Below are 56,998 nucleotides of genomic sequence, written 5' to 3' on the forward strand. Positions count from 1 at the left end.
GAATACCTCTTCTTATGGGGGTTTGGCTCCGCCGAGCCGGACGCCTTCTCATCATCCGTCGGGGCTTGCCTGCGAAACGGCGAGGCCGTACCAAGCGACAGAGGATGAAGGGCCAAAAATGATTGTCGAATAAAGCAACAAGCTGATTTTAGATGATATTTAGTCGCCAGACTGCGCAGGTTATCACCTTTGTGACGCGGACCAGGCCTTCGCGAAACGGGCCAGACCGCCCCCTGATTTCCCCTCTTTGCGCACCTTGCCGGTCGCCAAGATCCGCGAATTGTTGGGGTTTTGTTCAATACGGGCGAAGAAGTCGCCAAACACACTGCTTTTGCGTTTTTCAGGGGAAAAAAGGGTTGACGCCCCAGAGCCAGATACGCATAATTCCGGCCGCACAGTGATGAGGCAACGACTCACTGGACGCAAGGTTGGCTATGTAGCTCAGTTGGTTAGAGCATCGCACTCATAATGCGGGGGTCACAGGTTCGAATCCCGTCATAGCCACCATCTCAGTTGGGGTATCGCCAAGCGGTAAGGCAGCGGGTTTTGATCTCGCCATCCCTAGGTTCGAATCCTAGTACCCCAGCCATTTTTTAAGATGTTGGACAGTCTCTGTCGGGCATCGCTGTTGGGGTATCGCCAAGCGGTAAGGCAGCGGGTTTTGATCTCGCCATCCCTAGGTTCGAATCCTAGTACCCCAGCCATTTTTCTGTTCTCTTCCACTCCGGTGGTCGATGACAACGGCTATGTAGCTCAGTTGGTTAGAGCATCGCACTCATAATGCGGGGGTCACAGGTTCGAATCCCGTCATAGCCACCATTATTCTGTTGGGGTATCGCCAAGCGGTAAGGCAGCGGGTTTTGATCTCGCCATCCCTAGGTTCGAATCCTAGTACCCCAGCCATTTTTAAAGTTCTTTGTCTGTCATTCGTGATGGTTGAAGAGCGTTGTTGGGGTATCGCCAAGCGGTAAGGCAGCGGGTTTTGATCTCGCCATCCCTAGGTTCGAATCCTAGTACCCCAGCCATTTTTCTGTTCTCTTCCACTCCGGTGGTCGATGACAACGGCTATGTAGCTCAGTTGGTTAGAGCATCGCACTCATAATGCGGGGGTCACAGGTTCGAATCCCGTCATAGCCACCATTAATTTTGCGGAAGTGGCGAAATTGGTAGACGCACCAGATTTAGGTTCTGGCGCTTAGGCGTGAGAGTTCGAGTCTCTCCTTCCGCACCATTGATAGCAGTACCAAACAGACCAGCTCAGGCTGGTTTTTTTGTGCCCGTCTTTCGGCAACCCGCTTCATGCCCCCGCGCTCAACCCATGCCCGCCAACGACTGATCGGCGGCGCCTCCACTCCCGCCATCTCCCATCCGGCCATAAAAAAAGCGGCCCGCAGGCCGCCTCTTATCCCTCAACCGTCAGAACGGGAAGAACCAGGGGATGGCGATGACGCTCACCACCATCACCAGCAGGGTAAAGGGCACCCCGATGCGGATGAAATCCACGAACTTGTAGTTGCCAGGGCCCAGCACCAGGGTGTTGACCGGTGACGAGACCGGCGTCATGAAGGCGGCGGATGCGGCGATGGCGATGGTCATGGCGAAGGGATAGGGAGAAACCCCCATCTGCTGCGCCGTACCAAGGGCAATGGGGGCCATCAGCACGGCGGTGGCGGTGTTGGAGATAAAGAGCCCGATGACGGCGCACAGCACGAACAGGCTCGCCAGCATCACCCTTGGTCCCATCTCTCCCACGGCGCTGATGAGGGCGCCGACGATGAGATCCACCCCGCCGGTCTTTTGCAGCGCCAGGGCAAAGGGCAACATGCCGACGATGAGGATCAGGGTGGGCCAGTGAATGGACTTGTAGGCGCTCTCCAGATCGATGCAGCGGAACTTGCCCATCAACAGGCAGGCGATGAGCGCCGCGATGACGTTGGGCACCGGATCCGTCACCATCAGGGCAATCATGACGCCGAGGCAGATCAGGGCATGGATCGCCTGACTGCGGGCGGGCGCCATCTCATCCACTTCGGCAGGCAAGCCCAGTAGCAGAAAGTCCCGTACCTTGGCCTGCAACTGGCGGATCAGACTCCAGTTGCCCACCACCAGCAGGCTGTCCCCCATCTGCAACTCCTCGTCCACCAGCTTGCCGGCGAGAGCCTCGCCACCGCGGCGGATCCCCACCACACTCAAACCATAATGGGTACGAAACGCCACCTCGCGGATGCTCTTGCCGAGCAGGCGGGATTCGGGGATGAGGGAGACCTCGGCCATGCCCACCTCCCGCGCCTGATCGGAGAAATATTCCCCCCGCAATATCATGGGCTCGAGCCGTGCCTCGCTGCAGAACTCGCGGATATCCACCTCGGGATCGGACATGTCGATGAGCAGCACGTCTTTCGCCTGGAACTCGGTGACGCCGGAGACGGTCACCATCACCCGCCGAAACTTGCGCCAGCGCTCCAGTCCGATGACGTTGGCGCCGTAGCGGGCCCGCAGTTGCAGCTCGTCCAGGGTCTGACCGATGAGGGGGGAGTCGGGGCGGATCGCCAGGCGGCGGGCTCGCCCGGCCAGCCGGTAGTCACGAATGAGGTCACGCAATGTGCTGCGCCCCGCCGGTTTGCCCTTGCCCTCTTCCCCGCCCCGCACCAGGCGGTTGCGCATCAGCAGCATGTAGAGCACCCCGAGCCCCAGGACCAGCACCCCCATGGGGGTGAAGCCGAAGAAGCCGAAACCCTGGATGCCGTGGCGCATCAGCTCGCTGTTCACCACCATGTTGGGCGGGGTCGCCACCAGCGTCATCATGCCGCTGATGAGGCCGGCAAACCCCAGCGGCATCATCAGCCGTCCGGCCGGGATCCCCATGCGGTTTGCCACGCTCAGCACCACGGGGATGAAGATGGCCACCACGCCGGTGCTGCTCATCACCGCCCCCAGGGTCGCGACCGCCACCATCAGGAGCACCAGCAACCGGGTCTCGCTGTTGCCCGCCACCTTCACCAGCGCATCCCCCACCTGGTAGGCGATGCCGGTGCGCACCAGCCCCTCCCCCACCACGAACAGGGCGGCGATCAGGATGACGTTGGGATCGCTGAAGCCCGCCAGCGCCTCCGGCAGGCTCAGGGTGCCGCTCAGCACGAACAGGATGATGATGGAGAGGGCCACCACGTCCATGCGCACCTTGTTGGTAATAAACAGATAGATGGCGCCCACCAACATGCAGAGGACCCAGATCAGCTCGGAATTCACACTCGCTCCTTATGTTCAGCTCCACCCAGGCCTGGCCGGGGCGATCCCATCAGACCACAGCTTGTCTGCCCCCGATTTGTTACATGTCAATAAAGGGGGGCCCATCATCGCATATCAGGGCTCGTGTGCGACCGCAAAAAATACTGCCCGCACAGCCCCTTGGCTGCCACGCCACCATACCAGGCGGGGATTGACAGCCAAAAACCCTGCGGCATCCCGCATTTGCCCACTAAAATAGGCCGGCTTCGCCCTTCCCCCATGCAAAGGAAATGACCATGCACCCATTCGAGTGGTTCAGCATACAGCACACGCTCGTGACCATCCCCCTTGGCGAGGGTTACGCCATGTCCTGGATCGAGGCCATCGGCACCCTGTTCGGCTTGGCCTGCATCTGGCTCGCCAGTCAGGAGAAGACCATCAACTACCTGTTCGGCCTCATCAATGTCAGCCTGTTTGCCATCATCTTCTTCCAGATCCAGCTCTACGGCCTGTTGCTGCTGCAGCTGTTCTTCTTCTGCGCCAACCTCTATGGCTGGTACGCCTGGAGCCACCCTGCCAACGCCCAGGGGGAGAGCCTGCAGATCCGCTGGCTGAGCAGACCCAAGCTGCTGCTGACGGTACTGGTGAGCGTCATCGCCATCGCCCTGCTCACCCACTATATCGACCCCGTGTTCGCCGCCCTGGCCCGTACCGCGGTCGCCCTGCTCAACCTGTTTGGCGCAGACCTCGCCCTCCCCGAGCCCTCCCCCGATGCCTTCCCGTTCTGGGATGCCTGCATGACGGTGCTCTCCGTGGTGGCCCAGATCCTGATGACCCGCAAATACGTGGAGAACTGGATCCTCTGGGTGGCCATCAACCTCATCAGCATCGGCGTCTACGCCGCCCAGGGGGTCTATGCCATGTCCCTCGAATACCTGATCCTGCTGTTCGTCGCCGCCAACGGCACCCGCCTCTGGATGCTGGCCGCCAGACGCTCGCCAACCGGGGCTGCGGCATAAGGTTGCGGTATCATGCGTGCTGCTGACGGGTCTGCCCTCGCGGACCCGCTCTTTTCACTCTCACCGGAGATCCCATGCCTGCTCACACAGCCCCCTACCCCGAGTTCACCTTCTTCAGCCGCTTCGTGGATGACATTCAGACGGGCCGCAAGACCATCACCATCCGCGACGAGAGCGAGGCCCACTGGCAACCGGGCCAGCGGCTCACCCTCTTCACCAACCCGGAACACAACCCTTTCGGCGCCATCGAAGTCATCTCGGTCAGCCCTGTCTCCTTCGAGGCGCTAAATGACGAGCATGCCCGTCAGGAGAACATGACACTCACCGAACTCAGGCAGGTGATCCGGGACATCTACCCCGCCCTGCCACCCCTCTATGTAATTGAATTCAAGCTGATTTAATCACCGCGCTGTGAGCCTCCTCACGGCGCCCCTCTTGCCATCCTCGGTGGGTGGCACATAATAACTGTATTTATATACAGCCATTATGGAGACCCCATGCACACCGCTCTCGAACCCGCCATCGCCGAGATAGTCGATGGCTTCATCGCCGCCGGACGCCCCAAGGCCAGTGAACTGAGCTGGCAGGCCAGGCGGGAAGGCTATCTCGCCTCGGCGCCGCTCGGGGGCGAACGGGAGGCGGTCGGCAGCCTGGAGGAGTGGCAGCAGGAGGGGTATGCCGTGCGCCTCTATCGGCCGCAGCAACACATCTCCACCCCTCTCCCCGCCCTCCTCTATTTCCACGGCGGCTGTTTCGTGAGCGGGGAGTTCGAGACTCACGATCGCCAACTGCGCATGCTGTGCAACCGGGCCCAGGCCCTGGTATTTGCAGTGCACACCCGCCTCGCCCCGGAACATGTCTATCCCGCCGCCCACGACGATGCCCTGGCAGCCACCCTCGCCATCATGGATCGCCTGCCCGAATGGGGCGGACAAGGCAGCCGCCTGATGCTGGCCGGTGACAGTGCCGGCGGTCATCTCGCCCTGGTCACGGCGCTGCGCCTCAAGGCCATACAGGCCCCCCTGCCCGCGGCGCTCTGCCTCATCTACCCCATGCTCGACGCCGCCGGGACGAGCGAGAGCTATCGGCGCTTTGGCGAGGATTACCTCATCACCGCCGACATGCTGCAAAGCGGCTATCGCGCCTATCTGGGGGATCTGTCCATCGCCCACCCAGAGGCGAGCCCTCTGCACCACCCGGAGCTGGCCCGACTCCCGCCGACCCATATCCTCACCGCCGAGTACGATCCCCTGCGCGATGAGGGGGAGGCACTCTACCGCGCCCTGCTCGCGGCCGGCGTGGAGGCGAGCTGCCAGCGTCAGCTCGGCGTCATTCACGGCTTCTTCCAGCTGGCGGGCATCAGCCCGGCGGCACGGCAAGCCATCGACCAGGTGGCCACCTTGCTGCGGCATCTCTGAGTTGGCCCCCTCCGGCCATTGTGCTAAAAGTGTCTCTTTTGAATCGATAAGGAGCCGAACGTGCTTGAGATAACCAGCCTGCGGGAAGTCATGATGCACGGGGTCGAGTTGTTCCAATTGCTGCTGGAGCTCATCTCCATCGCCTGCGTGGTCATCGGCCTTGGCAAGACCCTCTGGCTGGCGGCACGGGTGCGGGATCAAGAACCCGGCTTCCCGCGCATCCGGCTCTGCTTCGGCAGCTGGCTCATCCTGGCGCTGGAGTTCCAGCTCGCCGCTGACATCTTGGCTACCACGGTGGCGCCGAGCAAGGAGGAGCTGATCCGCCTCGCCATCATCGCGGTGATCCGCACCTTCCTGAACTACTTCCTCGGCAAGGAGCTGGAGGCCCAGACGGGGCGTAAAGAGGCCTGAGATGTGTGAAGAAATGGCCGCTTTGGCCACAAAGACGGCATCTGGCCGCCAGATCTGGTAGGGTGGGATTTTCGCCCAAGAGGAATCAGGCCCATGACTGAGCAGCACCACTTCGAGCAATACGACGCCCTCATCTTCGACATGGATGGCACCCTGGTGGACTCCATGCCCCAGCACCTGGATGCCTGGCAGATCACCAGCGCCGAGTTCGGCCTGCCGTTCGACAGAACGACTCTCAACGCCTATGGCGGCATCCCCACCCGCAAGATAGTGGCTATCCTGGCCAAACAGCATGGGCTGGAGATCGACGTCGAGGCCTTCGCCCGCCGCAAGATTGCGCTCTATCTGGAACACATTGACCAGGTCAGCGTCTTCCCGGCCATGTGGGATCTGGTCAAGCGCCACCACGGCAAGATCCCCATGGGCATCGGCACGGGGTCGCCGCGCAATCAGGCCGATCGCATCCTCAAGAGCACCGGTCTCGACGCCTATATCTCGGTGGTGGTGAGCGCGGACGACGTGGTCAATCACAAGCCCCATCCCGACACCTTCCTGAAAGTGGCCGAGCAGCTGGGGGCCGATCCCGCCCACTGTCTGGTGTTCGAGGACACCCTGATCGGCATCCAGGCGGGCAAGGCCGGTGGCATGAGCACCATGCTGGCCACCGAGGGGGAGCTACAACCCGCCTGATCCCGGTTTTTGCCATAAAAAAACGCCCCATCGGGGCGTTTTTTTAGCATCAATGACTGCTACATGGCGTTGGTGGATTCGAAAATCTTGTCCGCCGAGGCTTCCACGAAGCCCGGGTAGAGCACGCCGTCCGCCTGGGGGTAGCGCAGGGCAAATTCGTAGAAGCAGCTCGGGATGGGACGTACACCATCGCTGAAGGCGACATCGGCCTTGTCCGCCATGGTGGAGGATTGCTCCAGCATCACGGCGGCGTCCCCCTTCACCTCGCCGCCCACGCCGTTCAGCACGAAACCGGCGGCTTTGAGCGCAGCGTTCACCTGCAAGATGGTATCGAAGTCCGCCAGGCGGTTGATATTGACCGTGAAGTGGTTGGCACGGTAACCCCAGGCCGCCATCCAGGCCGCATACTCGCTCTCGGCCAGCAGGGTCTGGTAATCGGCCCAGGAGACCTGCCAGGGAGCACCCGCATAGAGGAAGGCCTGGGTATCGGTCAGGTGCGTCGGCACCTGGGCCACCAGCCTGTGGATGATGGCCTGGACAGGCTCGGAGAGCTCCTCCACCTTCAACTCGCTGATGAACACCTTGGGGGCGTCCGGATCGGCATGTTCGAAGTGCTTGGCGTAGAGCTTCTTCGCCTTGAACACATACTCACCCTTCTCCTCGTACCCCAGGGCACGGAAGTGGGCCGCCAGCCTCTCCAGCCCGAGACCCGGCAGGTTGTAGGTTCGAAACGCGACGTGATCGTTGATGATAGGGGCACCGCCCCCCAGCAGCTGATGAACCTTGTGAGCACTGGGGGTGACTTGAATGTAGTTGTCCCACAGATGGTCAAACAGGGTCTCGATATCCTTTTGCATCTCTCTTTCCTTTGATTGCGGGTACAGACAAGGGCACCGGTTCAGTGCCCCTTTGTGATTAGAAGGTCAAACCCGGCGACAGCTGATCCGGCATACTCGCCTTGCTGTCTTCCACCGAGGCGACGGGGTACGCACAGTAGTCGGCGGCGTAGTAGGCGCTTGCCCTGTGGTTGCCGGAGGCGCCGATGCCACCGAAGGGTGCGGCGCTGGAGGCACCGGTGATGGGCTTGTTCCAGTTGACGATACCGGCGCGGATCCGCTTGAAGAAGTGATTCCAGTCCGCCTCGCTGTCGCCGAGCAGGCCGGCCGACAGGCCGAAGCTGGTGGCATTCGCCTGCTCGATGGCGGCATCGAAGTCGTCGTAGCGGATGAGCTGCAACAGGGGACCGAAGTACTCCTCATCCGGCAGGTCACTCACGGCGGTTACATCTATGATGCCCGGGGAGACGAAGCCGGTGCCCGCTTCCAGGTGCTTGAGGGCAAGCAGACTCATCCCGCCGAGGCGCTGCAGGTTGGCCTGCGCCTCCACCATGCCGAGAGCCGCCTTCTCGCTGATCATGGCCCCCATGAAGGGCTGAGCCGCGTCATCGTACAGGCCGACCCGGATCTGGCCGACCACGTCAACCAGGCGCTTGATCAGGGCATCCCCCTGGGCACCGCGCTCCACGAACAGGCGGCGCGAGCAGGTGCAGCGCTGACCCGAGGTGATAAAGGCGGATTGCACTATCGCGTGGACGGCGCCGTCGATGTCGCTCACGTCCTTGACGATCAGCGGGTTGTTGCCCCCCATCTCCAGGGCCAGGATCTTGCCTGGCTGACCGGCGAACTGCTGGTGCAGGAAGTGACCGGTGCGCGACGATCCGGTGAAGAAGAGGCCGTCGATGTCCGGGTTGCCGGCCAGCGCCTTGCCGGTCTCCACCTCGCCCTGCACCAGGTTCAGCACCCCCTTGGGCAGGCCGGCATCGATCCAGATCTTGAGCATGGCTTCGGCCACCATGGGGGTCAGCTCGGAGGGCTTGAACACCACGGTATTGCCGGCAATCAGCGCGGGCACTATGTGACCGTTGGGCAGATGGCCCGGGAAGTTGTAGGGGCCGAACACGGCGACCACGCCGTGGGGCTTGTGGCGCACGAACGCCTTGGCGCCCGGCATGGGGTTTTCCACCGTGCCGGTGCGCTCCTCATGGGCGCGGATGGAGATGGCAATCTTGCCCTGCATGGCGGCGACCTCGGTACGGGTCTCCCACAGCGGCTTGCCGGTCTCCCGGGCGATGGTGAGCGCCAGGGCTTCCTTGTGTTCACCCAGCAGGTCGGCGTAGCGGCGCACGATGGCGAGGCGATCCTCAAGGCTGGCATCGGACCAGTGATAGAAGGCGCGACGGGCAGCCTTGACGGCGGCCTCCACCTGGGCGGCGCTGGCTGCCCCCCCTTGCCAGATCACTTCATTCTTGGCCGGGTCTTTTGACGCGAATGCCTTGCCTTCACCGGCAAGCCACTGACCATCGATAAGCTGAACTAAAGACATAACAGATTCACTCCCTGTGGTTCACAGGCAGCCGAGGCTGCCTGCTGCATGTGCTGTGGTATCGGGCCGCTTATTCCAGATCGACGACGCGCACCATGTCGCCATTTTCCACCTTGAGGGCGGCCGCCATCTTGGGGGGGATGATGGCTTCGTGCTTGTCCAGATCGACCCGGATGTTGCCGTAACAGGCGCGGTACTGCTCGAAACGGGTGTTGCAGATGAGATAGGTGTGGCCGCCGATGGGCTCCCCCACCAGCACCGCCAGCTTCTGGCTGCGGCGCACGCTGCGGATGTGCTTCACGTCGCACTCGACGGTGGGGCCCGCATCGAAGATGTCCACGTAACCGCGATTCACGAACCCCTCGTCCTGCAGCATCTTGATGGCCGGACGGGTCTTCTCGTGGGTCTGGCCGATGACGGCGCGCGCCTCGTTGCTCAGCAGGTTGACGTAGATGGGGTACTTGGGCATCAGCTCGGCGATGAAGCGCTTCTTGCCGATGCCGGTGAGATAGTCGACGGTGGGAAAATCCATCGAGAAGAAGTGCTTTTGCAGCCACTCATAGAACGGGCTGTGACCGTTGCCATCGGAGACGCCGCGCATCTCGGCAAAGACGGTCTCGTCAAACAATTCCGGATGTTCGGCCATAAACAGGAAACGGTGCTTGGAGAGCAGCCGGCCGTTGAGCCCTTCCCGGGCGCATTCGCGCAGAAACAGGGTGCACAGCTCGGAGTTGCCGGTGTAGTCGTTGGAGAGGGTCAGCGTCTCCACCACGTTGTAGATGCCGAGCTTGGGGGAAGAGTGCACCACCTTGCCGATGTGATAGTTGTAAAACGGTTGGGACAGGCCGACGGCGGCGTCGATGGCGCAGGTGCCGACCATCTCGCCGGTCTCCATGTCCTCGGCCACGAAGAAATAGAGGCAGTCTCCCTTGCCGGCGGGCTTGTCCAGGAAGGTCTGGGTGGATGCATCGATCTTGCGTTGCAGCAACTCGTCGTTGACCGGCAATGAAGTCATGCCGGTGCCGGATTCGATGGCACAGGTTTTGAGGCCGGCGAAGTCGCGCTGCTCGATAGGACGGATAACCAACATAATGACAACTCCCTTTCATTGACGACAGGTGGGGTCCCGGCTCCTGCCGGGAGGGCTCCCCACCTCAATTGCGGATCAGGCGTTGATGACCTGAGCGACCGCTTTTTCGAACCGGGCCAGACCTTCCTTGATATCCGCTTCCGGGATCACCAGCGAGGGGGCGAAACGCACCACGTTGGTACCGGCCACCAGGGCCATCAGCCCCTGATCGATGGAGGCCAGCAGGAAGTCGCGGGAGCGGCCCTTGAAGTCATCGTTCAGCACGGCGCCGAGCAGCAGACCCTGACCACGCACTTCGCTGAAGCAGTGATACTTGGCGTTGATGGCCTCAAGGCCGTCGCGGAACAGCTGCTCACGCTGCTTGATGCCATTGAGCACTTCCGGGGTGTTGACCACATCCAGCACGGCCTCGGCCACGGCGCAGGCCAGCGGGTTGCCGCCGTAGGTGGAACCGTGAGTACCCACTTTCAGGTGAGCCGCGATCTCGCTGGTGGTCAGCATGGCCCCGATGGGGAAGCCGCCGCCGAGCGCCTTGGCGCTGGTGAGGATGTCCGGGGTGACGCCCAGCCCCATGTAGGCGTACAGCTCGCCGGTACGGCCCACGCCGGATTGCACCTCGTCATAGATGAGCAGGGCATTGTGCTTGTCGCACAGCTCGCGCACGCCCTTGGCAAACTCGTCGGTGGGACGAATGATGCCGCCCTCTCCTTGCAGCGGCTCCATCACCACGGCGCAGGTGTTGTCGGAGATGGCCGCAGCCAGCTCGGCCAGGTCGTTGTAGGTCACATGGGTGATATCGGCAGGTTTCGGACCGAAACCATCGGAGTAGGCCGCCTGGCCACCGACGCTGACGGTGAAGAAGGTGCGGCCGTGGAAGCCCTGATGGAAGGCGATGATCTGGGTCTTGTGGGCGCCAAACTTGTCGATGGCATAGCGGCGGGCCAGCTTCAGGGCGGCTTCGTTCGCTTCGGCGCCCGAGTTGCAGAAGTAGACCTTCTCGGCGAAGGTGGCGTCCACCAGCTTCTTGGCCAGGCGCAGGGCCGGCTCGTTGGTCATGACGTTGGAGAGGTGCCACAACTTCTCGCCCTGGGTTTTCAGGGCCTCGACCAGCTTGGGATGGCAATGACCCAGGCCATTGACCGCGATCCCGCCGGCGAAGTCGACATACTCGCGACCCGCCTGATCCCAGACACGTGAACCTTCACCGCGCACCGGAATGATCTTGGCGGGGGCATAGTTCGGCACCATCACTTCATCAAACACTTCACGTGTCACTGCCAACAACTCTGACATCTTGCTCTCCTGCTGATTGGCGGCAGAATAATCCACCACTCAAAAGTTAAATCCGTGTAAACGTGGCGGAATTATCACAAAAAAAAAGCAAAAAGTCTGCAACATCCCGGCCTATGAGGAACATTATTCGATTGCCCGTGAGATTTTAGGCAACCGCATTGCATAACGGCTCAGGGGGTGTTGGCAAGAGATAATTTGGGCTGGCGGAGAGGTGAATAAAGTCTCAGGGAGATTATTTTTGGCCTCATGTCGATTCTGAGACCAGGCTCACGATTTTTTCAGGAAAAGGCCAAAAAATTGGCCAGCAACTGATGGCCCTGCTCGCTCAGAATGCTCTCCGGGTGGAACTGTACCCCCTCCAGTGCCAGTGTTTTATGCCGCAGCCCCATGATCTCGTCGACGGCGCCGTCGGCGCGCTCGCTCCAGGCGGTGACCTCGAAGCAGTCCGGCAGGGAACCGCGATCCACGATGAGGGAGTGATAACGGGTGACCCGCAGCGGATCCTGCAATCCTGCGAATACCCCCTGCCCATTGTGGCGGATGAGGGAGGTCTTGCCGTGCATGACCTGGCGGGCGCGCACCACCTGGCCGCCGAAGGCCTGGGCCAGGGATTGATGACCGAGGCAGACGCCAAGGATGGGCAGTCGGCCCGCGAAATGGCGGATGGCCGCCAGGGAGATGCCCGCCTCGTTCGGCGTGCAGGGGCCGGGGGAGATCACCAGATGGCTGGGGGCGAGGCGGGCTATCTCCTCCAGCGTCAGCTCATCGTTGCGCTTCACCCGCACCTCCTGCCCCAGGGCGCCGAAGTATTGCACCAGGTTCCAGGTGAAGGAGTCGTAATTGTCGATGAGTAGCAGCATGCAAAAACCCGGGTATTGAACGCGAAAAGAGGATGGCCCGCCCGTTGGCAGGCCGCGGCGACGGGCATTCTGGCACGTCTGCCCCGGTTAATAAACGCCGGCCGACCGCATCCGGCGAGCGGGCCCCGCCCCATCATCGCAACCATCCTCACCCAACGCCCGGGAGCACGCCTCCTGGCAGCCCAGCGGCGCCTGGGGTCAGCCAGCGTCTTCATATGCCTTATATAGGGCAATCCAGACTCCGCCATCTCCACTCGCCCGGCCTTCGTCCCCCGCGACAACCACGTCCACTGGCGCCTCCGCTGCCGGGTTAGGCCCGCACGCCCTCACCACGATATGGCGAGGGATGGGCTTGCCCGCCCCCGTCAGACACCAAAAATGCAAACTGAATCGCAAATTTCAAAACGAAGTTTCATATTAAATTGATCGCAGTTTTTCATTTTGCTATCGTAGCTTCAACGACAGGATTTACCGACACATTGTCATTGATGCCGCGTGCGGCCCGGAATTGAGGTTCACTATGCAAACTCGTCAAAGTATCCACAGCGATCATGCCAAGCAGCTCGACACCCAGGGCCTGCGCCGTGAGTTCCTGGTAGAGGAAGTCTTCACCCAAAACCAGCTCACCATGACTTACAGCCACATCGATCGCATCGTGTTCGGTGGCATCATGCCGGTGGACGCGCCGCTCACTTTCTCCGATGAACTGGGCAAGGCCTTCGGGGTCACCTATTTCCTCGAGCGCCGCGAGCTCGGCCTCATCAACATCGGTGGTCCGGGTGTGGTGGTCGTGGATGGCAAGACCTATGAAGTGGGCAAGGCCGAGGCCCTCTACGTCGGCCAGGGTGCCCGCGAGCTGAGCTTTGCCAGCGTCAGTGCCGCCCAGCCTGCCAAGTTCTACTACAACAGCGCGCCGGCTCACACCAGCTACCCGACCCGCGTCGTCACCCAGGCCCAGGCCTCGCCGACCACCCTGGGGGATGCCTCCACCAGCAACCGTCGCACCATCTACAAGTATCTGGTGCCGGACGTACTGCCGACCTGCCAGCTCGTCATGGGCATGACCCAGCTCGAAGAAGGCAGCCTGTGGAACACCATGCCTTGCCACACCCACGAGCGCCGCATGGAGGTCTACTTCTACTTCAACATGAAGGATGACGCCGCCGTCTTCCACATGATGGGCAAGCCGGACGAGACCCGTCACCTGCTGGTCCACAACGAGCAGGCCGTCATCTCCCCGAGCTGGTCCATCCACTCCGGCGTCGGCACCCAGGCCTACACCTTCATCTGGGGCATGGTCGGCGAGAACCAGGTGTTCGGCGACATGGACCATGTGGCCGTCAAGGACATGCGCTAATCAACTTCCCGTTGCGAGCCGCCAGCGCGGCGGCTCCTGCAGACACTTAATTCCACACCTTCCCGTGGCTTAGAGGTAACAACATGATTCTTAATGCATTCGATCTGAAAGGTAAGGTCGCCATCGTCACCGGTTGTGACACCGGTCTGGGCCAGGGCATGGCACTGGGTCTCGCCGAGGCGGGCTGTGACATCGTCGGCATCAACATCGTCGAACCCACGGATACCATTGCCAAGGTCGAAGCCATCGGTCGTCGTTTCCTGAGCCTGAAGGCGGATGTCAGCAAGGTCGATACCCTGCCGGCCCTGGTGGATCAGGCCGTCTCCCACTTCGGCCGCGTCGACGTGCTGGTGAACAATGCCGGCATCATCCGCCGGGAAGACGCCATCAAGTTCAGCGAGAAGGACTGGGACGATGTGATGAACATCAACATCAAGAGTGTCTTCTTCATGTCCCAGGCGGTGGCCAAGCAGTTCATCGCCCAGGGGGAAGGCGGCAAGATCGTCAACATCGCCTCCATGCTCTCCTATCAGGGTGGCATCCGCGTGCCCTCCTACACCGCCTCCAAGAGCGGCGTCATGGGCATCACCCGCCTGCTGGCCAACGAATGGGCGAGCAAGGGCATCAACGTCAACGCCATCGCCCCGGGTTACATGGCCACCAACAACACCGCAGCCCTGCGTGCCGACGATGACCGCAACGCCGCCATCCTGGAGCGGATCCCGGCCGGTCGCTGGGGTGTACCGGATGACATGATGGGCCCGGTGGTATTCCTGGCGTCCTCTGCCTCCGACTACATCAATGGCTACACCATCGCCGTCGATGGCGGCTGGCTGGCCCGCTAATCCCGCCCAGTTTGACAAGGCGCCGCAAGGCGCCTTTTGTCGTTGTCCCCAGACAGGAAGGCCCCATGCTGCTCGATAATCTCTGGTTTGCCCAATCCGTCGGTCTGCTGGCCTGCCTCGTCGGGGCCACGGCCTTCATGCAGCGCCAGGATCAAAAACTCCGGCTTCACCTCACCCTCAACGGCACCCTGATGGGCCTGCACTTCCTGCTGCTGGGCTCCTCCGTCGCCGCCATCAACTGCCTGCTGTGTGCCGTGCGCAACTGGGTCTCCGGTTACTACCGCGGGCTCGGCGTCATGCTGACCTTCCTCGCCCTGGCCTGGGCCCTGGTCATCCCCCAGCTCTCCCATCCGGTGCAGATCCTGACCCTGGTGGGCACCACCCTCAGCACCTATGCCCTGTTCAGACTCAACGGCATTGCGCTGAGACTGTGCATGCTGAGCAGTACGATCTGCTGGCTGACTCACAATATCTGGGCTGGATCCATTGGGGGTATCTTGCAGGAGAGCATTTTCTTCGTCATCAACAGCCACACCATCTTCAAGCTCTACCGCGCCGACCCCCAGCCGCTCTAGTCGAAGAAGCCGCCCATAAAAAAAGCAGGCAAGGCCTGCTTTTTTTATGGGATGAGCGAGGCGTCTTGCCTAGCTGCGCGTGCCGAAGGGGTAATCGTGGAACCCCAGCCCGGCGGAGATATTGGCTGCCGCCTCGTGCAATTGGGCCACCAGGTTCGCCTGGTCCTCCGGGTGGAAACGCACCAGCGGCAGCGACAGGGAGAGCCCCGCGATGATCCGCCCCATGCGGCTGTAGATGGGTACCGCAAAGCAGCGCAGGCCGTGCTCCATCTCTTCTCTGTCTTCCGCATAGCCTTGTTCGCGCACCTGGGCCAGTTCCGCCAGCAGGGCATCCACATCGGCAAGGGTATGCTCGGTGAATCGCTCGAACGTCACGCCAGCCAGCATGGCACGCACTTCCGTTTCCGGCAGCCAGGCCATCATCACCTTGCCAAGGCCGGTGCTGTAGAGCGGGCGGCGGCGGCCGATGCGGGAGTACATCCGCAGGTTGTATTCGGAATCTATCTTGTGCAGGTAGACGATGCTGTCTTCATCCAGCATCCCGAGGTGCAGGGTCTCCTTGGTCTGCTTGCCGAGCCGGTACATCTGCTCGTCGGCAATCTGGATCAGATCCTGATGCTCCAGGGCCTTGGCGCCCAGTTCAAACAGCTTGAGGCTGAGGGCGTACTTGTCGGTTTCCCCTTCCTGGGAGACATAACCCAGGGTCTTCATGGTCTGCAGGAAACGGTAGACGGTACTCTTGGACATCATGATCCGCTGGGACAGCTCGGTCACCCCGATCTCCTTCTGCTCCCCCAGGGCCTGCAATATGCCAAACACCTTGAGGACAGAAGAGACCGATTCGGGTGAGTTGTCTATCATCGACATGTTCTACTTCCAAAAAAAATGACTGATTGTTTCATTGTATTTGAAATGAATTGGCCGTCATAGTGGACGAGACGATTATCCAGTCAAATCATCCACTAATAGATGGATAATGTGGTGCCGCTCACGCTGGCACTGACCAGCCTCTTCATCTATCTGACCGGCCCGCTTTCACGCCCAGCCCCGCATCCCTCGCCTGACCACGACAGAGCCAAGGTAGGTGTCACACCACCATCAACACAAGACCAACGTCACAACTTTAATGAAATCACGTTTCAATTGTTTTTTGTATCTCGCGAATTAAATAGAATAGCGCCATCAGCAACGCGGCAAACGCGGGAGGCATAATGTCAGTCAAGGTAGCCGTCATCGGCGAGTGCATGATCGAATTGTCCGAAAACAAGACGAACATAGTGCGTCATTTTGGAGGGGATACCCTCAACACCGCCGTCTACCTGACGCGGGCAAACCCGGACGTCGCCGTGCACTATGTGAGTGCTCTCGGCACGGATCCCATGAGCGGCGCCATGCTGGCGCTGTGGCAACAGGAGGGGGTGAACACGGATCTGGTGCAGCGCCTTGGCCACAAGTTGCCCGGACTCTACCTCATCGAGACCGACGAACGGGGGGAGCGAACCTTCCACTATTGGCGCAGCGATGCGGCAGCCCGTTACTGGCTGCAAACCCAGCAAGCCAGTGAAATATGTCAACAGCTCAAGGGTTTTGACTATATCTATCTGAGCGGGATCAGCCTCGCCATCCTCTCCCCGGCCGACCGCCTCACCCTGCTGCAGGTGCTGGGGGATTGCCGCGCCGCCGGAGCAAAAATCGCCTTTGACAACAACTACCGCCCCCGCCTGTGGGAGAGCAAAGACGCCGCCAGACAAGCCTATGCCGCCATGCTGGCGCTGACCGATCTCGCCTTCCTGACCCTGGATGACGAACTGGCGCTCTGGGATGACAGTGACGAGACCCAATGTCTGGCCCGCACCCACACCCTCGGCGTGAACGAAATCGTGGTCAAGCGTGGCGCCGAGCCCTGCCTCATCGTGCAGCCGAGCAGTCACACTGAAGTGCCGGCGGTCAGCCTGCCTGGCGAGCGCATCGTCGACACCACGGCCGCCGGCGACTCCTTCAGCGCGGGCTATCTCGCCAGCCGGCTGGCCGGTGGCACCGTGGCCGGATCGGCTCACTACGCCCATCTGCTCGCCAGCACCGTCATTCAACACCGTGGTGCCATCATCCCCCTGACGGCGATGCCGAGCCCCATCAACACCGCTCATCACTCCAACGAGGTTTCCCATGTCCACACTGCTTGAACAACTCGCCCTGCTGAAGATCATCCCGGTCATCGCCATCAAGGATGCTGACGACGCCGTCGCCCTCGGCCGAACCCTGATGGAGAACGGCATGCCCAGCGCCGAGATCACCTTCCGCACCCCGGCAGCGGCGGAGGCCATTCGCCGGCTGCGCCAGTCCTTCCCCCAGATGATCATCGGCGCCGGTACCGTGCTGACCACGGCCCAGGTCGATCAGGCCATCGAGGCGGGCGTGGACTTCATCGTGAGCCCGGGCCTCAATCCGCGCATCGTGCAGTACTGCCAGGCTCGCGGCGTGCCCATCATCCCCGGCGTGAACAACCCCAGCCTGGTCGAACAGGCCATGGAGCTCGGGCTGACCACCCTCAAGTTCTTCCCCGCAGAGCCTTCCGGCGGCCTCGGCATGCTCAAGGCCATGAGCGCCGTCTACCCGGTCTCCTTCATGCCAACCGGCGGCATCAGCCCGAGCAATGTGAAGGATTACCTGGCCCTGCCGAGCGTCTTCGCCTGCGGGGGCACCTGGATGGTGCCCGCCAACCTCATCGACAACCGCGACTGGAGCAAGATTGGCGCGCTCGCCAAGGAAGCCATGATCGCACTCTGAGTCAGCAGGGCCCGTCTCCCGGGCCCTCACTCCTCTACCAGCGATCCGCGCCCGACCCTTTCCTGACAAGCCAGCCCTCCCCAGCCGCTTCCCCTGGCGCCCTCTTCATCCTTGCGCGAGGCTGCACGCCAGCCCGGCGCTCTCGCCTTCAGCAAGGCCAGGATCGATAAACCGGTCCGACATCCCCTCTTCACGCTCTCTTCTCGTGGCCCTTTTGGGAGCTCAGGCTCCCCCTTTTGCCCCGCGAAACACCCGATGGAGCCAGACGCGGCACCATCAGCAGAATGCATTTAACCGCCGTCACAAAATTTGACTTTTGATTCCCGCAAATTCGGAACGCCATTTCATTACCTTGAGTTTGATCACTGAAATAGCGCCGGATTCGCGTAGCATGAACACCATCAAAATAACCAGACCCATGAGGGGTTACACATGCGTACAATGAATGCTCTGCCCAAGCTGTCTCTGATTGGAACAGTTGTCGCCGCAAGTCTGTTGTTGGCTGGATGTGGTGAAGACAGCAAGGCTGCTGGCCCCATCATCCTGAAGACCGCCTTCAACCAGTCCGAACACAATCCCCAGTTCAAGGCTCTCGAAGATTTCAGCCAGAAGCTGGAAGCGGCCACCGGTGGCAAATACAAGCTGGAAATCCACCCCAATGAGCTGCTCGGTGATCAACGGGCTGCCCTGGAATTGGTCCAATCCGGCGCCATCCAGCTGGCGGTCGTCGCCAACCCCCTGGTCGAAAACTTCAACAAGAACTTCTCCGTGCTGGCCATGCCGTACATCTACGACAACCCGGAGCACCAGCGCAAAGTGTTCACCGGCGACACCCTGGACGCCCTGTTCGCCTCCAGCAAGGGCAATGGCTTTGAGGTGCTGACCGCCTATACCGCTGGCGCCCGCAGCATGTATGTCAAAGGGGCCCCCATCAAGACGCCGGAAGACATGAAAGGGAAGAAGATCCGGGTCATGCAGTCCGACACCATGGTCAAGATGCTGACCTGCATGGGCGGCACCGGCGTGCCCATGGGCCAGGGGGAGGTCTACTCCGCCATCCAGCAAGGGGTGCTTGATGGAGCCGAGAACAACGAAATCACCTATGCGGATCTCAAGCAGTACGAAGTGGCGCCTCACTTCTCCTACACCCGCCATGTGATGGTGGCCGACCTGCTGGTTGCCAGCGAGTCGTTCCTGGCGAAGATGGATGCCGCCGATCAGGCGACCTTCCGCAAACTGGCAAAAGAGAGCACGGAGACCGAGTTCGACCTCTTTGCCCAGGCGCTGGAAGCCGCCAAGCAGACCGCCACCAGCCAGGGAGCCACCTTCACCGAAGTGGATATCGCCCCCTTCCAGGCCCGCTGCAAGCCACTGCAAGAGACACTGCTGACCACCCCGGAGCAGAAAGACATCTTCACCAAGATCCGCGCGCTGGCCAACTGATCGCCGCTGCCGCCAGGGGCTGCCATCGCAGCCCCTCTCATGAGGCTCTTCTATGAAATCCACTCAACAAGCCGCAACCTTCTCAGCCCCACCCGAGCCACCCGTTCAGCACGGCTTCTATGCCGCACTGACCGGGTTCAAACAACGAGTGGATTTGGTTGTTTCCTATCTCTGCATCGCCATCGTGGCCACCATGACCGTGCTGGTGACCTATCAGGTGGCGACCCGGTACCTGTTCAACAGCCCGAGCGCCGTGAGCGAGGTGCTCTCCCGCTACCTCTTCATCTGGCTGGTGCTCATCGGCAGCGCCTATGTCTTCGGCCTGCGCGAACACATGGCGATCACCTTCATGCGCGATCGCATGTCCCACAATGTACGCATTGTGATGGAGATGCTCGGTGAACTGGCGACCACCGCCTTCGCCCTGCTGGTCCTGAGCGTGGGGGGTTACATTGGCATGAGTCGCCAGATGGGACAGCTCGACTCTGCGCTGCAGATCCCCATCGGTGTCATCTATGCCGCCATTCCGCTGTGTGGCGTGCTGACCGTCTTCTATTGCCTGTACAACCAATACGGGTTGGCCAGACAACTCTCCTTCAAGCAAAAGGTATAACCATGGATATTGCGGTTGTTGTCGCGCTGGTGATGTTCATCGGTGCCTTTTTCCTGCTGTTTATCGGCACCCCCATCAGTATCAGCATCGGGCTTTCGTCCTTCCTGGCCATGGCGCTCATCCTGCCCTTCGACGGGGCCATTCTGACCTCGGCCCAGCGGGTTTTCGTCGGACTGGACTCCTTTGCCCTGCTGGCCATCCCTTTCTTCATCCTGGCCGGCAACCTGATGAACAACGGTGGCATCGCCATCCGTCTGATCAACTGCGCCAAGATCATCAGTAACTTCCTGCCAGGCCCCCTGGCCCAGACCAACGTGGTAGCCAACATGCTGTTTGGTTCCATCAGCGGCTCTGGTGTCGCCTCGGCCGCCGCCATCGGCGGCATCATGTCCCCCATCCAGAAGAAGGACAAATACGATCCCGCCTTCAGCGCCGCGGTCAACATCGCCTCGGCCCCGACCGGCATGCTGATCCCGCCGAGCAACTCCCTGATCGTCTATGCCACCGTGGCCGGCAGCGTATCCATCACGGCCCTGTTCATGGGCGGCTACCTTCCCGGCATCCTCTGGGGTCTGGGTGTCATGCTGGTGGCCGGCTTCATCGCCAAGCGCCGTGGTTATGTGGCCGACAAGGGCTCTCTCAAGGGTCAGCACCTCAAGCTGCTGCTCGATGCCATCCCCAGCCTGATGATGATAGTGGTGGTGATAGGCGGCATCCTCGGCGGCATCTTTACCGCCACCGAAGCCTCGGCCATCGCCGTGGTCTACTCCCTGGTGCTCGGCGTCTGCTACCGGAACATCAAGGCCATCGATCTGCCTGCCATCTTCCTGGCCACCGCCAAGATGACCGCCATCGTGATCCTGATGCTGGCCGCCTCCTCCATCATGTCCTGGGTGATGGCCTTCACCAAGATCCCGGCCCTGATCGCCTCGGGTCTGCTCTCCTTCACCGACAGCTTCCTGCTCATCCTGCTGATCATGAACCTGGTGCTGCTGCTGGTGGGCACCTTCATGGATCCCACCCCGGCGGTGCTGATCTTCACTCCCATCTTCCTGCCCATCTGCACCCAGTTCGGCATGGATCCGGTGCAGTTCGGCATCATGATGATCTTCAACCTCTCCCTCGGCACCATCACGCCGCCCGTGGGTCCCATACTGTTCACCGGCTGCAAGATCGGGGAGATAAAGATAGAGGGAGTCATCAAGCCGCTGCTGCCCTTCTTCGCCGTCATCGCCCTGGTCCTGATGCTGGTCACCTATGTACCGGCCATCTCCATGGCCCTGCCGCAAGCCATGGGACTGGTCAACTGATCCCGGCATAGGAAAGCAGCAGTATCGACTTGCCAAAGACAAGTCAGGCATCAGCCCCGGATGATCGGATCATCCGGGGCTTTCTTATGGGGAATGTGCAATAGAAGAGCGGACAGACGAAAACCCCGCCGGGCGACTTGCGCAAGCCTTACGGAGAGTTGATAGAGAAAAGAGATGGAAACAGCAACGCCAACTGGCAGGCGCCGCCACAGCGGCGAAGGGGGATCAGCGATCCAGCAGACGACCTTGCTCCAGCTCACGCTCACGCTGGCACTCGGCCAGATAGATGGCTGCCGCGATGGCGGGCGTCTTGTAATGCTTGTCGATGGCGTTGGAGACCATCAGCTGCAGGGTATTGAGATTCTTGGCCTTGCGAAACTTGCGCAGCCAGTGACCCTTGTCACTCAGTTCTTCAATGACGGAATGTGATTCGACGGACATGCTTTCTCTTGGGGTAAAAACCCGCATTGGCAACGGGAAGGTGAATGCTCGAATACCAGGCTGGTAAAACAAAGAAAGCCAGGCAGATACCCAGCTCTCTTCAACTACACCTTCCCAGTATGTCAGGCTCGAGGAACGAAGCCGACTACATCATAAACGCTGGCCAGTGTTTTTTCAGCCCTTTCCCGCGCTTTTTGTGCACCGGCGGCCAAAACGGCCTGTAGATGAGTCTCATCCTGACGCAGCTCGCGGAAACGCGCCTGGATGGGCTCCAGCAGGGCGACCACGGCATCGGCGGTCTCACCCTTGAGGTGGCCGTACATTTTACCCTCGAAATGCTGCTCGAGTTCTGCAATGGAGCGACCGGTTACCCCGGACATCAGGGTCAGCAAGTTGGAGACCCCCGGCTTGTTCTCCGGATCGAAGCGCACCACGGCCGGCTCGTCGGAGTCGGTCATCGCCCGCTTGATCTTCTTGACGATCTGCTTGGGATCTTCCAGCAGGCCGATGAAGTTGGCCTCGTTGTCATCCGACTTGGACATCTTCTTGGTCGGATCCTGCAGGCTCATCACCCGGGCACCCTCGGTAGGAATGAAGGGCTCAGGCAGGGTGAACACCTCGCCATGCAGGTTGTTGAAACGGGTGCAGATGTCACGGGTCAGCTCCAGATGCTGCTTTTGATCATTGCCGACCGGCACCTGGTTGGCTTGATAGAGCAGAATGTCGGCCGCCATCAGCACCGGATAGCCGAACAGACCAACGTTGACGTTGTTCTCGAAGCGGGCGGACTTGTCCTTGAACTGGGTCATGCGTGACAGCTCGCCCATCTGGGTGTAGCAGTTCAGGATCCAGCCAAGCTCCGCGTGCTGCGGTACATGGGACTGGATAAAGACGGTGCTCTTGGCGGGATCGATCCCCACCGCCAGATAGAGGGCGGCGGCATCGAGGCAAGCCTTGCGCAGGGCGGCCGGATCCTGGCGGGTGGTGATGGCATGCAGATCGACGATGCAGTAGAGGCAATCGAAGTCATCCTGCATGTTGACCCACTGACGCAGGGCGCCCATGTAGTTGCCTATGGTCAGCTGGCCAGAGGGTTGGGCACCGCTCAGTACGATTGGTTTGGTCATGAAGTGTGAGTCCTTGTTGTTAAGCCAGCAGGGCATCGAGTTCGGCAAACTGCTCGCAGACCCAATCCGGATGGGAGTCTGCGATGGGACGGCCATAGTTGTAGCCGTAGGTCAGGCCTGCCACCTTCATGCCGGCGGCCTGGGCGGCCAGCACGTCATTCTCGGAATCCCCCACCATCAGGGTACGGGACGGGTCTATGCCGAGCTCGTGGCAGGCGTGCAGCAGGGGGGCAGGGCTCGGTTTCTTCTCGGGCACGCAGTTGCCGCCGAGCCAGAGCGCGAAGCAATCACCGATGCCGAGGGCATCCAGGATGGGTTGCACGAAGTGGCTCGGCTTATTGGTTACTACGGCCTGCTGGTAGCCGAGGCGCTGCAGGCGGCGCAGACTCTGCTCCACCCCGTCATACATGGTCAGCCCTTCCAGCAGACAGGCACGATAGTGACCGTCGAACAGGGGCCGCGCCTTGGCAAAGAGATCCGGCGCGCCGCAGTAATCCAGTGCACGCTGGATCAGCTTGTCGGCACCATTGCCAACCCAGGTCCGGACCACGGACTCGTCGGCCTCGGCCAGGCCCAGCTCGACGAGCGTGCGGTTGACCGCCAGAGCCAGCTGTGAGGCGCTGTCAATTAGGGTGCCGTCCAGGTCAAACAGCACCAGATCGAAGGGACGTTCAACGGACATGAGCCAACTCCGCACGCATCTGGTCGATCACCGCCTTGTAGTCCGGCTTGCCGAAGATGGCAGAACCGGCCACGAACATGTCGGCACCGGCCTCGGCGATCTCGCGGATGTTGTCCACCTTGACGCCACCGTCGATCTCGAGACGAATGTCACGACCGCTCTCGTCGATCAGGCGACGCACCTGGCGCAGCTTGGCCAGGGTACCGGGGATGAAGCTCTGGCCACCGAAGCCAGGGTTGACCGACATCAGCAGGATCACATCCAGCTTGTCCATCACGTATTCGAGGCAGGAGAGCGGTGTGGCCGGATTCAGCACCAGACCAGCCTGGCAGCCCTGCTCCTTGATGAGTCCCAGGGTGCGATCCACATGGTCGGAGGCTTCCGGGTGGAAGGTGATCAGATTGGCGCCCGCCTTGGCGAAGTCGGGCACGATGCGATCCACCGGCTTGACCATGAGGTGCACGTCGATGAGCGCCTTGATGCCGTAATCACGCAGCGCCTGACAGACCATGGGGCCTATGGTCAGGTTCGGGACATAATGGTTGTCCATCACGTCGAAGTGCACCACGTCGGCCCCGGCGGCCAGCACCTTGGCAACATCCTCACCCAGACGGGCGAAGTCGGCGGAGAGGATAGAGGGAGCAATCAGAAAATCTTTCATCAGCGTCATCCATTGGCAGCTAGGCGGAAAAAACGGCGTGATTTTACCGCAAATGTCAGCCGAAAACGACCCGCAAGCGGAGTAGACCCAGAGGTTCGCTTTATCGCCGTGTTCCGCTGGGAACGGCCTGCCGGTGATCAGGACAAGGGGAAGAAGACCTGGCCAGTATCGCCAGCCTGAAATGACGGCGGCACCCGAAGGTGCCGCCAGCAGACTAGCCGAGCTCGGCCAGTACGGCGTCGCTGGGGTAATAGCCCTGCTCGGGCTCTATGCCCGGTGGGTAGAGCGCCAGCAGCTCGGCCACCTTGTTGCGTCCCCCGCCGTTGCGGCTGATGGTGCGCTTGACCAGGATCTCGTCCAGACGGGCGCCCCGATACAACTCGCGGGTCAGCTCGATATCGTGATTGCTGATGAGCACGGGCACCCGCTTGTGCGCGGCGGTGTGCCGCGCAAGACGCGCCAGCAGCGCCTGATCGTCCAGAGTGAAGCCACCGGCCGAGTAAGTGGTGAAGCTCGCCGTGGTGGAAAGTGGCGCATAGGGTGGATCACAGTAGATGACCCAGTCGGACTGCGCCCTCGCCATAGCGTCGGCATAGCTCTCGCAGATGAAGGTCGCCTTCTGCGCCTTCTCGGCGAAGGCCCACAGCTCTTTCTCCGGGAAATAGGGCTTCTTGTAGGAACCGAAGGGAACGTTGAAGCCCCCTTTCTTGTTGTAACGGCACAGGCCGTTGAAGCCATGGCGATTCAGGAACAGGAACAGCTGGGCCCGCTCAAAACCGGCCTCGGTCTGGTTGAACTGGCTGCGCAGGCGGTAATAGGCAGTCTTGTGGTTGTGCTCGGCCACAAACAGTTTGCGCGCCTCGCTGATGAAGTTGTCCGGCCGCTGCTTGAGATGATTGTAAAGACCGATCAGATCCGGATTGATGTCATTGAGCACATAGGCATCGTAATCGGTGTTGAGAAAGACCGAGCCCGCCCCGACGAAGGGCTCCAGCAACACACGCCCGGCCGGCAACCGCTCGGCAATCTCTTCGACCAGGGAGTATTTTCCCCCGGCCCATTTTAAAAACGCGCGTGTTTTTTTCATGGAAATCCGGTGTTAAGAAGGCAACGCCCAAAAAAGGGGGGAGATTCTACCCCCTTCACGGGCAGCATGGCTATTGCTTCAACTCTTTTTGTATCTGGGCAAATGACTTGGGCCAGGGTTGTCCCTTGAGCAGAGCCGGAGAGAGCTTGCGAATGGCCGTCTTGGCCTGGGCGCTGCTGGCATAGTCACCCTGCACGACCACATACCAGGGGCTGCCGCGGAAGCGGGTCTTGTAGACCCACACCTTGCCCGCCAGGGCATGCTCGGCCACAAAGCTGTCGACCGCCTGGGTATTGCTGGCGCCCATCAACTGAATGCTGTAGTGATTCTTCGGTTTTTTGTTCAGGGTCGAAACCGGCGTCAATGCCACCTTGGGCGCCGCCACGGCAACCGGCACCGCCGCTTTGGGCGCAGCCTGGGCTGTCGGCGCACTCGGCTGGGCATGCTGCGCCGCAGACGGGGTAGCAGGAGCGCTCTTCTGGGTGGCTCCCGCAGAGCTCACGCCAGTCAGCTCGTTCACCACCTCGGTGGGCAGTGCACCGCTGACATTGGGCTGCGTCATCAGCTTCTCGACCACCTCGTCGGAGATGACCACCCGGCGCCCCTCATAGTTGGTCGACTCCGTGGTGACGGTTTCGCTCTCGACCTTCTTGGGCAACGTCTTGGCATCGGATTGCCAGTCTCGTGCCACCTGATCGCCATTCACCGCCGAGCCGCTGGCTTGCGCGCCGCTCGCCGCGTTTGTTTCAAGAGCATCACTGCCAATCGGTGCCGGCAGGGCTCCCTCTTGTGGCTGCTCCCTGGTCTCTTCCTTGCCCATGCCATCGAATAGGGGCAGATAGCTCAAGCCCAGCAGGCCAGCCACAACCAGGGCCAGCACTATCGCAATCTTCTTCACGGGCAACTCGGCCTGACGTTTCTTGGGCCTTCTGTCGGTCATGATATCCTCCAGTGACTGCATGATGGCGGACGGATGTCCGTTTGCGCCATTCAGGATCTCTTCTACCTTGGGCTTGGGCAAGAGGGCAGTCGGGATCTTGAGCTCTTTGGCCTTCTCATACAAGAAGATACGTTGCTCCGGCGGGCTCAGTGGCGCAACCTCCAGCTCGAGCGCGGGCATGGCACGCCCCTTGAGCGCCTCCTTCTGGCTGCGACACCAGACGTCATTGCCACAGACTATGATCGCCAGCTTGTGGGGGCTGGCCAGCGTATCGTTGTGACGGCAGAGTGCCCACAGCTCCCCCACCAGATCCGCAGGCAATTCGTCGGTCCGCTCGATGAGCAGCAGCAGATTCGCGGGCTTGCCATCCAGCATCCGGAAGAAGCTGTCAGCCAGGGCATCCTGCGGATTGAACAGCGGTCTCGCCACCACCTGCTGGAGCAAGAGCTGGCGCACATCCGCCATCTTCATGGCGGCGCTGCCGATCAGGCTCACCACCCGCACCGTATCGGGCAGGCCGTTTAACAAGCTCTCACACAGAGTGCCGCGACCGCTACCGGGTTTGCCGGAGAGAAAGATGAAAGGATGATTGAATTCAATCAGATGCAGCAGCCGGTCGACCAGCTGCCGCTGGGAGGGAAGTTTTAGCAGTTTGCTGTTAGTCACGACCAGACTCGATTACCGCCATCAATTGGGCATCGGTCACATCACCGACGACCTGGGCACGCCCGATCCCGACCGGCAGTACCAGCCGCAGCTTGCCTTGCAGCACCTTCTTGTCGCGACGCATATGGCGAATGAAGGCATCGAAATCCATCTCGGGAGGCGATTTCACCGGCAGATCCGCGGCCAGCAGCAGGGCACGGATCCGCGCAACCTCCTGCCCGGTCAGATCGCCGCGAGCCAGGGCCGTATCCGCCGCCAGCATGATGCCGGCCGCAACAGCCTCCCCGTGCAGCCAGTTGCCATAGCCTTTTTCAGCCTCGATGGCATGACCGAAGGTATGCCCCAGGTTCAGCAAGGCGCGCACCCCGTGTTCGGTCTCATCTTCGGCCACCACTTCGGCCTTGATCTCGCAGCAACGGCGAATGGCATAGGAGAGCGCGTCGGTGTCGAGGCTCTGCAGGCGCTCCATATTCGTTTCGAGCCAGGAGAAAAACTCGGCATCCCAGATGATGCCGTACTTGATCACCTCGGCCATGCCGGCGGCAAATTCGCGCGCTGGCAGAGTCTTGAGGCAATCGGTATCGATGATCACATGTTTGGGCTGGTAGAAGGCACCCACCATGTTCTTGCCGAGCGGATGATTGACGGCGGTCTTGCCGCCAACGGAAGAGTCAACCTGGGAGAGCAGCGTGGTAGGCACTTGGATGAACGGAATGCCACGTTGATAGCTTGCCGCAGCGAAGCCGACAACGTCACCTATCACGCCGCCCCCCAGGGCGATGAGGGTAGTGTCACGACCATGGTTGGTCTCAAGCAGAGCAGACATGATCTGCTCGAAGGTCGCCAGGGTCTTGTAGGCCTCGCCATCCGGCAGGATCAGGTGTTCAACCTGAAAACCGGAAAGCAACTGAATGACCTGCTCAAGATACAAGGGGGCGACCACGGTGTTGGTCACTATCATGACCCGCTTGCCCTTGATCGTCTTAGCCAACACCTCAGGGCGTTGCAACAGACCCGCAGCTATCTCAATCGGGTAGCTGCGCTCACCCAGTTCGACCTTCAACCTTTCCATGGACGTCCTCTATCGATTACATGCCGATCAACTTGACGATTTGATTGGCAACAACTTTTGCACTTTGCTCATCGGTGTGGATGACAAAGTCGGCGACTTCTTCATACAGGGCGTTGCGCTCCAGAGCCAGACGCTCCAGTACTTCACGGGGCGGCTCCTCGGTTTGCAACAGGGGACGACGCTTGTCTCTCTGGGTTCGCGCCAGCTGCTTCTCAATGGTGGTTTCGAGGTAGACAACGATGCCACGGGCGGAAAGCTTGTTGCGAGTCTCGCGGCTCTTGATGGCACCGCCACCCGTTGCCAGCACGATGCCCTGCTGCTCGGCGAGTTCGCCGATCACTTTCTCTTCGCGGATCCGGAAACCCTCTTCGCCTTCAACATCGAACACCCAGCCGATATCGGCACCACTGCGGCGCTCAATCTCATGATCCGAGTCGAAAAACTCCATGTGCAGTTGTTCTGCCAGATGTCTACCTATGGTGCTCTTGCCCGCACCCATGGGACCTATCAGGAAAATATTGCGTTTCTCAGCCATGTCTTTTCGTTAGTAATTACAAACTGTATGGCCCCGGTAAACTCTCGACCGGGGTACCTATGAACCTTATCTTGCGATGGATCAGGAGGGGGATTATCTCAATAGAAATCGGGACTGGCAACCGCAGCCCTTACGCCCCAGCCTCATTGGGGCGTAAGGTTATATGTGTTTTACCCTCACATGTAAAGCATTCAGAGGGCGTCGGTCACGATCCGCGGGGTGACGAAGATCAGCAATTCCCGCTTCTTGTTCTCGCTGGTGGTTTTCTTGAACAGATAGCCAAGACCCGGGATATCCCCGAGCAGGGGCACCTTGCTGACATCACTCTTGATGGTCTGCTGATAGATGCCGCCGAGCACCAGGGTCTCGCCGTTGTTCACCAGCACCTGGGTGGTGATGGACTGGGCGTTGATGGAGACCGCATCCCCGGTACCGGTCGGTACCGTCTCCCCCTTGGTGTCCTGAGTCACGGTCAAGTCCAGGATCACCCGGTTGTCCGGAGTGATCTGGGGAGTGACCTTGAGACTCAGTACCGCCTTCTTGAAGGTAACCGAAGTCGCCCCGCTGGAAGAGGACTCCACATAAGGAATTTCGGTACCCTGCTCAATCAACGCCGGCTTCTGGTTCGCCGTCGTCACCCGGGGGCTCGCGATGATTTCGGCCTTGCTTTCCTTCTCCAGCGCCGACAGTTCCAGATCCAGCAGGGTGCCATTGGCGAGACGGGCCACCTGGAAGGCGAGGGTCCCTGCTGCATTGGTCACTGGCAGGTTGACGTTGAGTCTGTCCTCGACGTTGGGACGAGTAATGGCTGAGGATCCATCATTGTTGCCCGAACCATCATTGCCTTCTATGGTCCCCGAGGTTCCGTTGCCGTGCCCATCCGTCTTGGTCACCCCCCAGCGCACCCCTAGCGCTTCGTCGAAGCCATCGTCAATGGTCACCATGCGAGCCTCAATCACCACCTGCTTGACCGGGATGTCGAGGATATCCAGCATCCGTTTGACGCTACTGATGACATCCGCCGTGTCCTTGACCACCAGCACGTTGGTACGCTCATCCACGCTCACTGCCCCCCTGGGGGAGAGCAGCTTGGTACTCTCCGAGGAGAGCAATGCCGCCACCTCCGCCGCCTTGGCATAGTTGATCTGCATGTACTCGGTATAAAGCGGCGCCAGGTCCGCCACCTGGTTGCGACTCTCCATCTGCTGCTTCTCACGAGCGGCAATCTCTTCTGCCGGCGCCACCAGCAAGATGTTGTTGTCCAGGCGTTTATCCAGCCCCCTGACTTTGAGGATGATGTCCAGTGCCTGCTCCCAGGGCACGCCATCGAGGCGCAGGGTGATATTGCCGGCGACGGAGTCCGTGGTGACCAGGTTCAGATTGTTGAAGTCGGCGATGATCTGCAGCACGGTCCGCACAGGAATATCCTGGAAGTTCAAGGAGATTGGCTTGCCCTGATACTGCTTGGCCGCCGTGGTGGTGACGCGCTTCTTCACCTCTATGATGAACATCTTGTCGGCCTGATCGTAGCGATAGTCGAATTGGCCGTTGACTGACAGTTCAAACAGGGTGTCATTGCCTTGGCGGAAAACTTCCACCTGAGAAACCGGGGTCGCGAAGTCCTGCACGTTGATGAGGTTGAGCTGATCATCCGGGATCCGTGTGCCATGGAACTTGGCCAATACCTTCTGACCGCGGCTGCTGACATCCACCGCCGCCGAACTGTTGTCCAGGGTCACCAGAAACTCCCCCTGCCCCTCCTTGCCACGCCTGAAGTCCGCCCCTTTGACCGAGTTGAAATAGGCCCCACTGCTGGCCTGCTGGGTGGGCAACACAGGTTTGTAGGCCGCGGCAGGAGTGGGAGCCGATACTGGCTGGGGGACGGGCATGGATTGATTTTGAGCAACCCGCTGGGTATCGATCAGCGCTGACTGAGTGACTGGCTGACTCCTGACCAGCGCCGACTGGGTGACTGCAGGCGCCGCTGCCGTCGTTTGGCCCACCTTTTCCCCCAATGACACCAGCAACTTGTTGCCCTGTTGATGCACCTGATAAGGGGTCAGCTGGTCGAGGGCTATCTTGATGTCTAGCCCCTCCCCCTTGCCTTCCACCTTGAGATTGTCCACCCCCTGTTGCTTGATGGGCAGCGGATTGGCCGTTAGCGCACCAACGGCTCCGGGCACATGGAGCAGCAACTGATTGGGTTCATAGGACAATCTGTCGCTAAAGCCACTCACCGGCTCACTGAAGCTCAGCTCCAGCAACAGCTGGTCTGCCAACAAGGGGTTCACCTTGACCTCTTGCAGCGTCGGCACTGCCCATGCTTGATGGCAGGCCCCAAACCACAGCAGCGCCACGCCGGTCATCCTGCTTATTGTTGTTCTCATCTCTGCTCATCCCTGATCATAGTTTTGCGTCGAGATTGGCCATGGCCAACTGGGTTTCTCTGGTGACCCAGCATCCTTTGCCATCCGGTACCGTCTCCATCAAGTCAACATGGGTGTTCGTTATCTTGATGACTCTTCCCTGATCCAGCCCCATATGTTGATTCAATCCAACCCGTACAGCCTGTCCATCGGGCGTATTGATCAAGGCCCATAGCTGTCCCTGCTTGCCGATGGAACCCTTCATGCTCAGACTGGCCAGTGAATAGCGCTCCAGTACTTCTTTCTCACGGTTGGCCACTATCTGGGCACAATCCGGCTTGACCTTGGCATCCACTCTGGAGCTGTTCTCCGGCTGAGGCTCGATGAAGGGGCTGCGCTGATCGTTGCGTTGATAGGCCATGGGGGAGAATGGCTTGATCTCCGGTAGAGGTTCGATGGGAACGGGGGGCCTCGCCTTGGTCTGCTGCACATATTCATCCATGTCTTCCTGCCCCCCACAGGCAGTGAGCAGCAAAGCGGATAACAGGAGGCAGAACGCGTTCAGCTTCATGGTTTCTGCTCCACTGTCTTGCCGTTGTACTTGTAGGTCTTGGCCAGCATCGACATGCCGATCATGTCGCTCCTATCCTTGCCCTGGTTCAGGGTGAAAGACTCCAGGATCACGATCCGCGGCAAGGCCGCCATGTCAGCCGCAAACTTGCCAAGCTCGTGATAGGTCCCGACCACCTCGATGCGCATAGGCAGCTCGGTGGAAAACTCGCGCTGGACCTCGGGTTCCCAGTTGATGCGATTGAGCTTGAGGCCGTTGTCCGTCGCAATGAAGCTGATGTCATCGAGCAACCCCGCGACCTCATGGGTATTAGGCAACTGTTTGAGCTGGTTATCGACCAGATGCTCCAGCTGCACCATCTGTTGCTTGTATGCCCCCAGATTGGCCGCCAGCATAGCCTTGGTCTCAAACTGCCCTTTCAACTCCACCTCTTTGGCGGCCTCCTGTCGCAGTGCCGTCAGGGAACTCGCGATCACGTAGTAATAGATGCCCCCTCCCAGCAAGGCACAGCAGATAGCGATGAAGATCCCCTTGGCCACCTTGGGCCAACGGGCAATGTCATTGAGATCGAGTTCGTTGAGCTGCTGCAGGTTCATGGCTGCCCCTTAGCCTTATTCAGGCTTGTGCTGGCAATCTGGAACATCATGGAGAACTGACTCAATGCAATGGGGGCCACCTCGGCGGTAAAGATGGTGCTGATCTGGGATTCTCCCAACCAGTCAGAGCCGTCTATGCGCCGCATCATGCTGGCTACCCGGCCATAGGCTTCGGCCTTGCCATTGACGTCGATGCGATCGTTCTGCAGTGCAAGGGTATTGAGATACACCCCGTTGGGCACCAGCACGGGTAGCTGGTTGAACAGGCGAACCGGGATGTTGCGCCTCATCTGCAGTTTCTCGATGAGTTCCATTCGGTCGATCAGCTCCTTGCGCCGCTCCTTGAGCAGACGGATCTCGCCGAGCTGGGCATCGAGCAGTGTCATCTCCTGCACTAACCGCTGGTTGCGCTGCTGCTGATGGGAGATCTGCTGGACCACCAACCAATCGATCATGAAAGCCAGCGACGCTGTCGCCGCCAGAAACACCCCCAGCAAGACACCAAACTGCTTCTTCTGGCGTTGTGCCCTGGCGACACGCCAAGGCAGCAAGTTTATATTTGACATGGTGTGAAGCTCCGCAGCGCCAATCCCAGGGCAGCCATGTATTTGGCCCCATGAACGAGCCCCCCCTCTCCCTTGGGTTTGCCAAAGAGCGCAAAGGGATCAGGGTGAGACACCTCACAGCCCAGTTCGCTGCCGATCTGTTTGACAAGGCCGGGCAGCAAGCTCCCCCCCCCTGTCAGCACCAACCGGGAAAGCTCCTTGTTGCCCGATGAGCTGCAAAACAGCTGTACATTGCGCCTCACCTGCAGCGCCAGGGTATTGAGGTGAGGCTGCAGTACCTCGCTCTCATGGTCGGCAGGCAAAGTGCCCTGTGTCTTGGCAAGTTCGGCCTCGTCCAGACTCATGCTGTAAAAAGAGGCCAGCGCCTGGCTGTATTGGTCACCACCGAAGTTTTGCAGGCGGGAGTAAATCACTTGCCCCTTGATTAAGGCGGCAAAGGTCATGGCACTGGCTCCGATGTCGACGATCCCGACCGGCTTTTCCCATGTCTGCAGCTCCGGTAAACAGGCCAGCACGGCACGGCCGAGGGCATGGGCGCCGACATCGACCACCTTGGTATTCATGCCGGCTTCTGCCAAGGCACTGACCCGGCCGCTGACACTTTCGGTGCGGGCTGCGCTCAGCAGCACCTCCTGGCGGCTCTCATCGGCCGTCATTCCCAGGATCTCGAAATCCAGGCTGACTTCATCCAAGGGGAAGGGGATGAGCTGCTCGGCCTCCAGCTGCACCTGGCTCTCCAGTTCGTTGTCGTTGATCCGCGCATCGACCTGAATGACCTTGGTGATGACATTGGAGCCGGTGACTGCGGTAGCCACCTGCTGACAATCGCCCTGAATGAGCCGCTTGAGGGACTTGAGGGACTGACTGACCCGTTCAATATCCTGCAGTTGATAATCGACCAGGGTGCCCTTGGGCATGGCAATCTCGGCGACCGATTCGAGATGCACCTTGCCGGGACGCCCGCTGAGAGTGACGGCCTTGATGGTTTGACTACCAAAATCAATGCCCGCCAAGGAGAGGAGGGATCCTTTGCTTAATAGCCCAAACATATACACATCCATGCGTTATTGGGTTTTAGGACTTATTGTAGGACAGCTCATCACGAGGTGATGACTCAACTCAATATAATGCTAGATCTATCAACGTCATAAAGTTTCTGTCAAAAAATGACGCGTGAACCCTCTCCTCCACTTCTCCCCCTCGCCTTGGTAATTGCGCCATGAAGTGCTACCCTCGCGCCTCTTCTCGGGGTCCGGCTCTTCGGACAGGAAAACCTCGAATCTGCAGGGCTAAAAAGGCTATACTCTGCGCCCGTTGGCTAATTTTAAGACGATTGGTAGTTCTTCCATGCTGAAATGGCTCGTTCGCCTCTTTATTGTGATGATGCTGGGTGCTGTGCTGGGTGTTGCCAGCCTCATCGGCGTCTACTTCTACATCAAGCCCCAGTTGCCGGATGTGAGCGCACTGCGCGATGTCAAACTGGCTACGCCCATGAAGGTCTACAGCCGGGACGGTGAGTTGATCTCCCAATTTGGCGAGATCCGTCGCATCCCGCTGCGTCTGGACGAGATCCCCCAGTCCATGATCGACGCCGTGCTCGCCACCGAGGATGCCCGCTTCTACGAGCACCCAGGCATTGATCCCATCGGCATCATCCGGGCGGCCACCGTCTGGGCCGTTTCGGGTCAGGCCCGTCAAGGCGCCAGTACCATCACCCAGCAGGTGGCGCGCAACTTCTTCCTGAGCAACGAGAAGACCTTGGTGCGCAAGATCAAAGAAGTCTTCCTGGCTTGGCGCATCGAACAGAACCTCACCAAGGACGAGATCCTCACTCTCTATCTCAACAAGATCCCCCTCGGCTACCGGGCATTCGGGGTCGGCGCCGCCGCCCAGGTTTACTTCGGCAAGGATGTGAAGGATCTGACCCTGGACGAGATCGCCATCATCGCGGGCCTGCCCAAGGCGCCCTCCATGCTCAACCCCATCCGCTCCCCCGAACGTGCCTACGCCCGTCGCAACGTGGTGCTCGGCCGCATGCTGGAGACCGGCAAGATCACCCAGGCCCAGTTTGACGAGGCGTCCAAGATGCCGGTCAAGGCCCGCTATCACGGCGCCGAAACGACGCTCAATGCCCCTTACCTGAGCGAGATGGTGCGCCAGAAGATGGTGGAGCAGTTCGGTGAAGATGCCTACACCATGGGCCTGCACGTCTACACAACCGTCACCGCCAAGCGTCAGCGTGCCGCCCATCGCGCCCTGCTGGACGGCGTCTTCGACTACGACACCCGCCACGGCTATCGCGGCCCGACCGCCCTGCTGTGGAAGGCCGGCGAACCGGCCTGGGACTACGAGCAGATTGTGGCTCATCTCGTCAAGCAGCCGACCTACCAGCCGCTGATGCCGGCCGTGGTCACCAAGCTCGGTGACAAGAGCGCGACTCTGGTGCTCAAGAATGGCAAGCAGGCCGAACTCGGCTGGAATGGCATCAAATGGGCACGGGCCTTCATCACCGATGACCGTCAGGGCTTCTCCCCGAAATCGGCGCGGGATGTACTCAAGGTCGGTGCCCAGATCTGGGTGCGAGAGAAGGGTGAGGAGCTGCAGCTCTCCCAAGTCCCCGAGGTCAACGCCGCGCTGGTAGCCATGAATCCGCAGGATGGGGGCATCGAGGCCCTGGTCGGTGGCTTCAGCTTCGAGATATCCAAGTTCAACCGGGTGGAGCAGGCCCGTCGCCAGGTCGGCTCCAACATCAAGCCCTTCCTCTATGCCACCGCGCTGGAGCAGGGCTACACCCTGGCCTCTCTCATCAACGACGCCCCTATCAACCAGTGGGATCCGGCCAAGGGCCCCATGTGGCAGCCCAAGAACTCCCCGGCCATCTATGAAGGCCCCACCACCCTGCGTCTCGGCCTCGCCAAGTCCAAGAACGTGATGTCGGTGCGGCTGATGCGCGCCATTGGTCTCGATACCTATATCGACGGCCTGACCCGCTTCGGCTTCGCCCGGGATCACATCTCCGCCAACGAATCCCTGGCGCTCGGCGCTGCCGAGTTCACGCCGCTGGAAGTGGTGCGCGGCTACTCCGTGCTGGCCAACGGCGGCTTCCAGGTCAGTCCCTACTTCATCACCGAGGTGACCGACAGCTTCGGCCAGCCCCTGTATCAGGCCAATCCGGCCGCCGCCTGCCGCGACTGTGGCGTGCTGGCCGCCGCCGGCCTCGACAGTGCCGATGCCTACCTCAATACCGAGCCGGACTGGAAGGCCCAGTGCCCGATCGACCCCGTGGTGCCCAACAACATGGCGCCCCAGACCATCAGTGCCCAGAGTGCCTTCCTCATCACCGATACCCTGACCACCGCCATCTGGGGTGGCAACGGTTGGCGCGGTACCGGCTGGCGGGCGGCTCGTGACCTCAAGCGTCACGACATCTCGGGCAAGACCGGGACCACCAACGAATCACGGGATGCCTGGTTCTCCGGCTATACCCCCAACCTGGTGGCTACCTCCTGGATCGGATTTGACAACCACCAGCGTGGCCTCGGTCGTGCCGAGTTCGGTGGTGGTGCCGCCCAGCCCATCTGGATCGACTTCATGAAGACGGCCCTGCAGCAGGTGCCTGAGCGCAAGATGTCCGTGCCGGAAGGGGTGATGCAGGTACGCATCGATCGCGAGACCGGTCTGCTGACCAACCGCACCGATGGCAGCACCATGACCGAGTTCTTCAAGGAGGGGACTGAACCGACCCGCTACGCGAGCCAGATCTCCGATGGCAACCAGGTCTACGGCGGCGATGACACGGGCAGCGATGGCCCCGTCTCCACCGACGACATCTTCTAGGTTCGCAGACATGCAAAAACCGGCGCCTTGGCGCCGGTTTTTTTATTTCCCCATCAGCACATCATGCCAACAATGATTTCATGAGCAGAGAGATACGCGACGCCAGCTCATTGAAACAAGGTCTTCTCACCGAATAATGGCGATAGAGCAGTGAGACCGTTCTCCCAGGAATGGGGTCGATCACCGGTCGGTAGCTGACGCCCCCTTCCTCCCGGTTGGCCGGCACAGCGAGACGGGGGATCAGGGTCAGGCCGCTGCCCGCCGCCACCATGTTGCGCAGGGTCTCGAGGCTGGTCCCCTTGAAGCGCTGATCTTCTCCAATACCGGCGGCAAAACAGAATCCCATGGCCTGATCCCGCAGGCAGTGACCATCTGCCAGCATCAGCAGCTTCTTGCCCTTGAGGTTGTGCAGCGGCACTGCCCTGGCCTGGGCCTCGGGGTGCTGCTGGGGCACCGCCAGCCACATGGGTTCCTGATAGAGCGGGATGGCACCAAAGCCATCCATGCCATCCAGTTCTGCCAATACCACGCAGTCGAGCTCCCCCTCCTCCAGCCGCTTCAGTAGCACCTGGGTCTGCTCCTCATAGAGGTAGAACTCCAGCTTGGGGAAGTGCTCCCGCAGATCCTGGATGATGTGGGGCAGCAGGTAGGGACCGACGGTCGGAATGAAGCCGATGTGGATCTCGCCGGACATGGGCTCGGCGAAGTGCTGGCCGATGCTTTTCAGCTCGCGCACCTCCTTGAGCACCTTGCGGGCCTGCTGGGCCATGGCGTCACCGGCCGGGGTGAACAGCACCTTGCGGGAGGTGCGTTCGATGAGGATGACCCCCAGCTCGTCTTCCAGCTTGCGCAGCTGACCGCTCAGAGTCGGCTGGCTGACGAAGCAGCGCTCCGCCGCCTTGCGAAAGTGCTTTTCCTCTTCCAGCGCTACCAGGTATTCGAGATCGCGAAGGTTCATACAACTGCATCCGGCCAAATCAATGAGTCCGCTAGCATGCCCAAGAACGGGTGATGGGACAAGGGAGAGAACACGGCGGGGAGTCCAGGCCTTACCCGGACTCCCCGTTTGGCAGGGAGAGAGAGATTGCGAGGATCAGACCTTGAAGCGCCGTACCATGCCGTGCAGCTGATCGGTCAGCTGATGGATGTCGTTGCTGGTACTGGCTATCCGGGCGGCGCCGGACACCACCACTTCCGAGGCCGAGCTGATGTTGACCACGTTGCGATTGAGCTCCTCGCCGACGGCCCCCTGCTCTTCGGTGGCGGTGGCGATCTGGATGTTCATGTGCGAAATGCTCTCCACCGAGTTGCTGATATCCGCGATCACCACACCGGCGCCGCGGGCGCTGTCCACGGTCGAGGCCATCAAGGACTGGCTCTGGAGCATAGTCGCCCCCGCCTGCGCTGCCCGTTGCTGCAACTCGGAGATGATGGCGTGGATCTGCTCGGTCGATTCCTGGGTCCGCATGGCCAGGGTGCGGACTTCATCCGCCACCACCGCAAACCCACGCCCCTGCTCACCGGCCCTGGCGGCTTCGATGGCGGCATTCAGGGCCAGCAAGTTGGTCTGATCGGCAATGCTGCGGATCACCTCCAGCACCATGCCGATATTGTGGCTGTCTTCCCCCAGCTGGGTGATGACCAAGGCCGTCTCCTCTATGGCCGTAGCCACCTGATCGACCTGCTCGATGGCGTCATTGACCGTGTTGGCCCCCTGATCCGCCATGTTGCTTGTCTGCGTCGCCGCATCGGCGGCATCGCTGGTATTGCGAGAGACCTCCTGCACCGTGGCCTGCATCTCGTGCATGGCGGTCGCCAGCTGATCCAGCTCGCTCTGCTGCTGACTCATGTTGGCCGCCGATGCCTGGGCCACCCTGTCAATTTCTTCGGTGGCGGCGCTCAGTTGCACGACAGAGCCCGAGACTTCGCTCACCAACTGGTGCAACTGGACCTGCATGTCGTCAAACCCCCGCGCCAGCTGCCCCAGCTCATCCTGGTTGAAGCTGCCAAGGGCAAGCCGGCTGGCCAGATCGCCACCGGACACCCGCCTGGTCTGGGCCAGCAACTGCAGTACGGGATTGCGGATCTGGCGGGTCAACCAGAGGGCCATGATGGAGACATAACAGACGGTGAAGATCACCACCAGCAGGTTCAAAAGCTTGGAGGACGCATACACGTCGGCGATGGAATCGGTCATCTGCTGAGCCGTCTTGCTGTTGATATCCCGCAGCAACAGCGCCTTGTGGCTGACACGCTCCAGCAGCGTCATGGTCTCTCCCTTGAGCAGGGCCATCACCTCTTCCCTGTGCCCGTCATTGAGCGCGGCAGCCAGCTTGTCATGGGAGATGAAGTACTGGGCGGCCGCCTCTTTGAGCGCCATGAATTCCGCCTTCTCCTCGCTGGAGGTGAAAGGCATAGACTCGTATGCTTCGGCACTTCGCTCAAATTCCTGCCGGGCGGCCTGATACCCCTGCTGATGGGACACCTGCTCCTGCGGCGATCCATTGGCGACTATCATGTTCAATTCTGCCCGTCTGGCATTGAGCAAGGCGGTCTCCATCTGGTTGGCCGCCTGCAGACTCGGGATCAGATTGCCTGTCACCAGCGTGCTATCGAGAAAGAGCCCCGACAGATTGTTGATGGAAGACCACCCGACGCCGATGACAAGCACCGCCAACATGGCAAATTCACCGCTTACTTTTTGACTGATTGTTATCTTTTTCGGCATTAATGTCCCCTGGCAAACATGAACTGCTCTACGACTCCACGCAGAGAAAATCCTCAATAGTTGAGTAACTTTACAATTGGCGGTCGTTTTTGCCTTGATCGGAGACATGAATCAATTAAAAGTAAAAAAGCATTTCATTTTAACTACCCATCTGACGGATGGCAGCAGATAACACTACCCCAGCAGGTGTCGAAGTCGGGTGATGAATCCCTCCGTATCCCCGAGCCAGGAGGATATCTCCAGAGCCCGCAGCTTATCTGCGTGCTCCAGCCCCAGAGTCGGGTAGCCCTGGCCGCCGAGGCGACGCAGCCAGCCCTGGCTCTCGGTCAGGTGTTCGCTCAGGTTCACGTTCTGATAGGCCTGCTCGAACGCCGCAGCCGTGATCCCCTGCTCCTTCGCGAGTGCCGCCAGATGAGCAAGGGAACCCACCCATTGACCGTCGCGATAGTGGGACTGCTGGATGCGATGCAGCATTACCAAACCATCCCTCCCCAGGGCACTCACCGCCAGGATGGCGCGAATGGGGGGCTCGGAGTCGAGCAACAAGCCCTCGCTCAGCAACAGTTCATCGAAATAGCGCTGCCCAAACGGCTGACCGGTCAGGGCCTCAATGCGCTCGTCGTGGGGCCGCACATAGTCGCGCAGCGCCGTCCCCATGGGCTGGCGGCGCTCGCCGAGCCAGAGACCACCGGCATGGAGGGCAATCTGCAGACCCGGGATCCGGGCCGCAGCCTCGAGCAGGGGGGCGGCGCCATAACACCAGCCACAGAGGGGATCGTAGACATAATGCAGGGTCATCTCGTTCATGGGCTCACTCCATAAAATCAAAAAACCGGGCAGTCACTACCCGGCAAAAAACACAGGGAACAGACTCAGGCAATTACCACGTCATCTCGCCGGTCGCGACCTTGGCCCCAATCTCCACCCCGTCATCCATAGGCAATTCGGGGTAGGCCTGCTTCAACTCGGCCACCAGCTCGGCCGACCCTTTTGCCTTGACCAGTGCCTGCTCGAAGCGCTGCACATAGTCGCGGGTAAAGGTCACGGCATCGACGCCCGCCGGCTCGGCTCCGAGGTAATGACCGGGCACGACGCGCTCGGGTTTGAGTGCCAGCATCTCGTTCAGAGTCTGCACCCACTGGGCCCGCGCCGCCTTGGTCTGGCTGTCGGCCATCCACACGTGCGTCCCGGCATAGACGGGCACACCGCCCAGTACCGTCTTGATGGAGGGCACCCACAGGTAGGCGCTCGGGGTATTCATGGCCTTGATCTCAATCGTCTTGCCTTCCAGGGTCAGTTGGGAGGAGGTCAGTACCTCGGGCACGATCAGCTGCTTGGGCGCCTGCTCGGCCATGATGGGCCCCCAGTAGGCCAGCTTGGCATCCTTGGTCTTGTTGATGTGATCCACCACGTGCTGGCTGGCGAGGATCTTCACCTCGGGGAAAGCCGCCTTGATGGCTTCGAGCCCGAAGTAGTAGTCCGGATCCCCGCCGCTGATGTAGACGGTGGTCAGCTTCTTGCCGCTCTGCTTGATGAGATCCACCAGCGCCTTGCCATCGTTGATCCCGAATTGGGCATCGATGAGGATGGCCTCCTTGTCGCCGCTCACCAGCTCGGAGGAGACGGGGAAGATGGCCTTCTCGCCCGGATTGTAAACGGTCACGGTCAGGGGGCCTGCCAGGGCGGCGCCGCTGAGCAAGGTGGTAGCCAGGGTCAAGGTGCGCAGTACTGTGTTCATCAAAATGCCTCATTGGGTGTTTGTTCATCGAGTAGCTGTAGTTTATTTAAACCTTATCCGAGCAAATACCGCATAATGAGCGCATCACTGTTGCATGAATCGAACATATAGAGGCAGGAATGGATCGACTGACCGCGTTGCGGGTCTTTGTCTGCGTGGTGGAACAGGGCAGCCTGAGCGGCGCGGGTGAGCGGCTGGAGATGTCCCGCGCCATGGTCTCGCGCTATCTGGCGGAGCTGGAGCAGTGGATGGGGGCGCGTTTACTGCACCGAACCACCCGCCGCCTCAGCCTCACCGGGCCGGGGGAAGAGGCTCTGAATCGTGCCAGAGCCATGCTGGCGCTGGGGGAGGAGATGGAGCAGCTGGCCGTGCGCAGCGACGAGGCCCCCAAGGGACAGCTGCGCATCACCAGCAGCTACTCCATCTCGGATGCCCTGCTGGTGCGGGCCGCCAACGACTACCTGGCCCGCTACCCCGGCACGGCCATCGACATCCTGTTGCTGGACAGAACCGTCAACCTGGTGGAGGAGCGCATCGATCTCGCCGTGCGCATCACCAACGATCTGGATCCCAATCTGGTGGCGCGCCGCCTCGGCACCTGTCACTCCGTGGTCTGCGCCAGCCCGGCTTATCTGGCTCGTCACGGGACGCCGCAGCGGCTGCAGGATCTCGCCCTGCACAATTGCCTCACCTATACCTATTTCGGCAAGAGTCTGTGGGAGTTCGAGGGGGAAGATGGCCCGGCCTCGGTGCCGGTGAGCGGCAACCTCAGCGCCAACATCTCCAACCTGTTGCTGCAGGCGACCCTGGAGGGGGCCGGCATCAGCCTGCAGCCCCACTACTCGGTGCAAGCCGCACTGGCAAGCGGCGCCCTGGTGCCTCTGCTCACCCAGTGGCAACCCAAGCGGCTCGGTGTCTATGGCATCTATGGCACCCGCAAGCAGATGTCTCCCCTGCTGCGCAGCTTTCTCGATTTTCTGATCGATCGCATGGCACAGGATCCCCTCTGGCAAGCCGGATCATGAGCAGCAAAACGGGGCCTGCGGGCCCCGTTTTCATGCATCCTCTCATCGGCTACACGCTTATGCCTCGAAGCCAAACTCCCGGGTAATGGGCTCCTCTTCGGGGACGGCCTGCTCCTCCAGATAGATGTCCCGATAGGCCGCGTAGATGGAGTAGTTGATGGCGGGCAGCACCACCAGCAGACCGACCAGGAAGAGCGCCGCGCCAAGCAGAAGCAACAGGGCGCCGATCAACCCCCACCAAAGGAAGGGCCATAGGTTGCGCAGACAGCCCTTGAAGCTGAGCCTGGCCGCCTGCAGGACCCCGACGCCGTGGAAGAGAATAAGAGCCGGGGCGAAGGTGATGGCCATCAACATGGGGATCACCAGGGCCATCCCCAGCAGTAGACAAAGCAGGAAGCCTTGCGCCTGCCCCGGGGTCAGGGTCAGCGTTTCCGGATCCTGAGCCAGCAATCCGGTCAGATCCCAGAGGTGCAACAGCGCAAAGCAGATGAGCAGGATCAGGCCGAGCATGGCAAGTACCAGCAGCCCCCCCAGCACCAAGGGAGTCAAGCGATGGCGAAAACCGGTGAAGAAGTCCCCAAACTGGAGAGGGTGCCCCGCAAAGCCGCGCCGGGCCACGGCGACCCAACCAGCTCCCCACACCATGTAGAGCAGCTGCGAGATGAGGCCACCCGCAGGGAGCTGCTCCAGTACCATCCCCACCACGAACCAGAGCACTATCATGGCCACGCTGGCCCCCATGCCCCGGTTGAAGATATCAAAGCCGGTGCGGATCCAGATCCAGCCCCGCCCTATGGGGTAGCGCTTGGGTTCGCGTCGCAGGCTGGGTTCACTGTTCATCATCGACCTCGCAGAAGAAACAACGGAAAGTCCATCAGGGCATTGTCACCGTGACCATGATGGTACCGGTATAGGCACCGGTACGTACCACCTGACCCGGCAACCGGGTCGGGTAGAGCCTCACCTTGTAATCGGTGTTATGGGTGGCTGCCGAATAGGGTACAGGGATAGCGGTGGCGAATGGAATAGGCGTCTGGCTGCTCTGCGCCAGCATGCCGACACCGACCCCTGCCAGACTGGTGGTAATGAAGCGGTTCTGGCTGGTGAGTGCCCCACCAAAGCTGTAGTTGAGCGGCACCACGTAATCGCTCGGGATCTGGCTGCAGGTGACACTCACATTGACGGTTCGGGGGGCATAGCCCCTCGGCACCTCCCCCTCGACGAAGGCGCTCTGGGCCACGGCACCGAGATCGATGGGAATATTGGTGCCCGCCGGGAATTGGCAGGTCGGGGTCGAGGTAACGCTGATATTCATCGCCAGGGTGCTGAAGGCATTGGCCGGACTGGTATCCGGTGGATTGGAGCGCCGCACAAACAGATAAGCGACGGTGCCATTGAAGGTCTGGGTCCCCGTGACCCCTTTAAGCAGCTTGAGGGTATAGCGCCCTCCGCTGACCTGGATCCCCCCCAGCGCCAGATCGAGCACATTGAGCACGCACACGGTGAGCAGGCTGCTGGAGGTCGCACTGAAGGGCAGAGTCCGGTAGCTACCCGCTGCGTTGAACTCCACCTTGAGGCCAAAATAATCATTGAGCTTGATGAGGGTTCCCAGAGGATCCGAGATGGTGGGCAGGCCAGTGGTAGCCTGATAATTGACCGTCACCAATAATCCCAGCGAGATCCCGGTGCAATTGCAGGCGGCCGTAGTGGTCGTTGAAAAATTGGTGGCGCTGCCTGTATCGCCGGGTTGATAGAGGGTATTGGCAGTGATGGGGCCGGTTGCCACAAAGGGGCTGGTGCATTGACCGTTGACGGCCTGGGCCCCGGATTGCCATAACAAGCCAGACAGCAGCCAGCCCCCCCAGATGATGGGCCTCAGGCCATGTTTTCTCTGTTTAGTCATGGATGCCCCCCTTGCCTGGCACAAATCCTTGCTCATGATAGGTGCCATCGTCGTCAATCCAGCGGACACGCCCCTTGATGGCAGTGTTTCCCACCATGTTAATCGGGATTACCAGCGTATCGTATGGCGAGATGAGGCCGGCCTGCTGCCAACTCTGCCTGCGCGACCCAGCCTCGAGCCACACCTCGCTCAGGCTGATATAGAAAGGGCTTCCGTTGCGAACACTCAGTCCATCGGCCTGCATCCGCCAGTCGAGTCGGGCAACGGCATCCGCCAGCGCCCCTTGCACACCGGGGGGGCGGTAGAACAACTTGATCCGGGTACGATAGGCGAGCTGAATACTGGCCTCCGAGAGGCTCGCCTTGGGCGGCAGCCCCAGCACATTGAGCCAGAACAGAGATTCCCTGTCCTGGGGCAAGTGCGTCAGCTCATCGGCCCCCAGAATGCGCAGGCTCTGCCCCTTCTGCGGCCCCAGCCGCATCATGGGGGGGGCGACCAAAAAAGGAGTCGAAACCTCGGCCGGCCCCTGCTGTTCATCTCCCCCATCGACCCAGGCCTGCAACAGGCTGGGCTCGGTCCCGTCGTTGCGCACCAGCAGGTTGACCTCTCCCCCCTGATAGATAAGCCGGGTGCGGGTCAGATTGAGTGTCGCCTCCCCCGCGTGTCCCCATAGCAGGGCCACCAGACAGAGTGCTCCACGCAAGCAGAGGGTCATGAGCCGCCCCCCGAGCCGATGCAGCGCGCCGCCACCTGCTGGTAGGGCACAGCCGGATCCGGCTTTGGCATCCGGTAGTCCAGCTTGCACTGCTGGCTCGACTCCCCTCCCCATTGGACATAAAGCACCCCCTGCTCCCCGCGCACGAAGACGAGCCCCCCCTGCCCCACCACGGCCACCGAACCGCCATCACCATCGACCACCTCGGCACCGAAGGGGGGACTGGTGCCATCCTGCAGCCGCACCTTGAGCAGCAACGGCTGACCGAGGTGGGTCTCATAGGCCAGCTTGACGATGGCTCCGCGGCGAGGCGCCACCATCTGGGCGCTGCCCTCTATCTCTACGTCCAGCGGCAAGCCGCTCGGATCCAGGCTGATCACATTGGTACGATAGGGGTTAAGCCCCGCCAGCACGGCGTAGCCATCCCCATCGATCTCACTGCCCATGCCCTGGCTTATCTTGGCACCCTGAGCCCCTTTGGCTTCCACCAGTGCCATCGTCTCCCCCTGGCTCTGTCCCAGCACCCAGCCATTCTCATGCACCAGCAGGGTTCCCTTGGCCGAGGCCACATACTGGGAATACCCCTCTCCCTGACTGGTGCTGAGGCCGAGCTGGGTCGCCGCCGCCTGATATTGCAGATTCGCACCATAGCCCTGATTGCCGGCCCCGTTGCCCTGACCCTGGCTGCCGTAGACACCGTAGTAGAGGCGGCCATCCTGAGTGCCCCCGTTGAGATCCAGCCTGGCGCTGTAGCCCTGCCCCTCCTGATAGGACAAGGTACTGCTCAAACGGGGTGAACCCAGCCTGTTGCCGATGGGGACGCTGAGACTCAGCATGTATTGATCCCCTACTCCGTCGTCCAGAGAGTGGCTGGCAGAAAGCGTCAGGTTGCCCCAGTCAAATCCCCGGCTATACCCGAGCTGAAAACTGCTGCTCTCGGTCTGGCCTCCCCAATAGTCACGGCGGATGCCATTGAAGTAGATATCCCCCCAGTCTCCAATCGGCTGATTGATGTTGAGCTGGAAGCGGTTGCGCTCCCGCTGCAACTGATCGAAGGTCTGTGACTGGGCCGCCGCCACATCGGCCAGATCCAGATACCCTTCGCTGGAGAAACGGTAGGCCGCCAGGGTGAAGTAGGTCTGGGTGATGTCCATCTGCTTGCTGTAGGTGAGCCGATAACTCTGGCCGGTGAGGGAGGAGGGCAGCCCCGAGTCGGCAGGCAGACTCCGCGCCCAGGAGCCGGTGACATCGAGCGCCAGGGCACCATAATCTGTTCCCATCGCCGCCCCTCCCAGCAGGGCGCCATAGTCTTCGGCCCCGATGGTACCGCCATACAGGGTCAGGGTATTGGAGAAGCCGCGCCTGTAGGTGCCTTGCAGGAAATTCGGACCGTCAGGGCCGGCATCGTTGCGATAGCGCCCGAGTGTCAGACTGAAACGGGAGCTGTCGTCACGCAGCATCTGCACCACGGAGGAGAACGGCAAGGTGAAGCTGCGTGAACTGCCATCCGCCTCCGTGATGGTGACGTCCAGATCCCCGGCGAAGCTGGTGGCATAGAGATCGTCGATGGCGAAAGCTCCGGGGGCAACCTGGGTCTCATAGATGAGGGTACTGCCCTGGCGGATGCTGACCCTGGCATTGCTCTGGGCCACCCCGCGCACCACGGGGGCAAAGCCCCGTTCGAAATCCGGCAGCATGGCGTCATCGCTGGCCAGTTGCACACCGGTAAAAGGCACGCTGTCAAAGCTGTCCCCAGGGGTAAAATACTCCCCCAGCGTGAGCTGGGCGGTTTGGGCGGTGACATCCCGCTGGGCATAGCTGTTGAGCACCTGATAACTCCCCCCGTCACTGCCTTGCCAGGAACCGTTGTGACGCAGTCGCCATGACCCCAGGTTGATGCCAGCATTGAGATTGACGCTGTTGCTGAATCCCTCGTCCCCCCCCGCCTGCTCGCTGTAGTAAACGTTGGCGTTGTAGCCGATAAACGCCGCGTTGATCCCCTGAACCCACTGCTCCGGCCCGACATAATCACGCCTGACTCGACCAAGGTACGCCTGGGGCAGGCTGAGCGTCCCGCTCAAACTCGCCAGTTCGAAACTGAAGCTGGCCCCCGGCACCAGTTGTTCCGCCCTGATGCAGTCACTTTGCAACTGCTGCTTCACCGAAGCCTGGTTTGGCAGCTTGTCCACCAGCAGCCCCCACTGCTTGAGCTGATCCTGCTTGAAGCAAAACAGGGGGATCTTGGGATCCGGCCCTGCCCGCACCTCTACCTGCTGGCTCAGGGAGACCTTGCCATTGAGGGTGATGTCGAGCTGATAAAGACCAGGAGGAATGAAGTCGGCGCGTGTGAAGCGGGCGAGATCGATGTTGACCCCCAGACTATCGAGCAGACGGCTGTCGAACTCCACGTCATAGGCAGGCGCTGTGGCCTGGGTATCAGTCAGGGGAACCGCCGTTTGCGCCATGACAACGGATCCCCAGAAACATGGCAGCCACCAGCATCCCATGGCGACTTTCAGTCCCTTCACAACGGGTCGCTTGCTCAAGACGGTGGAGTCTGGGGGTATACTGGCAATCATGACGCTCCCCCCTCATCACCGACAGAAGTTCCAGACGGGAAGGAGCCACCCGGTTGCGTTCCCATCATGATTAGGGATCAGTTGAAGACGAATTGACCCACCTCCCGGGCACCATAGTCATTGAGCCAATAGAAGGTCACCGCCTTGGCATGAGCCTGGTTTGGCAGCCTGTCCACGGGGAAATCGAAATACCCCCCTGGCGCCACCATGCCACCGCTCTGATTGCTGTACTGTCTGGCCTCGGCCGTCTGCAGATCCAGGTTGCTGATGCTGACATGGTAGAGACTGGGATTGCTGGCGCGCAGGGCATAACCCTGCCCCAGCTTGACGAGGCGCCAGGTCAACTGCTGGGCGGAACGTTCCACATTGCCAGCCAGTCCCTCCGGTCGGTAGAACAGTTTGATGCGCGAGCGAAAGGCGAGTTTGACCTGATTATTGTCAGCCCCGGTAGACTTGGCGCTGGGAGGCACCTCCAGCACATTCAGCCAGAACACCGACTCCCTGTCCTTCGGCAACCCCTGCCCGACATACGCAAGGCGCAGGGATTGGCCACGTAAGGCCTCGATACGGGTGATGGGTGGGGTAACAAGGAAGGGAACCGCATCGGCACCAGGGCGGATAGAACGATCGCCTGCATCGATCCAGACTTGCACCAGTGATGGCAAGTTGCCCTTGTTGAGCAGCTCCAGCGTCACTTCCCGAGCGGCGGCCGGATAGATGACCCGGGAACCGGAGATCTGGACATAGCCCCAGGCTTGCCAGGGCAGCAGCAGCCCCCCTAGCAAGGCCGCATGTTTCACCCAATCAGGCAGCCTCATGGGACGAGTCTCAGTGATAGTCGAGGGAGTAGATGAGATCCGATGAGACCAGACCGGCAACCACGGCGCCGGTCGCCACATACTGGGCGCTGTAATAGAGGGTTGCCGTGCCGGTGCCGCTGAAATTGACCAGCGAGTTGTTGGTGTTGGTGCGAAGATCGATGGGACTGCTGTTGGCAGAGAGGATCTGTACCTCCACATTCTGGGCCGGGTTCTTGCCACCGGCGGCCACGGCTTTGTTGGTCAGATTGCCCGTGGCCTGGGCCACACCGACATTCTCGAAGTAGGCCCGCACCGATCCCGTCACCGGGCAGCCGGTAAGCGCCAGATTGAAGCCCGTCGCCCCGGCGGTCTGGCCAATGCTGGTCAGGGCGTTGGTACTCACCGTGGGCAGGGTCACAATGGCCGATGCGTTGCCGCCATTGACGGCGATGGCGCAGGTGCCAGCGGTCACTTCGCCGTTGATGGTAATGGTGCCATTGAAGGCGTCAGCGGGCAGGGAGAGCAGCCCGCCCACGGCGAGTGCAAGTATCGTAAAGCGAGCGTTAGTCTTCATCACAACCTCCATTCATCTGGATGTCGCTGGCGACTGCCGTTTCCCCTGCCAGTGCGGTTTTCCATGTCATCATGGGTGTCATTCAAACACCAATCATTAGTGACTCATTAGTAAATAGCACAAGATTCCACAGCCTGCCCGAAGCAAGGCCACATCTTTATCCGGCGTCATTGTCCAGAGCGACGGACAGCCCGGCGGGAATGTGGCATCATTTTCCCCTCCGATTTCATCCGTCTTTTCCATGGAGCCCTCATGCGCCGCCTCTTGTTCCTTGTCCTGCTGCTCGGCAGCACCCAGCTCTATGCCGAGCCCGGCTTCATCACTCGCCTGCTCAACCATCCCGTTCCTGGTGGCGTGGCCGTGGTGCCGCTGGGTGAGGGAGAAAAGGCGCCCGGCGTCCGCTATCAGGACAAACCCGTGCTGGTGGTGCGAGAAGAGGGGCGCCGCTGGATAGCCATCGTCGGCATCCCTCTCAAGGGTGCCACCGGTGCCCAGCAATTGACCCTGAGTGATGGCCGCACGCTCGGCTTCACGGTGGGTACCAAGCACTACCGGGAACAGCACATCAAGCTGAAGAACACGCGCCAGGTCAACCCGCTGGCCGAAGACATGGCGCGCATCAACCGGGAACTGGCGGAACAGACCAAGGCCTATCAGACCTTCAGCCCGGTCCAGCCCAGCAACCTGATGTTCGACAAACCGGTCAACGGCCCCCTCTCCAGCCCCTTCGGCCTGCGCCGTTTCTTCAATGGTGAGGAACGCAACCCTCACTCGGGCCTCGACTTCGCCGTCGGCGCCGGTACCCCCATCAAGTCTCCGGCGGCAGGCCGGGTGATCCTGATTGGCGACTACTTCTTCAACGGCAAGACAGTGTTCGTCGATCATGGCCAGGGGCTCATCAGCATGTTCTGCCACATGTCCAAGGTGGACGTGAAGCTGGGGCAGAGCCTACCCCGGGGCGGCATCGTCGGCCGGGTCGGGGCCACCGGCCGCGCCACCGGGCCTCACATGCACTGGAACGTCAGCCTGAACGACACTCGCGTCGATCCCGCCATCTTCATCGGCGCCTTCAAGCCCTGAGGGCCATCAAAAACAGAAGAGGCAGCCCCAGGCTGCCTCTTCTGTTCTGGCGATAGACTCGCTCGCTCCGATCACTCCCCTCTGGGCAGGCCCGCATGCAGAGCCGCCTCCTTGTTCATGGCCCGCCACATCAGCAAGGCCAGCACTGTGCTGCAGGTCGGCAACGCCAGCCAGACTCCGGCAACTCCCCACAGCGAGGAGAAGCCCCACAAGAAGCCGCCGATCAACACCAGCTTGCCGCCGGTGAGCAGGGAGGCGATCCTGGCCCGGTTGATGGCCTGGAAGTAGACGGCCCCCACCAGCAACAAGCCCTCCATGGGCAATCCCCAGAAGTAGAGCCAGATGCCGAGGGTGGCCACCGGCAACAGGGCCGCATTGTCTCCCGCAAACAGATAAACCACTGCCTCAGGCCAGATATACAGCGGGATCATGCCACAGAGTGCTACCACCACAGTCACTCCCAGTGCCAGATTGCGTACCCGCAGCACCCGCTGCCAGTGGCCGGCCCCCGCATTGAAGCTGGCGATGGGCTGGATGCCCATGGCGATCCCCTCGAAGATGAGATAGAAGAAGGCCTCGCTGTAGCTGAGCACCCCGTACGCCGCCACGTGCAGCGAGCTGCCCACCGCCAGCAACGCCTTGTTGTGCAGTGCCAGCACCACGGAGAGATAGAGATACATCAGGAAGCTCGACACCCCGAGTCGCAGGGTTTCCCCCATCAGCCGCCAATCCGGTATCAGCGTGTCCCAGCGGATGCGCAGTTGGCTGCGAGGGGTGAAGAAGTGCCACAGACAGAGGCCGCCGGTGACCGCCTGAGAGAGCATGGTGGCGATGGCTGCCCCCGCCAGCCCCCAGGGGATCACCGCCATCAACAGGTAGTCGAGCAGCACGTTGAGCACGCCGCCCCCCACCAGGATCCAGGTGGTGAGTCCGGGGCGACCGTCGTTGCGCAGCAAGGCACTGAACGCCATGGAGAGCACGGCGAAGACCCCGAGCCAGGCGTACCACTTCAGATAGGCGAGGCCGGCCTCGAAGATGACCCCCTCAGCCCCCATCCAGGCCAGCATGGCGCCGCCATAGCGAATGCCGACAAAGGTGAGCAGAGCCGAGGCGATGAGCACCATCACCAGCGCATTGCCTACGATATGGCGAGCCCTGGCTTGCTCCCCCTTGCCCAGATAGAAGGAGGCCAGGGAGGAAGAGCCCATGCCAATCAGCGCTCCCACCGCATAGAGCACGGCGCAGATGGGGTAGGCCAGCATCATGCCCGCCAGGCCATCCTGCCCCAGGATATGACCGATGAAGATGCCATCTATGGTGACATAGATGCCGGTGACCAGCATGGCCGCCACCGTCGGCGTGACGTAGCGAAGGAAAAGACGGGAAAGGGGCGCCGTGCCCAGATCAAGGGTGGACATTCAGATGCTCAGCAACAGGGGGAAACGCGCAGGATAATAGCCAAACAAAACCCTTTTCACCCGTTATTTATGTTGGGAATCATTAATATGGAAAACTTTACCCACCCCCTCCCCTGCTTTAGGCTAGGGCCAACTCTCATGAACGGAAACGTGCGCCATGTTGCAACGCCTGCTCTGTCTGATGCTTTGTCTCAGCCTGCTCCCCTTTTTCGCCAAGGCCGACGATGCCATCACCCAGGTAGAGGAGCTGTTGCAAAACGTTCCCAAGACCGATAGCCCGGAAAACCAGCAACTGAGGGAGAGCTACCAGCAGGCGCTGCAATACGCCCGTGATGCCGAGCGCTACCGGGAACAGGGCAAGGCTTATCAGCAGATCCTCATCGACTACCCCAAGGAGTCCGCTCGCCTCAAGGAGAGTCTGCACAACTACCAGCCCCAGTCTCGCCCGTCCCTCTCCTCCCTCAAGGAAGATGCCCTGCGCCAGGCCATCAGCCTCAGCAGCAACCGGCAGCTCAACCTGCGCAAGGAACGCCAGGGGGTGACCGATGCCCTCAACCAGCTGGAAAGCACGGGCCAGGAGTATCACCAGCGGGTCGACGAACTGCGCAAACAGTTGCAGCAGACCCGCGCCCAGCTCGACCGGCTGAGCTTTAGCAATGGCTCGGATCGGTTGCAGGAGGCCCAGCAACTGGCGACCCGGCTCAAGGAGCAGAGCCTCTCCGACCGGATCCAGATGCTGGAACTGGAGCAACTCTCCGCCCAGCAGCGCAACGATCTCGGCAAGCTGAAGCTCCAAGAACTCAACCTCGCCATCACCGACGAGGATGAGTGGCAGGCCAGCCTGCTCGCCCAGCAGAACCTGCTGCGGCGGGAGAAGACGGAACTGGCGCTGGCCGAGAGCGAGCGCCTGCGCAGGCAGCTCACCTCGGATCTGCCCCTGTTGCAGGAGCAGCAGCAACAGAACCAGGCGCTCTCCATCCAGCTTGGTGCTCTGGAGGATCAGATTGAGCGGGTGCAGGATGAGCAGCGCGGGGTCGACAAGTCCCTCTCCGGCCTGAACGACCTGGTCAATTCGGTGCGCGAACAGCTGGAATGGCTGCAGATCAGCAACGCCTATGGGGAGAACCTGCGCAGCAAGCTCGCCGATCTGCCCGCCTACTTCCCGCTGGACAAGCTGGAGTCCGCCATCGTCAAGGCCCGCATGGCCAAGTACCAATATGAGACGGAGCAGGATGCCCTCAAGGATCCCGCCCTGGTGCGCAACCAGTTGCTGGACGGCGTGAGCTTGGACCGGGCCCAGCGATCGGTGCTGGACAATCTGCTCAAGGCCAGGCGGCAGCTGCTGACCCGTCTCAACGATGCCTCCGATACCCTCATTCAGGAGCAGACTCGCCTCAAGCTCATCTACAGCCGCCAGAACAGCAAGATCGACGAGGTGCGCGAACTCAGTGCCAGCCACCTGTTCTGGATGCCGGACGTACGTCCCCTGAGCCCCGCCGTGCTGCTCGGCGTGCCCGCAGCCCTGGGGCTGGCGCTGGATCCGGTCAACTGGCTGCAACTGCCCAAAGCCATCGCCGACAACAGCCCCATGAGCCTGACCCTGGCGGGTCTCGGCCTGCTGGGCCTGCTCTGGTGCTGGGTGAAGCTCGCACGCCACCTGACGGAGTATTGCCAGTACATAGCCCCCCGCATCGGCAAGGTGACCCAGGACAAGTTCAGCCTCACCAACCGGCTGCTGATCCGCTCCCTGCTGGCGGCCCTGCCCCTGCCTGCCATGGTGCTGATGCTCCACGGTCTGCTGGATGGCGCCTGGCAGTATCCGTTTGCCGTCGCGGTGGCCCGGGGCCTCGGCGAGATCTGGTTCCTGCTGCTGGCGCTGCTGGTGGCCCGCCACCTCACCCTGGACAAGGGGATACTGATCCTCCATTTCCGCTGGCAGAAAGAGCGGGTACAGCGGGTCTGGGGCCAGTTCCGCACCCTGCTGCTGGTACTGATCCCCTGCTTCTTCGTGCAGGGCATGGCCAGCAGCTATCAGGAGCACGCCTTCTACGACTCCCTCGGTCGCCTCTCCTTCATCATCGGGGCGCTCTGGCTGTTGCTGTTCTTCGCCCGCCTCAACCGGGAGCGGTTGCCGCTCACCTGGGGCCAGGCCGACATGAGCAAACCGCACCTGCTGCACCACTTCGTCTGGAACAGCCTGATGCTGGCTCCGCTGCTGGCGGTGCTGGGTTCCCTGTTCGGCTACTTCTACACCTCCCGCACCCTGCTGCGCCAACTGGAGCTGAGCCTGCTCACCGGACTCGGCTGCCTGCTCTTCTACTATCTGGCCCATCGCTGGATGCTGATCCAGCGTCGTCGGCTCGCCTTCGACCGCGCCAAGCAGAAGCGGGCGGAGATCCTGGCCCAACGGGGGCGGGATGAGGATGACTTGAGCTCGGAGATCCCTGACGTGATCGACGAGCCCGAGCTGGACCTGGACACCATCAGCGCCCAGTCCCTCGGCCTGGTCCGTACCCTGCTGATGCTGGGCTTCACCATGCTGCTGGTGGTGCAGTGGGCGGATCTCAATTCGGCGTTCAGTTTCCTCAGCAGCATCGAGGTGTGGCAGGTGAGCAGCAAGGTGGCGGGCATCGAACAGCTCTCCGCCATCACCTTGCAGGATCTGATGCTGACCGCCTTCGTCTTCATCCTGACCGTGGTCACCGCCCGCAATCTGCCGGGGCTGATGGAGCTCACCCTGCTCCAGCACTTGAGCCTCTCCCCGGGCACCGGCTTCGCCCTCACTACGGTCAGCAAGTATCTGGTGATCCTGATTGGTGCCCTCACCGGCTTCTCCATGCTGGGCATCGACTGGTCCAAGACCCAGTGGCTGGTGGCGGCCCTCTCGGTGGGCCTGGGCTTCGGCCTGCAGGAGATCTTCGCGAACTTCGTCTCCGGCCTCATCATCCTGTTCGAGAAACCGATCCGCCTCGGCGACACCGTCACCATCCGCGACCTGACCGGCACCGTCACCAAGATCAAGACCCGCGCCACCACTATCGTGGATTGGGACCGAAAGGAGATCATCGTTCCCAACAAGGCCTTCATCACCGAGCAGTTCATCAACTGGTCCCTGTCTGACGCCATCACCCGGGTCAAGCTGCGCATCCGCATCGGTCTGACCCAGGATCCCAAGCGGGTGCAACAGTTGCTGGAGCAGTGCGTGCAGGAGTCCACCCTGGTGCTGGATACCCCGACCCCGGAGGTGTTCCTCATCGAGTTCACCGACTCGGCCCTCATCTACGAGATCCGGCTCTACGTCAACAACATGGATCACCGCATGCCGATCACTCACGAGGTCCACTCGTTGATCCTGGACAAGCTGACCCGGCTCGGCATGCATCTGCCTCACCAGCAGATCGATATCAGGATGAGCCGGGGATAACAGTGGGCCCGACCCAGAGAGAGGAGTGACATCCATGCAGATCATTGCCCATAGAGGTGCCAGCGGACTGGCGCCGGAGAATACCCTCAAGGCTATGGCAGTCGCCATCGAGCTTGGCGCCGGGGCCATCGAGCTGGACGTACAGTGGGCAGATGGCGAGCTCTGGGTGTTCCATGACCGGCGGTTGGAGCGCTGCACCGATGGTCACGGGGTGCTCACCGAACAGTCGACCGCCTATCTGATGAACCTGGATGCGGGTCAGGGGGAATCGATCCCGACCCTGTGGCAGGTGATGACCCTGATTGCGGGGCGCTGCGAGCTGCATATCGAGCTCAAGGGAGCCCACACCGCAGAGGCGGTGGCCGCCCTGACCCAGCGCGCCGAGGCGGAGCTCGGCTTCACCCCGGCCCACTGGGTCATCTCCTCCTTCCACCATCCGGAGCTCGCCCTCTTCAAGGCTGTGCGGCCCGAACTCAGGATCGGCGCCCTGACCGCCAACCTGCCGCTCCAGCTGGCCGAGTTCGCCGAGCGACTCGGGGCCTGGTCCCTCAACTGCGACGTGGACTTCGTGGATGCGGAGCTGGTGGCGGACGCCCACCAACGAGGGCTAAAGGTCCTGGTCTATACGGTCGATGAGGTGAGTGACAGAGACACACTCGCAGCCATGGGTGTCGATGGCATCTTTACCAACCGACCAGATCGATTCAAGTGAGTATTTACGCGCCCTGGCGGGCCATGGGAGGTGAAAAAAACTGAAAATAAGTGCGCATCGGGATACATAAAATGCACGGCAGGCCGATACAAATTTGGCCAATAACAATAAAAGCACCGCAGATCTCAGACTGACGCTCACAAGGATGTAACCATGAATCTATCGATCAAGAACAAGCTGGTCCTGGCCATCGGGATCATCATTTTGCTCATCACCGGCCTGCAGGTCTGGTACAACACCACCCAACTGCGCAGCGAGACCCAGCGCCTGATCTGGAGCTTTATCGACGACAGCTCCGCCGCCAACGTCAAGGGGATCTCCCGCTGGCTCGACGCCCGCATCAGCATGGTGACCTCCACCAAGGAGGCGTTTGCCAAGGAGGATGAGCCCATCAGCCACCTGGCCCAGTCCATGCACGCGGGCAACTTCGATCTGGTCTATGCGGGCACCCAGGATGGCCGCATGATCCAGAGCAAGCCCACCGACCTGCCCGCCGGCTATGATCCGCGCCAGCGCCCCTGGTACAAGGACGCCACCGCGGCCGGCAAGCTCGCCATCACGGCCCCCTACGCCGACGCCGCCTCGGGCAACCTCATCATCACCATCGCCGAGCCCTTCACTCGCGGCAACACCCAGGGGGTGATCGCCGGTGACGTCTCCATCGACGGTCTGGTGAAAGACGTGCTGGCCACAAACTCGGAGGGCACCTACGCCATCCTGCTGGACAGCAACGGCACCATCATCGCCCACCCGGACACCTCGCTGACCCTGAAACAGGCCACCGCCCTCTCCCCGGACCTGACCCCCGCCAAGGTCAACGAACTGGCCCACGACAACACCATCTCCGAGATGGAGATCAGCGGCAAGGCGAGCGTGTTCGACTTGACCGAGATCCCCAACACCAACTGGTATTTCGGTATCGTCGTAGATGAGGCGGTCGCCTATCAGTCCGTCTCCCGCATGGTGACCTCGGCCTTGCTGCAGGGGCTGTTCACCATCCTCATCGTGGCGGGCTTCTCCTACGTCGCCATCAACGGCTCCCTGGCGCCGCTGAAAACCCTGGGCGAGGCCATCGCGGATCTCTCCCGTGGCAACGGCGATCTGACCCGCCGCATCAAGATCGAGCGCCAGGACGAGGTGGGCGCCGTCGCCAGCCACGTCAACACCTTCATCGAACGCATCCACATGATGGTGCAGGACATTTCCAACTCCTCCGGTCAGTTGAACCAGCAGGCCAGGTCCTCCCACGACATGGCGGAGAAGTCCAATCAGGGGTTGGCGCGCCAGCAGAACGAGATCTCCCAGATTGCGACCGCGGTACACGAGATGTCCGCCACCGCGGTGGAGGTGGCCAGCAACGCCGAGCAGACCGCCGAGGCCGCCCGCAGCAGCTCCAGCAGCTGTGAACACGGCAAGCAGGTGATCGCCCGCAACCAGCGCTCCATCACGGATCTGGCGACCCAGGTCAAGCAGGCCTCCGGCATCATCCAGGAGCTGGAGAAAAATGCGCAGGAGATCAACACCATCCTCTCCACCATCCAGGGCATCGCCGAACAGACCAACCTGTTGGCGCTGAACGCCGCCATCGAGGCGGCCCGGGCCGGCGAACAGGGCCGTGGCTTCGCCGTGGTGGCCGACGAGGTGCGGGTGCTGTCCCAGCGCACCCACAGCTCCACCGTCGAGATCCGCAGCATGATAGAGACCCTGCAGCGCAACACTCAGGGGGCGGTCAGCACCATGCACGAAGGCCAGTTGCTGGCTCAGAACAGCGTGGAAGATGCGAACGATGCCACCCAGGCGCTGGAGCAGATCACCACCTCCATCAACCAGATCT

General features: G+C 61.0%; 50 protein-coding genes and 8 tRNA genes (1 of these 58 only partly in view). 27 read left to right on the forward strand and 31 right to left on the reverse strand.

Annotated features, from left to right (window positions below; genetic code table 11):
- Window positions 1-430 precede the first annotated feature (430 nt).
- The 8 genes from VZC39_RS14690 to VZC39_RS14725 all read left to right on the forward strand — a co-directional run bounded on the left by VZC39_RS14690 (window position 431) and on the right by VZC39_RS14725 (window position 1,231).
- Window positions 431-507: transfer RNA gene (locus tag VZC39_RS14690), tRNA-Met, on the forward strand.
- A 7-nt stretch (window positions 508-514) separates the two neighbouring features.
- Window positions 515-589, forward strand: a tRNA-Gln gene (locus VZC39_RS14695).
- Window positions 590-629: 40 nt separating this feature from the next.
- Window positions 630-704: transfer RNA gene (locus VZC39_RS14700), tRNA-Gln, on the forward strand.
- Between the two features lie 38 nt (window positions 705-742).
- Window positions 743-819 (forward strand) — tRNA-Met (locus VZC39_RS14705).
- Window positions 820-828: 9 nt separating this feature from the next.
- Window positions 829-903: transfer RNA gene (locus tag VZC39_RS14710), tRNA-Gln, on the forward strand.
- A gap of 47 nt (window positions 904-950) precedes the next feature.
- Window positions 951-1,025 (forward strand) — tRNA-Gln (locus VZC39_RS14715).
- Between the two features lie 38 nt (window positions 1,026-1,063).
- Window positions 1,064-1,140: transfer RNA gene (locus VZC39_RS14720), tRNA-Met, on the forward strand.
- An 8-nt stretch (window positions 1,141-1,148) separates the two neighbouring features.
- A tRNA-Leu gene (locus VZC39_RS14725) sits at window positions 1,149-1,231 on the forward strand.
- A gap of 185 nt (window positions 1,232-1,416) precedes the next feature.
- Here VZC39_RS14725 and VZC39_RS14730 read toward each other — a convergent pair.
- Complete coding sequence (locus VZC39_RS14730) at window positions 1,417-3,249, reverse strand: SLC13 family permease (protein WP_349918983.1); 1,833 nt, start codon at window positions 3,247-3,249, stop codon at window positions 1,417-1,419.
- A gap of 275 nt (window positions 3,250-3,524) precedes the next feature.
- Here VZC39_RS14730 and pnuC point away from each other — a divergent pair, with 275 nt between their 5' ends.
- The 5 genes from pnuC (at window position 3,525) to VZC39_RS14755 (ending at window position 6,766) form a co-directional block, all read left to right on the forward strand.
- Complete coding sequence (pnuC, locus tag VZC39_RS14735; protein ID WP_434663540.1) at window positions 3,525-4,247, forward strand: nicotinamide riboside transporter PnuC; 723 nt, start codon at window positions 3,525-3,527, stop codon at window positions 4,245-4,247.
- A gap of 74 nt (window positions 4,248-4,321) precedes the next feature.
- Window positions 4,322-4,648, forward strand: a complete 327-nt coding sequence (yqfB, locus tag VZC39_RS14740) for a N(4)-acetylcytidine aminohydrolase (RefSeq protein ID WP_349918986.1) — start codon at window positions 4,322-4,324, stop codon at window positions 4,646-4,648.
- 96 nt (window positions 4,649-4,744) lie between these two features.
- Window positions 4,745-5,665 (forward strand): alpha/beta hydrolase, encoded by a 921-nt coding sequence (locus VZC39_RS14745; protein WP_434663543.1) that lies wholly within the window; start codon window positions 4,745-4,747, stop codon window positions 5,663-5,665.
- A gap of 60 nt (window positions 5,666-5,725) precedes the next feature.
- A complete protein-coding gene (locus VZC39_RS14750; RefSeq protein WP_349918989.1) occupies window positions 5,726-6,076 on the forward strand; it encodes a DUF1622 domain-containing protein in 351 nt (116 codons plus the stop codon).
- A gap of 93 nt (window positions 6,077-6,169) precedes the next feature.
- Window positions 6,170-6,766: an HAD family hydrolase gene (locus tag VZC39_RS14755; RefSeq protein WP_349918991.1), complete on the forward strand. Its 597-nt coding sequence runs from the start codon at window positions 6,170-6,172 to the stop codon at window positions 6,764-6,766.
- A gap of 59 nt (window positions 6,767-6,825) precedes the next feature.
- Here the strand turns inward: VZC39_RS14755 and VZC39_RS14760 are convergent, their stop codons facing one another.
- From VZC39_RS14760 to VZC39_RS14780, 5 genes are all read right to left on the reverse strand, one after another.
- Entirely contained in the window at window positions 6,826-7,623 is a 798-nt protein-coding gene (locus VZC39_RS14760) for a DUF1338 domain-containing protein (RefSeq protein WP_434663548.1), read from the reverse strand.
- Between the two features lie 58 nt (window positions 7,624-7,681).
- Window positions 7,682-9,148, reverse strand: coding sequence for a succinylglutamate-semialdehyde dehydrogenase (gene astD, locus VZC39_RS14765; RefSeq protein ID WP_434663551.1), 1,467 nt, complete (start codon window positions 9,146-9,148; stop codon window positions 7,682-7,684).
- 70 nt (window positions 9,149-9,218) lie between these two features.
- Entirely contained in the window at window positions 9,219-10,238 is a 1,020-nt protein-coding gene (astA, locus tag VZC39_RS14770) for an arginine N-succinyltransferase (RefSeq protein WP_434663554.1), read from the reverse strand.
- A gap of 75 nt (window positions 10,239-10,313) precedes the next feature.
- Window positions 10,314-11,531: an aspartate aminotransferase family protein gene (locus tag VZC39_RS14775; RefSeq protein WP_434663557.1), complete on the reverse strand. Its 1,218-nt coding sequence runs from the start codon at window positions 11,529-11,531 to the stop codon at window positions 10,314-10,316.
- Window positions 11,532-11,809: 278 nt separating this feature from the next.
- On the reverse strand, window positions 11,810-12,391 hold the full coding sequence (locus VZC39_RS14780) for an aminodeoxychorismate synthase component II (RefSeq protein WP_434663560.1): 582 nt from the start codon (window positions 12,389-12,391) through the stop codon (window positions 11,810-11,812).
- A gap of 520 nt (window positions 12,392-12,911) precedes the next feature.
- On the opposite strand from VZC39_RS14780, the gene kduI reads away from it, so the two are divergent.
- From kduI to VZC39_RS14795, 3 genes are all read left to right on the forward strand, one after another.
- Complete coding sequence (gene kduI, locus VZC39_RS14785) at window positions 12,912-13,748, forward strand: 5-dehydro-4-deoxy-D-glucuronate isomerase (protein WP_434663562.1); 837 nt, start codon at window positions 12,912-12,914, stop codon at window positions 13,746-13,748.
- An 83-nt stretch (window positions 13,749-13,831) separates the two neighbouring features.
- On the forward strand, window positions 13,832-14,593 hold the full coding sequence (kduD, locus tag VZC39_RS14790) for a 2-dehydro-3-deoxy-D-gluconate 5-dehydrogenase KduD (protein ID WP_349919002.1): 762 nt from the start codon (window positions 13,832-13,834) through the stop codon (window positions 14,591-14,593).
- A gap of 65 nt (window positions 14,594-14,658) precedes the next feature.
- On the forward strand, window positions 14,659-15,168 hold the full coding sequence (locus tag VZC39_RS14795; RefSeq protein WP_349919004.1) for a YgjV family protein: 510 nt from the start codon (window positions 14,659-14,661) through the stop codon (window positions 15,166-15,168).
- A 69-nt stretch (window positions 15,169-15,237) separates the two neighbouring features.
- On the opposite strand, the gene kdgR is transcribed toward VZC39_RS14795, so the two are convergent.
- Window positions 15,238-16,035, reverse strand: coding sequence for a DNA-binding transcriptional regulator KdgR (kdgR, locus tag VZC39_RS14800; RefSeq protein WP_349919006.1), 798 nt, complete (start codon window positions 16,033-16,035; stop codon window positions 15,238-15,240).
- A gap of 344 nt (window positions 16,036-16,379) precedes the next feature.
- Between kdgR and VZC39_RS14805 the strand changes: the two genes are divergently transcribed.
- From VZC39_RS14805 to VZC39_RS14825, 5 genes are all read left to right on the forward strand, one after another.
- Window positions 16,380-17,351 (forward strand): sugar kinase, encoded by a 972-nt coding sequence (locus tag VZC39_RS14805; protein WP_349919008.1) that lies wholly within the window; start codon window positions 16,380-16,382, stop codon window positions 17,349-17,351.
- Entirely contained in the window at window positions 17,335-17,955 is a 621-nt protein-coding gene (locus VZC39_RS14810; RefSeq protein ID WP_349919010.1) for a bifunctional 4-hydroxy-2-oxoglutarate aldolase/2-dehydro-3-deoxy-phosphogluconate aldolase, read from the forward strand. The genes VZC39_RS14805 and VZC39_RS14810 overlap by 17 nt, the downstream gene beginning before the upstream one ends.
- A gap of 432 nt (window positions 17,956-18,387) precedes the next feature.
- The gene (locus tag VZC39_RS14815; protein ID WP_349919011.1) at window positions 18,388-19,398 is read left to right on the forward strand and encodes a TRAP transporter substrate-binding protein; all 1,011 of its coding nucleotides are present in this window, start codon (window positions 18,388-18,390) and stop codon (window positions 19,396-19,398) included.
- A 148-nt stretch (window positions 19,399-19,546) separates the two neighbouring features.
- On the forward strand, window positions 19,547-20,011 hold the full coding sequence (locus tag VZC39_RS14820; protein WP_349922513.1) for a TRAP transporter small permease: 465 nt from the start codon (window positions 19,547-19,549) through the stop codon (window positions 20,009-20,011).
- A 2-nt stretch (window positions 20,012-20,013) separates the two neighbouring features.
- On the forward strand, window positions 20,014-21,321 hold the full coding sequence (locus tag VZC39_RS14825; RefSeq protein WP_349919013.1) for a TRAP transporter large permease: 1,308 nt from the start codon (window positions 20,014-20,016) through the stop codon (window positions 21,319-21,321).
- 225 nt (window positions 21,322-21,546) lie between these two features.
- Here the strand turns inward: VZC39_RS14825 and VZC39_RS14830 are convergent, their stop codons facing one another.
- The 13 genes from VZC39_RS14830 to tapM all read right to left on the reverse strand — a co-directional run bounded on the left by VZC39_RS14830 (window position 21,547) and on the right by tapM (window position 33,680).
- Entirely contained in the window at window positions 21,547-21,762 is a 216-nt protein-coding gene (locus tag VZC39_RS14830; RefSeq protein ID WP_349919014.1) for a hypothetical protein, read from the reverse strand.
- Between the two features lie 122 nt (window positions 21,763-21,884).
- Window positions 21,885-22,889 carry a tryptophan--tRNA ligase gene (gene trpS, locus VZC39_RS14835; protein ID WP_349919016.1) on the reverse strand — a complete coding sequence of 335 codons (1,005 nt, stop codon included), beginning with the start codon at window positions 22,887-22,889 and terminating at the stop codon, window positions 21,885-21,887.
- A gap of 19 nt (window positions 22,890-22,908) precedes the next feature.
- A complete protein-coding gene (locus VZC39_RS14840; RefSeq protein WP_349919018.1) occupies window positions 22,909-23,571 on the reverse strand; it encodes a phosphoglycolate phosphatase in 663 nt (220 codons plus the stop codon).
- Window positions 23,561-24,232, reverse strand: coding sequence for a ribulose-phosphate 3-epimerase (gene rpe, locus VZC39_RS14845; protein ID WP_349919020.1), 672 nt, complete (start codon window positions 24,230-24,232; stop codon window positions 23,561-23,563). Before rpe ends, VZC39_RS14840 begins: the two co-directional genes overlap by 11 nt.
- A gap of 214 nt (window positions 24,233-24,446) precedes the next feature.
- Complete coding sequence (locus tag VZC39_RS14850) at window positions 24,447-25,319, reverse strand: Dam family site-specific DNA-(adenine-N6)-methyltransferase (protein ID WP_349919022.1); 873 nt, start codon at window positions 25,317-25,319, stop codon at window positions 24,447-24,449.
- Between the two features lie 70 nt (window positions 25,320-25,389).
- Window positions 25,390-26,925, reverse strand: a complete 1,536-nt coding sequence (locus VZC39_RS14855; protein ID WP_434663568.1) for an SPOR domain-containing protein — start codon at window positions 26,923-26,925, stop codon at window positions 25,390-25,392.
- A complete protein-coding gene (aroB, locus tag VZC39_RS14860) occupies window positions 26,918-27,997 on the reverse strand; it encodes a 3-dehydroquinate synthase (protein ID WP_434663570.1) in 1,080 nt (359 codons plus the stop codon). Before aroB ends, VZC39_RS14855 begins: the two co-directional genes overlap by 8 nt.
- A 16-nt stretch (window positions 27,998-28,013) precedes the next feature.
- Window positions 28,014-28,532 (reverse strand): shikimate kinase AroK, encoded by a 519-nt coding sequence (gene aroK / locus VZC39_RS14865; protein WP_349919028.1) that lies wholly within the window; start codon window positions 28,530-28,532, stop codon window positions 28,014-28,016.
- 191 nt (window positions 28,533-28,723) lie between these two features.
- A complete protein-coding gene (gene pilQ / locus VZC39_RS14870; protein WP_349919030.1) occupies window positions 28,724-30,919 on the reverse strand; it encodes a type IV pilus secretin PilQ in 2,196 nt (731 codons plus the stop codon).
- 16 nt (window positions 30,920-30,935) lie between these two features.
- Window positions 30,936-31,469 (reverse strand): pilus assembly protein PilP, encoded by a 534-nt coding sequence (locus tag VZC39_RS14875; RefSeq protein ID WP_434476155.1) that lies wholly within the window; start codon window positions 31,467-31,469, stop codon window positions 30,936-30,938.
- Window positions 31,466-32,065 carry a PilO family type IV pilus biogenesis protein TapO gene (tapO, locus tag VZC39_RS14880; RefSeq protein WP_349919031.1) on the reverse strand — a complete coding sequence of 200 codons (600 nt, stop codon included), beginning with the start codon at window positions 32,063-32,065 and terminating at the stop codon, window positions 31,466-31,468. Before tapO ends, VZC39_RS14875 begins: the two co-directional genes overlap by 4 nt.
- Complete coding sequence (tapN, locus tag VZC39_RS14885) at window positions 32,062-32,631, reverse strand: PilN family type IV pilus biogenesis protein TapN (RefSeq protein ID WP_349919032.1); 570 nt, start codon at window positions 32,629-32,631, stop codon at window positions 32,062-32,064. Before tapN ends, tapO begins: the two co-directional genes overlap by 4 nt.
- Window positions 32,619-33,680: a PilM family type IVa pilus assembly protein TapM gene (tapM, locus tag VZC39_RS14890; protein WP_349919034.1), complete on the reverse strand. Its 1,062-nt coding sequence runs from the start codon at window positions 33,678-33,680 to the stop codon at window positions 32,619-32,621. Before tapM ends, tapN begins: the two co-directional genes overlap by 13 nt.
- A 298-nt stretch (window positions 33,681-33,978) precedes the next feature.
- Here tapM and VZC39_RS14895 point away from each other — a divergent pair, with 298 nt between their 5' ends.
- The gene (locus VZC39_RS14895) at window positions 33,979-36,468 is read left to right on the forward strand and encodes a penicillin-binding protein 1A (RefSeq protein ID WP_349919036.1); all 2,490 of its coding nucleotides are present in this window, start codon (window positions 33,979-33,981) and stop codon (window positions 36,466-36,468) included.
- A 61-nt stretch (window positions 36,469-36,529) separates the two neighbouring features.
- Here VZC39_RS14895 and oxyR read toward each other — a convergent pair whose 3' ends face one another.
- From oxyR to VZC39_RS14915, 4 genes are all read right to left on the reverse strand, one after another.
- Window positions 36,530-37,426 carry a DNA-binding transcriptional regulator OxyR gene (gene oxyR / locus VZC39_RS14900; protein WP_349919038.1) on the reverse strand — a complete coding sequence of 299 codons (897 nt, stop codon included), beginning with the start codon at window positions 37,424-37,426 and terminating at the stop codon, window positions 36,530-36,532.
- A gap of 135 nt (window positions 37,427-37,561) precedes the next feature.
- Window positions 37,562-39,196, reverse strand: coding sequence for a methyl-accepting chemotaxis protein (locus VZC39_RS14905; protein ID WP_434663577.1), 1,635 nt, complete (start codon window positions 39,194-39,196; stop codon window positions 37,562-37,564).
- A gap of 174 nt (window positions 39,197-39,370) precedes the next feature.
- Window positions 39,371-40,003 (reverse strand): DsbA family protein, encoded by a 633-nt coding sequence (locus VZC39_RS14910; protein ID WP_434663580.1) that lies wholly within the window; start codon window positions 40,001-40,003, stop codon window positions 39,371-39,373.
- A 73-nt stretch (window positions 40,004-40,076) separates the two neighbouring features.
- Window positions 40,077-40,937 (reverse strand): Vmh family MBL fold metallo-hydrolase, encoded by an 861-nt coding sequence (locus tag VZC39_RS14915; protein ID WP_434663582.1) that lies wholly within the window; start codon window positions 40,935-40,937, stop codon window positions 40,077-40,079.
- Window positions 40,938-41,053: 116 nt separating this feature from the next.
- Between VZC39_RS14915 and VZC39_RS14920 the strand changes: the two genes are divergently transcribed.
- Complete coding sequence (locus VZC39_RS14920) at window positions 41,054-41,959, forward strand: LysR family transcriptional regulator (RefSeq protein ID WP_434663584.1); 906 nt, start codon at window positions 41,054-41,056, stop codon at window positions 41,957-41,959.
- A 57-nt stretch (window positions 41,960-42,016) separates the two neighbouring features.
- Here VZC39_RS14920 and VZC39_RS14925 read toward each other — a convergent pair whose 3' ends face one another.
- From VZC39_RS14925 to VZC39_RS14950, 6 genes are all read right to left on the reverse strand, one after another.
- Window positions 42,017-42,799, reverse strand: a complete 783-nt coding sequence (locus VZC39_RS14925; protein ID WP_434668484.1) for a BPSS1780 family membrane protein — start codon at window positions 42,797-42,799, stop codon at window positions 42,017-42,019.
- A gap of 34 nt (window positions 42,800-42,833) precedes the next feature.
- Window positions 42,834-43,862 carry a fimbrial protein gene (locus VZC39_RS14930; RefSeq protein WP_434663586.1) on the reverse strand — a complete coding sequence of 343 codons (1,029 nt, stop codon included), beginning with the start codon at window positions 43,860-43,862 and terminating at the stop codon, window positions 42,834-42,836.
- Window positions 43,855-44,577 carry a fimbrial biogenesis chaperone gene (locus VZC39_RS14935; RefSeq protein ID WP_434663587.1) on the reverse strand — a complete coding sequence of 241 codons (723 nt, stop codon included), beginning with the start codon at window positions 44,575-44,577 and terminating at the stop codon, window positions 43,855-43,857. Before VZC39_RS14935 ends, VZC39_RS14930 begins: the two co-directional genes overlap by 8 nt.
- Window positions 44,574-47,042, reverse strand: a complete 2,469-nt coding sequence (locus VZC39_RS14940) for a fimbria/pilus outer membrane usher protein (protein WP_434663589.1) — start codon at window positions 47,040-47,042, stop codon at window positions 44,574-44,576. Before VZC39_RS14940 ends, VZC39_RS14935 begins: the two co-directional genes overlap by 4 nt.
- Before the next feature lie 191 nt (window positions 47,043-47,233).
- On the reverse strand, window positions 47,234-47,974 hold the full coding sequence (locus VZC39_RS14945; protein WP_349919050.1) for a fimbria/pilus periplasmic chaperone: 741 nt from the start codon (window positions 47,972-47,974) through the stop codon (window positions 47,234-47,236).
- 10 nt (window positions 47,975-47,984) lie between these two features.
- Window positions 47,985-48,530: a fimbrial protein gene (locus VZC39_RS14950; RefSeq protein WP_349919052.1), complete on the reverse strand. Its 546-nt coding sequence runs from the start codon at window positions 48,528-48,530 to the stop codon at window positions 47,985-47,987.
- A 252-nt stretch (window positions 48,531-48,782) separates the two neighbouring features.
- Between VZC39_RS14950 and VZC39_RS14955 the strand changes: the two genes are divergently transcribed.
- Window positions 48,783-49,610: a peptidoglycan DD-metalloendopeptidase family protein gene (locus VZC39_RS14955; protein ID WP_349919053.1), complete on the forward strand. Its 828-nt coding sequence runs from the start codon at window positions 48,783-48,785 to the stop codon at window positions 49,608-49,610.
- A gap of 71 nt (window positions 49,611-49,681) precedes the next feature.
- Here VZC39_RS14955 and VZC39_RS14960 read toward each other — a convergent pair whose 3' ends face one another.
- Entirely contained in the window at window positions 49,682-51,028 is a 1,347-nt protein-coding gene (locus VZC39_RS14960; RefSeq protein ID WP_349919054.1) for an MATE family efflux transporter, read from the reverse strand.
- 157 nt (window positions 51,029-51,185) lie between these two features.
- On the opposite strand from VZC39_RS14960, the gene mscM reads away from it, so the two are divergent.
- The 3 genes from mscM to VZC39_RS14975 all read left to right on the forward strand — a co-directional run.
- A complete protein-coding gene (mscM, locus tag VZC39_RS14965) occupies window positions 51,186-54,452 on the forward strand; it encodes a miniconductance mechanosensitive channel MscM (RefSeq protein ID WP_349919056.1) in 3,267 nt (1,088 codons plus the stop codon).
- A 34-nt stretch (window positions 54,453-54,486) separates the two neighbouring features.
- A complete protein-coding gene (locus VZC39_RS14970; protein WP_349919058.1) occupies window positions 54,487-55,164 on the forward strand; it encodes a glycerophosphodiester phosphodiesterase in 678 nt (225 codons plus the stop codon).
- Window positions 55,165-55,317: 153 nt separating this feature from the next.
- Window positions 55,318-56,998 carry the 5' portion of a methyl-accepting chemotaxis protein gene (locus VZC39_RS14975; RefSeq protein WP_349919059.1) on the forward strand. 197 nt of this gene lie beyond the right edge of the window, so the window shows 1,681 of its 1,878 coding nt (coding positions 1-1,681); it begins with the start codon at window positions 55,318-55,320; its stop codon lies off the right edge, out of view.

Source organism: Aeromonas sp. NJAU223, from assembly GCF_051125555.1.
In the GTDB taxonomy this organism is placed as follows: Bacteria; Pseudomonadota; Gammaproteobacteria; order Enterobacterales; family Aeromonadaceae; genus Aeromonas; species Aeromonas veronii_G.

Bases quoted from the DNA above. Each gene is read 5' to 3' on its own strand.
- mscM (WP_349919056.1), top strand. From the start codon at position 51,186: ATGTTGCAACGCCTGCTCTGTCTGATGCTTTGTCTCAGCCTGCTCCCC.
- VZC39_RS14825 (WP_349919013.1), top strand. From the start codon at position 20,014: ATGGATATTGCGGTTGTTGTCGCGCTGGTGATGTTCATCGGTGCCTTT.
- VZC39_RS14960 (WP_349919054.1), bottom strand. From the start codon at position 51,028: ATGTCCACCCTTGATCTGGGCACGGCGCCCCTTTCCCGTCTTTTCCTT.
- tapN (WP_349919032.1), bottom strand. From the start codon at position 32,631: ATGTCAAATATAAACTTGCTGCCTTGGCGTGTCGCCAGGGCACAACGC.
- VZC39_RS14935 (WP_434663587.1), bottom strand. From the start codon at position 44,577: ATGACCCTCTGCTTGCGTGGAGCACTCTGTCTGGTGGCCCTGCTATGG.
- kduI (WP_434663562.1), top strand. From the start codon at position 12,912: ATGCAAACTCGTCAAAGTATCCACAGCGATCATGCCAAGCAGCTCGAC.
- VZC39_RS14780 (WP_434663560.1), bottom strand. From the start codon at position 12,391: ATGCTGCTACTCATCGACAATTACGACTCCTTCACCTGGAACCTGGTG.
- aroK (WP_349919028.1), bottom strand. From the start codon at position 28,532: ATGGCTGAGAAACGCAATATTTTCCTGATAGGTCCCATGGGTGCGGGC.
- VZC39_RS14895 (WP_349919036.1), top strand. From the start codon at position 33,979: ATGCTGAAATGGCTCGTTCGCCTCTTTATTGTGATGATGCTGGGTGCT.
- VZC39_RS14760 (WP_434663548.1), bottom strand. From the start codon at position 7,623: ATGCAAAAGGATATCGAGACCCTGTTTGACCATCTGTGGGACAACTAC.
- VZC39_RS14875 (WP_434476155.1), bottom strand. From the start codon at position 31,469: ATGAAGCTGAACGCGTTCTGCCTCCTGTTATCCGCTTTGCTGCTCACT.
- VZC39_RS14930 (WP_434663586.1), bottom strand. From the start codon at position 43,862: ATGACTAAACAGAGAAAACATGGCCTGAGGCCCATCATCTGGGGGGGC.
- VZC39_RS14810 (WP_349919010.1), top strand. From the start codon at position 17,335: ATGTCCACACTGCTTGAACAACTCGCCCTGCTGAAGATCATCCCGGTC.
- VZC39_RS14840 (WP_349919018.1), bottom strand. From the start codon at position 23,571: ATGTCCGTTGAACGTCCCTTCGATCTGGTGCTGTTTGACCTGGACGGC.
- VZC39_RS14925 (WP_434668484.1), bottom strand. From the start codon at position 42,799: ATGAACAGTGAACCCAGCCTGCGACGCGAACCCAAGCGCTACCCCATA.
- VZC39_RS14905 (WP_434663577.1), bottom strand. From the start codon at position 39,196: ATGCCGAAAAAGATAACAATCAGTCAAAAAGTAAGCGGTGAATTTGCC.
- VZC39_RS14815 (WP_349919011.1), top strand. From the start codon at position 18,388: ATGCGTACAATGAATGCTCTGCCCAAGCTGTCTCTGATTGGAACAGTT.
- VZC39_RS14755 (WP_349918991.1), top strand. From the start codon at position 6,170: ATGACTGAGCAGCACCACTTCGAGCAATACGACGCCCTCATCTTCGAC.
- VZC39_RS14745 (WP_434663543.1), top strand. From the start codon at position 4,745: ATGCACACCGCTCTCGAACCCGCCATCGCCGAGATAGTCGATGGCTTC.
- pnuC (WP_434663540.1), top strand. From the start codon at position 3,525: ATGCACCCATTCGAGTGGTTCAGCATACAGCACACGCTCGTGACCATC.
- pilQ (WP_349919030.1), bottom strand. From the start codon at position 30,919: ATGAGAACAACAATAAGCAGGATGACCGGCGTGGCGCTGCTGTGGTTT.
- VZC39_RS14920 (WP_434663584.1), top strand. From the start codon at position 41,054: ATGGATCGACTGACCGCGTTGCGGGTCTTTGTCTGCGTGGTGGAACAG.
- VZC39_RS14945 (WP_349919050.1), bottom strand. From the start codon at position 47,974: ATGAGGCTGCCTGATTGGGTGAAACATGCGGCCTTGCTAGGGGGGCTG.
- VZC39_RS14940 (WP_434663589.1), bottom strand. From the start codon at position 47,042: ATGGCGCAAACGGCGGTTCCCCTGACTGATACCCAGGCCACAGCGCCT.
- VZC39_RS14795 (WP_349919004.1), top strand. From the start codon at position 14,659: ATGCTGCTCGATAATCTCTGGTTTGCCCAATCCGTCGGTCTGCTGGCC.
- VZC39_RS14775 (WP_434663557.1), bottom strand. From the start codon at position 11,531: ATGTCAGAGTTGTTGGCAGTGACACGTGAAGTGTTTGATGAAGTGATG.
- VZC39_RS14805 (WP_349919008.1), top strand. From the start codon at position 16,380: ATGTCAGTCAAGGTAGCCGTCATCGGCGAGTGCATGATCGAATTGTCC.
- oxyR (WP_349919038.1), bottom strand. From the start codon at position 37,426: ATGAACCTTCGCGATCTCGAATACCTGGTAGCGCTGGAAGAGGAAAAG.
- VZC39_RS14970 (WP_349919058.1), top strand. From the start codon at position 54,487: ATGCAGATCATTGCCCATAGAGGTGCCAGCGGACTGGCGCCGGAGAAT.
- aroB (WP_434663570.1), bottom strand. From the start codon at position 27,997: ATGGAAAGGTTGAAGGTCGAACTGGGTGAGCGCAGCTACCCGATTGAG.
- tapM (WP_349919034.1), bottom strand. From the start codon at position 33,680: ATGTTTGGGCTATTAAGCAAAGGATCCCTCCTCTCCTTGGCGGGCATT.
- VZC39_RS14950 (WP_349919052.1), bottom strand. From the start codon at position 48,530: ATGAAGACTAACGCTCGCTTTACGATACTTGCACTCGCCGTGGGCGGG.
- VZC39_RS14955 (WP_349919053.1), top strand. From the start codon at position 48,783: ATGCGCCGCCTCTTGTTCCTTGTCCTGCTGCTCGGCAGCACCCAGCTC.
- astD (WP_434663551.1), bottom strand. From the start codon at position 9,148: ATGTCTTTAGTTCAGCTTATCGATGGTCAGTGGCTTGCCGGTGAAGGC.
- VZC39_RS14910 (WP_434663580.1), bottom strand. From the start codon at position 40,003: ATGAACGAGATGACCCTGCATTATGTCTACGATCCCCTCTGTGGCTGG.
- yqfB (WP_349918986.1), top strand. From the start codon at position 4,322: ATGCCTGCTCACACAGCCCCCTACCCCGAGTTCACCTTCTTCAGCCGC.
- astA (WP_434663554.1), bottom strand. From the start codon at position 10,238: ATGTTGGTTATCCGTCCTATCGAGCAGCGCGACTTCGCCGGCCTCAAA.
- VZC39_RS14850 (WP_349919022.1), bottom strand. From the start codon at position 25,319: ATGAAAAAAACACGCGCGTTTTTAAAATGGGCCGGGGGAAAATACTCC.
- trpS (WP_349919016.1), bottom strand. From the start codon at position 22,889: ATGACCAAACCAATCGTACTGAGCGGTGCCCAACCCTCTGGCCAGCTG.
- kduD (WP_349919002.1), top strand. From the start codon at position 13,832: ATGATTCTTAATGCATTCGATCTGAAAGGTAAGGTCGCCATCGTCACC.
- kdgR (WP_349919006.1), bottom strand. From the start codon at position 16,035: ATGTCGATGATAGACAACTCACCCGAATCGGTCTCTTCTGTCCTCAAG.
- VZC39_RS14830 (WP_349919014.1), bottom strand. From the start codon at position 21,762: ATGTCCGTCGAATCACATTCCGTCATTGAAGAACTGAGTGACAAGGGT.
- rpe (WP_349919020.1), bottom strand. From the start codon at position 24,232: ATGAAAGATTTTCTGATTGCTCCCTCTATCCTCTCCGCCGACTTCGCC.
- tapO (WP_349919031.1), bottom strand. From the start codon at position 32,065: ATGAACCTGCAGCAGCTCAACGAACTCGATCTCAATGACATTGCCCGT.